Source organism: Bradyrhizobium sp. 87 (genome assembly GCF_023073015.1).
Classification (GTDB): domain Bacteria; phylum Pseudomonadota; class Alphaproteobacteria; order Rhizobiales; family Xanthobacteraceae; genus Bradyrhizobium; species Bradyrhizobium canariense_D.
In genome coordinates, this window is the sequence record NZ_JADPIQ010000061.1 from 1 (window position 1) to 57,671 (window position 57,671).

Here is a 57,671-nt window from a genome sequence, read left to right on the forward strand (position 1 = left end):
GCCGTCCAACCATCGCGCAGGGAAGGCCGAGTGATTGGCTACACCTGTATGCTGCTGTGCGGTTTCCTTGCGCTACATTTTCGCGCAGCGGACCGCGGGTGCCAGCCGGCACCCGGCCTTCCCTGCGCCCTCTTGGCTTTGAGGGTGGAATGACCAGGCAAAGCTCGGGCGAAACGCGCCGCGAGGACGCGAAGGCATGTCTGCAAGTTGAACCTGAATTGGAGGATGGCGATGCTGCCCTTTGCTCCGTCATTGCGAGCGTAGCGAAGCGTTCCAGCGTCCTACCGCGGAGAGATTCTGGATTGCTTCGCTGCGCTCGCAATGACGCTTTGAGAGAGTGCGCGCCTCACTCCGCACCAGAGTCCGCGTCACAATGTTTGCAACAACTTCTCGGCAGCCTTGATATCCGCTGTTTCCGAGCCCTGGGCGAAGCCTTCATACGCCAATTGAAGCCACCGCTTCGCTTCCTCGCGCCGGCCGCGTTCGACAAGGAGACCGGCGAGATCGATCGCGGCCCGCAGCTCCCAGGCCTTGGCACCTTTGCGACGACTCAATGCCAGTGATTGCACGAAATGGGCTTCCGCTTGATCGGCCTCGGGCTGGGCTCTGGCCAAGAGAACCCTGCCCTTCATGCGCAGCAGCTCGGGCATGTACAGATGATCGCCGCTTTGCTCGACGAGGCGGATCGCGTCGTCGAGCAGGCGCGCGCTCCGCTCGATCTGCCCAAGCGTCATCAAGCCCTGAACAAGCGCGATGTTGAACGTCGTGGTGAGCAACTCGTAACCGGCATCGTGGAGCTCACGCAGACACGTCCCGATCGTCTCGACGCCTTCGGCGGCATTGCCGCGCTGGATCGCCAGCTCGCCTTTGACGCCGCGGCCGACCGCAAGATAGGGCCCCATGGAGCGCGATTCGGCATGGGCGATGAAGCGGTCGATGTTCTCTTCCGCGGCATCGAGGTCTCCGCTCCAGAGATCGATCGAGACCGCCCAGATCAACGCAATGCAGAGCGTGATCGGATGGTCCATCTGGGCGGCCTCGACGACCGTCTGCCGGGCCAGTTGCATCGCATCCGCGGGGCGGCCCTGCAACCAAAACTCGCGCGCGAGCGAGATGCCGGCCCGGTTGCGGTGATCGAAGCCATAGACGGTGCTGATCCGTTCCGTGCCCGGCTTATGCCAGGCGGTCTCCAGCATCGTCAACGCGTCGCGATGCTCGCCGGCAAGATGCAAGGAGACACCGAGGAGCGAATGGGCGAGGGCGAGGGAGGCGGCATCGCCGAGTGTCCCGGCGACCGTGAGGCTTTGCTGCGCATAGCCGAGCGCGGCGTCGAACTGTCCCATCCGCTCGTGGAAGATATGCATGCGCCCGAGCAGCTGGAGCTGGTTCGGCGCGTCGCCGCGCGCCTCGGCGATCGCAAGGCTTCGGCTCAACGCGGCACGCGCCGCTTCGCTGCCGCCGCGCGTGAACATCAAGGTCAGTCCGAGCGCGGCCTGGATGTGCATTTCCTCGGCGCCGCCGCGCGAGGAAGGATCGAGCGCAAGCAGCGCCCGTTCAGACCAGCGCCGGCACTCGACCAGCAACGACATCGCGAGAAAAATTGGCGCTGCAGCTGCGGCCAGTGCAATGCCGATGCTGGCATCGCCGTCCGTGCCAAAACACCAGTCCAGCGCCGCGCGCACGTTGTGAAGCGCGGAGAAGTGGATCGCGCGCTCGTCGGCGCTCGGCACCGTGGCCCATGTCGTGCCGGCCTGCTCCAGCCATTGCCGGTAATAGGTCGCGTGGCGGGCGGCGAGCGCCGCGTCATCAGGTTCGATCTCGAGCAGATAGGCGCGCGTCGTGTCGAGCAGACGGTAACGCATCATGGCGCCAATCGGCCGCGCCGCGACCATCGACTTGGCCACCAGGCCGTCGATGGCATCGAACAGGCGGGAGCGGTCGACGCGTTCGTCCGGCACGATCTCGAGTGCGGCGTCGATAGTGAAGTGACCGGCGAAAACCGCGAGCCTGCGCAGCACGAGACGTTCGATATCGGACAAGAGCCCGTAGCTCCATGCCAGCGTCGCCTGCAACGTCTTCTGTCGCGGCGGCGCCGTGCGCTGGCCCTGCCAGAGCAGATTGAGGCGCTCGTCGAGCAGTGCCGCGGTCTGCTCCAGGCCGTAGGCTTCGACCCGGCCGGCGGCGAGTTCGATTGCCAGCGCCATGCCGTCCAGCTTGCGGCAGATCCCGGCGACGATCGCTGCATTGGCATCGTCGAGCGCGATCTGCGCGCCACCGGCCGTGGCACGTTCGAGGAAGAGTTGAAGTGCAGGATAAGTCTGCGCCGCGGCCGCCGTCAGACCGGGATGGTCGGGCGGAACGGCAAGCGGCGCCAGCCGATACACCTGCTCGCCCTCGACCCGCAGGGCTTCGCGGCTCGTCGCCAGAATGTAGATATTCGGTGCGGCGTGGAAGATCTCGGCGGCCAGCGGGGCCGCGGCTGCGATGACGTGTTCGCAATTGTCGAGGATCAGCAGCATCCGCTTGTCCCGGAGATGCGCGAGCAGCGCAGGCAGGGGATCGTCGGTTTGCGCCGGCAAGCCCAGCATCAGCAGGATCGAGGTGATCACGAGATCGGGATCGCTCAGCGCGGCAAGATCGACGAAATGTGCGGCGTCGGAGAATGTCGCGAGCAGATCGTGAGCGATGGCAACGGCAACGGCGGTCTTGCCGACACCGCCCGGGCCGACGATCGTGACGAAGCGCGAGCGGATCAGCCTGTCGGAGACGGCGGCGACCGCATCGTCGCGCCCGACCATTCGTTGCAGCCGGTTCGGCAGTTTGACGGGCGGCAATTCCGTTCGCGCTACGGTGCGCCGATCTGCCGCGATAGCCGCCTGCGAGATCGGCGCCACGAAGCAATAGCCGCGGCCGGAGAGCGTCGTGATGTAGCGGGCACCGTCCCTGCCGTCGCCAAGGGCCTTGCGAAGCGCCGCGACGTGAAAGCGCAGATTGGCGTCCTCGACTGTCATGCCGGGCCACACCAGCGCCATCAGATCATACTTGCTGACGACCTGGTTCGGCCGCGACATCAGCGCGAGCAGCGTGTCGAAGGCCTTTGCACCGAGCGGCAGCGCGACGCCGTCGCGCATGACGAGTCTTTCGTGCGGCGTCACAGTGAATGGCCCAAACGAGAGGGTTCCCGTTGCGGTGCCGGCCGGCTCGGTCATGGCGGAATCCTGATCTTTTGGAACGGACCGGATAGCCAGATGATCGCAATCCGGCAAGGCCGTCCCACGCCGCGATCGGACCGCGGATGCAGGTCCTGTGAGGCGCGCGAACCGAGACCTCACAACTTCTCACAAGTCCCAACGGGTGTGTCGCGGCAGCCGCTGCTAGTGAGTTGCGCGATGGCAAGGAGACATTCATGACCCAAGCGGCAAAATTGCTCTACACGGCCCGGACCCGCACCAGTGGCGGGCGGCAGGACGGGATATCGCGCAGTTCCGACGGCCGTCTGGATGTCAAGCTGTCGCCGCCGGGCGGCAACGGCATCGGTACCAATCCCGAGCAATTGTTCGCGGCCGGCTGGTCGGCCTGCTTCGAAGGCGCGATGGAAATCGCGGCCCGCAAGCGGAAGATCGAGCTCCCCAGGAAATGTGCGATCGATGCGGAGATCGACCTCGTGCTCGACGAGGGCGCCTATTCGCTCAGGGCACGCCTCGATGTCAGCCTGCCCGGCCTCGATCGCGAGATCGCGCGCGGCCTCGTCGATGAGGCGCATCAGACCTGTCCCTATTCCAAGGCCGTCCGCGGCAACATCGACGTCACGGTCGCACTGATCTGACGCACCACCTCCAACTATCAGAAAGGTAGCAGCATCATGAAACAGATCATCGATCAGCACCGCCGCCAGTTTTTCGGCATCGCCGCGGGAACTGTCGCCGCCGGCCTCGGCGTGATCGGCCTCGCCCGCGCCGAATCGCAAGCGACGCGCTCTTCCGCAAGGAATGCGTCGTTCGGCGCGATCAAGCAGATCGATGCCGGCGTCCTCAACGTCGGCTACGCGGAGGCCGGTCCTGCGAACGGCCCCGTCGCGATCCTGCTGCACGGCTGGCCCTACGACATTCACGCCTTCGTCGACGTCGCGCCAATCCTGGCAAAGGCCGGCTATCGCGTCATCATTCCCTATCTCCGTGGTTACGGCTCGACCCACTTCCTCTCCGCCGAGACGCCGCGCAACGGCGAGCCCGCGGCAATGGCAGCCGATATCATCGCGCTGATGGACAAGCTCGACATCAAGAAAGCGGTGGTCGCCGGTTTTGATTGGGGCGCGCGCACCGCCGACATCATCGCCGCGCTCTGGCCGGAGCGCTGCCGCGCGCTGGTCTCGGTCAGCGGCTATCTGATCTCCAGCCAGGCCGCGGGCAACGCGCCGCTGCCGCCGTCGGCCGAGCTGCAATGGTGGTACCAGTTTTATTTCGCGACCGAGCGCGGCCGCGCCGGATACGAGAAGTACACGCATGATTTCGCAAAACTGATCTGGAAGCTCGCTTCGCCGCAGTGGAAGTTCGACGACGCCACTTTCGAGCGCAGCGCGGCGGCGCTGGACAACAAGGATCACGTCGCGATCACCATCCACAATTACCGCTGGCGGCTCGGACTCGCCCAGGGCGAGGCGAAGTACGAGGAGCTCGAAAAGAAGCTTGCCGCAGCTCCCGTCATCAGCGTCCCGGCGATCACGATGGAAGGCGATGCCAACGGCGCGCCACATCCCGATCCAAGCGCCTATGCCAAGAAATTCTCGGGCCGGTACGACTATCGCCTGATCACCGGGGGCATCGGCCACAATCTGCCGCAGGAAGCACCGCAAGCCTTTGCCAAGGCCGTCATCGACGCCGACGGCGGCGCCTGAGGATTTTGGCAGCGCCTCGGTCCGGCAAGGCCGGACCGAGGCCTGACATGCGAACGCAGTTCAATGAAGCGTCAGCGAAAATGAAATCCGAAAAGTCAAAAGTTCCGTCTTCTACGACGATGATCGTGCTTGCCGTGCTCCTCCTCGTCGTTGTCCTGACCTGCGTGCCCTATCTGGTCACGATCGCTTTCGCGCAGGGCCCGGCGGATGCCTCGCCCATCTTCGGCGTCACTGTGCCGGAGGGCTACAAGCAGTGGGAGCTGATCGCGCCGGCCGAGGAGGCGGCTCCCCTGGACGAGCTGCGTGCCGTCGTCGGCAACAGGACCGCGATCGATGCTTATCAAGACAACAAGCTTCCGTTCCCGGACGGCACAATTCTGGTCAAGCGGGCCTGGAAGCGGAAACAGTCGCCCGAATTTGCGTCCGCGACGATTCCCGGTGAAGCCACCACCGTCCAGGTGATGGTCAAGGATTCCAAAAAATATGCCTCGACCGGCGGCTGGGGATTTGGTCGCTTCATCAACGGCAAGCCGGTCGACGAGGCCCAGCATCGCACCTGCTTCGCGTGCCACGAAGCTCGTGTGAAGTGTCGCGACTACGTGTTTACAAGGCTTGCGCCCTGAGTGCGGAGTTTCACTCCGCAGCCACCATCTGCTGCGTGCGCCACTGGCCGAGCAGGGCGCGCAGCGAAGCCGGCTTGACCGGCTTGTTGAGCACCGCAACCTTTTCGTCGCGCGCAGCCATTTGCACGGCGGGGCTGCGGTCGGCGGTGATCAGGATCGCGGGGATGCCGTCACCGAAGCGGCGGCGGATGTCGCGGATCGCGGCGATGCCGTTGCCGCGGTCGAGATGGTAATCGACCAGCAGGCCGGTCACGCGGCGGCCCGCAGTCTCGATTGCGGCGATCGCGGCCTCGGGATCGGCGACCGCGATCACTTCGGCGTCCCAGGCTTTCAGCAGCGTGCGCATGCCGTCGAGGATCGCGGCGTCGTTCTCGATGCAGACGATCAGGGTACCCGAGATCGAGGTGCGTGCGAGCGGCGTCGCACTGGTCACGGCCGCGGTGTGGGTGATCGCCTTCGCCGTCGGCACCGTCACGGAAAACACCGAGCCGCCGCCGACATTGGAATCGATGGCAATGTCGTGCTTGAGCACGCGCGCCAGCCGCTCGACGATCGACAGGCCCAGGCCGAGGCCGCGGGCGATCCGCGCACCCTGCTCGAGGCGGTGAAATTCCTTGAAGATCTCGCCGCGCTTGACCGTCGGGATGCCGACGCCGGTGTCGTAGACGCAGATCTTCAGCGTGGCGCCGCGGCGGCGGCAGCCGACCAGCACGCGCCCGCGTGGAGTATATTTGATCGCGTTGGAGATCAGGTTCTGGAGCAGCCGCCGCAGCAAGAGACGATCCGACTCGACGGGCAGCGAACACGGCACGAACACGAGCGCCAGATTCTTCGCGCGTGCGATCGGCGCGAACTCGATCTCCAGCGAGCGCATCAGATCGGCCATCTTGAAGCTCGAGATCGAGGTCGTCATCGCGCCGGCGTCGAGCCTGGAGATGTCGAGCAGCGCGCCGAGAATTTCCTCGATCGCCTGGAGCGATTCGTCGATGTTCTCGACCAGCCGTGTCTCCTCGCCGCTGTGCTGACGCTCGACCAGGCTCGTGACATAGAGCCGCGCCGCGTTCAGCGGCTGGAGAATGTCGTGGCTTGCGGCGGCGAGAAAGCGGGTCTTGGAGATGCTGGCGTCTTCGGCCGCGCTCTTGGCCAGCGCCAGCTCGGAATTCAGCCGGGTCAGCTCCTCGGTGCGGTCGCGCACCCGCTTTTCCAGCGTCGCATTGGCCCTCTCCAGCGCTTCGGCCGCCTCGAACGTGGGCGTGACGTCGGTGAAGGTAATGACGAAGCCGCCGCCGGGCATGCGGTTGGTCAAGATCTCGATCACCATGTGGCGGTCGGGCAGGCGCTCGAGATAAGGCTCGCCGTCGGTGGTGTAAGCCACCAGCCGGCGCTCCAGCATGGCCTCGCGCTCGATCGGATCGGCCGGCTCGCTCACGCCCATGAATTCCAGGATTTCACGCAATGGCGTGCCGAACTGGATGAAATGCGGAGGAACGTTGAGGAGATCGCCGAACTGCCGGTTGGAGCAGATCAGTTGCAGATCGGCATCGAACACCGCGATGCCCTGGCGCACATGGTTAAGCGCGGTCTGGAGGATCTCGCGGTTGAAATGCAGCGCCGCATGGGAATCGTCGAGCAGTTTTAGCGCAGCCTTGGCGGAGACCGTCCGTTTGCGCAGCAGCAGCGACATTACGAGACGCGAGGAGGCTGCGCCGATCGAGGAGGCGATCAGGTGCTCGGCGTGCTGCAGCAGCTCGAAATCGGCGGGCGCCCCGGACTCCAGCCGCACATTGCGCCGCGCGGATAAGGCCTCGAACGAATGCCGCGCGCGGTCAGGCCCGAGATATTGCGCTACCGTGGTCTGGATGTCCTGCACCGTGACCGTGGTGCGCCAGCGGCGGAAATTCGGGGAAATTGGCGCGAGCGTGTTGGGGACGAACAGATCGGCCTGGACCAGCTCGATCGAAGACGGCCGGCGCGCCAGCGACAGCAGCACGTAGGTGAGGATGTTGAGCGACAGCGACCAGACCACGCCGTGCATCAGCGGCGGCAAATCGGCGCCGAACAACGCCTGCGGCCGCAGCGCCTCGATCCCGAACGGGCCGTGCTGGAGCAGCAGGATGCCCGCCGTCGAGGTATCCATGAAGCTCGGGATGAAGAGCGTGTAGAGCCACACTGCGAAGCCGACCAGCATGCCGCCGATCGCGCCGCGCGCGGTCGCGCGCCGCCACAGCAGTCCACCGAAGAAGCTTGGTGCAAGCTGGGCGATGGCGGCAAAAGACAGCAGGCCGATCGCCGCGAGCTGGGTGTTGCCGAGCGCGCGGTAGTAGAAATAGGCCATCACCATGATGGCGAAGATCGCGAGCCGGCGCGAACGCAACAGGAAGTCGCTGAAATCGGCACCGCCGGTGCGCCCCTCCGGCCGTCGTTGCAGCACCAGGGGCACCACGAGGTCGTTCGAAACCATGATGGAGAGCGCGACGCATTCGACGATCACCATCGCGGTCGCCGCCGACAACCCGCCGACGAAGACGGCGACGCTGAGCAGATCCGCGCCGCCCTCCATCGGCAGCGCCAGCACGTACATGTCAGGATCGGCGGCGCCGAACGGGAAGCTGACGAGGCCGGCGAGCGCGATCGGGATCACGAACAGATTGATGGCGACGAGATAGAGCGGAAACAGCCAGCGCGCGCGACCGACCTCGGCGTCCGAGGAATTCTCCACCACGCTGACGTGGAACTGGCGCGGCAGCAGCATGATCGCGCACAGCGACAGCAGCGTCATGGTCAGGAAGTTGCCGATCGACGGCGAATAGTTGATGACGCGCACCGCCTCCGGTGTCTTCATCGCGCGCTCGATCAGTTCGTGCGGCGAGAACATCCAGAACGTGACGAAGGTGCCCGCAGCGAGGAAGGCGACGAGCTTGATGATGGATTCGGTTGCGACCGCCAGCATCAGGCCGTGCTGGTGCTCGGTGGCGTCCGTCTGCCGCGTGCCGAACAGCACCGCGAAGGCCGCCATCGCCAGCGTCACGATCAGCGCCACGTCGCCGATGATCGGGATGTGGGAGAAGGCCTGGTCTTCGCTCAGGATGGTTTCGAGCGAGGAGGCGACCGCCTTGAGCTGGAGCGCGATGTAGGGCACCGAGCCGATGATGGCGATCAGCGCGACGGTTGCCGCCACTGCCTGGCTCTTGCCGTAGCGCGCGCCGATGAAGTCGGCGATCGAGGTGATGTTGTGGGCCTTCGCGAGCTGGATCACGCGGCGCAGCACGCCGGCTCCGAGTCCGATCATCAGGATCGGGCCGACATAGATCGCGAGGAAGTCGGTGGAGGTGCGGGTGGCGAAGCCGACCGAGCCGAAGAAGGTCCAGGAGGTGCAGTAGATCGCCAGCGACAGCGGATAGATCAGCCCCGAGGCGCGGCCGCGCCCGGCCGGCGAGCGGCGGTCGCCATGGCTCGCCACCAGGAACAGAAAGCCGATATAGCCGAAGGCGGCGGCGATCACGCCCCAATCGTGCAGCATGGCGAGCGTGCTTCTCCCGGGGCGCGCGCTGGCCGCGCCCGATCTCATTTTCCCTGTAAATCTAGCGCGTTGGACGGGTGGAGGCGACAGCGAAATGCCGTGCCACGGCGGGAACCGGAGTTGTCGTTAAGCGGCTGCCTTAAAGCTGCGCTGCTTCTGGCTCCCCGAGAGAGTCCCCGCGTGGTACCCCCTCCCTGACCCTCCCCCACAAGGGGGAGGGAACGGAGAGACCGTCCGCGTTGCAGGAAATTCGAGACCGACCGCTACGCTGTGCGGCTCCGCCGACCTAAGGGAGGCGCAACTCTCTCGCTCCCTTCCCCCTTGGGGGACGGTGGGGAGGGGGTAGCTCCGGGACGGTGAAACTTAGATCGAAAGAGAAGGCGAAGAAGCCTACTCCGCCGCCAGCGACTTCTCGCGGAGCGGCAGACCCAGGCGGTCCCACACCTGCAGCAGGGCTTCGGCGAGTTGATCGATCAGGCCGTCGTCGTGATAGGGCGAGGGCGTGATGCGCAGGCGTTCGGAGCCCTTGGCGACCGTCGGATAGTTGATCGGCTGGATGTAAATGCCGTGCTGTTCGAGCAAGAGGTCGGAAGCCTGCTTGCACTTCTCGGCATCGCCGATGAACAGCGGGACGATGTGGGTGTCGCTCGACATCACCGGCAGGCCGGCGGCGTTGAGGATCGCCTTGACTCGGGCGGCACGGTCCTGGTGACGCTCGCGCTCCCAGCTTGACGTCTTCAGATGCTTGATCGCGGCGGTCGCGGCCGAGCAGATCGCCGGCGGCAGCGCGGTGGTGAAGATGAAGCCCGGCGCATAGGAGCGCACGGCGTCGATGATCTGGCCGTTGGCGGCGATGTAGCCGCCGAGGCAGCCGAACGCCTTGGCCAGCGTGCCTTCGAGAATGTCGATGCGATGCATCACGCCGTCGCGCTCGGCGATGCCGCCGCCGCGCGGGCCGTACATGCCGACGGCGTGGACCTCGTCGACATAGGTCATCGCGCCGTACTTCTCGGCGAGGTCGCAGATCTTAGCGAGCGGGGCGATGTCGCCGTCCATCGAATAAAGACTCTCGCAGGCGATCAGCTTGGGCCGGCTCGGGCCCGCAGCCTTCAACAGTGCTTCGAGATCGGCGAGGTCGTTGTGGCGGAACACGACCCGCTCGCAGCCGGACTGGCGGATGCCCTCGATCATCGAATTGTGGTTGAGCTCGTCGGACAGGATCAGGCAGTTCGGAATGAGCTTTGCGATGGTCGCGATGCCGGTCTGGTTCGAGACGTAGCCGGACGTGAAGAGCAGCGAGGCTTCCTTGCCGTGGAGATCGGCGAGCTCGGCCTCGAGCTGCACCAGCGGATGATGCGTGCCGGCGATGTTGCGGGTGCCGCCGGCGCCGGTGCCGACGCGGGTCGCGGTCTCGACCATCGCGCCCACCACCTTCGGGTGCTGGCCCATGCCGAGATAATCGTTGGAGCACCAGATCACGACGTCGCGCTTGCCCTTGGGCGAGTGCCAGAGCGCATGCGGGAACCGGCCGGCAATGCGCTCGAGATCGGCGAACACGCGGTAGCGCCGCTCGGTGTGGAGACGATCAAGGGCGGAATTGAAAAACTGGGCGTAATCCATCGTCAAACCTGCAGCGGAACCGACCAAAGACCCGCATATCCTTAGAGCTTTTCCAGCTCCAATGTCTATGCGCTATCCCACATTTGGACCTGCGGGGCATTTGGGCAAAATGCCCTATCGTGCGATTTGAAACTTGATCCGGATCAAGTTCGCGCGAGATGCAATGTTGCTCTGCACCATCCGCTGAATTGAAGTCAGCGCTCAGGTCGTCCTGAACTGCAACACGCCGTCCTGCGTCTCGGCCGTCAGCCGGCCCTCGACGATCATGTAATTGACGTGGGCGACCAGTTCGCCGGCAGCGAAACCCATCTGATGTTCGTCCAGAACGTGCTTGTTAAACACCACGGGCACCAGGGCGCGCGAGGTCTGCGGCACCTCGCGGCAGGCTTCCGCGATCAGGCGGCAGCGCTCCTCATGGTGATCGGCGAGCTGCTTGATGCGGGTCTTGAGCCCGTAGAACGGCACGCCGTGGCCAGGCAGCACCAGCACGTCATAGGGGAGAGTCGTGGTGAGGCGGGCGAGCGAGGCCAGATATTCGCCGAGCGAGTTCTGGTCGGGTTCGACCGCCCACACGCTGACGTTCGGCGAGATCTTGCTCAGCACCTGGTCGGCCGAGAGGAACAGCTTGTCGTCGGCGCAGTACAGCATCACCTGGTCGAGCGCGTGACCGCCGCCGGTGATCACCTTGAAGCGGCGCGTGCCGATCACGACGTCATCGCCATGCGAGATGCGGCGGTAGGACGGCGGCAGCACCGAGACGCGCTTGAGATAGTCCTGGCCGCGGCCGAGCAGTTTTTCGGTGAGCGACTCGTCCATGCCATGGCGGCGGAAGAACAGCCGCTGCGCTTCCTGCCGCTCCTCGGTGCCGCGGTTCTGGTGATAGACCGATTGCAGATATTCGACCTGCGACATCACGAGCGGGCAGTTGAACCGCTCGACGATCCACCCGGCCAGACCGACATGATCGGGATGGGAATGGGTCACGATCAGGCGCGTGATGTTGACGCCCTTCAGCGGCCCGTCGAACAGCTTCGTCCAGGCTTCGATCGTCTCCTCATTGCCGAAGCCGGCATCGATCATGGCATAGCCGTCACCATCGGCGAGCAGGTAGATGTTCACATGGTTGAGGCGGAACGGCAGCTTCAGCCGCGCCCACAACACTCCTGGCTTCACCTCGACGACCTGTTCGGGGCCGGGATGCTGTTCCCAGGGATAGCGCAGGGCGTCGGCGGAGGACTGCACGGTGTCGGTCTTTGCGTTCATCCTACCGGCTTAAACCCGCCCGTCACGGCGCGCCAGCCGAAAAAGAACGCTGGCGCGGCCTGCATAGCGGTCATTCCGGGCTACGGAACGGCGCCTTACGCAGCCCGCATGTTGTTGAGGAACGCGTCGATCTCTCCGCGCAGCATGTCGGCTTCGCGGCGGAGCGCGTCGGAGGCGCCGAGCACTTCGTTCGCCGCTGCGCCGGCTTCCGCCGAAGCCGTGGAGACGCCGACGATGTTGCTGGAAACCTCGCTGGTGCCACCGGCCGCATGCTGGATGTTGCGGGCGATCTCGCGTGTCGCCGCGCCCTGTTCCTCGACGGCGGCGGCGATCGTCGTAGTGACGTCGTTGATCTCGCCGATGATCCGGCCGATGCCCTGGATGGCGCCGACCGCCGACGTCGTCACTGACTGCATGCTGGCGATCTGGCTACGGATCTCCTCCGTGGCCTTGGCGGTCTGGCTCGCGAGGCTCTTCACCTCGGAGGCGACCACCGCGAAGCCGCGGCCGGCTTCGCCCGCGCGCGCCGCCTCGATGGTGGCGTTGAGCGCCAGCAGATTGGTCTGCGAGGCGATGGTCTGAATCAGGTCGACCACCACGCTGATGCGGCTCGCGCTGTCGGCGAGGCTCTGCACGGTGGCGTCGGTCGCGCCCGCTTCGTCGACCGCCTTCCTGGCGATCGCGGCCGAGGTGACGACCTGCTTGCTGATTTCCTCGATCGAGGACGAGAGCTGCTCGGTGCCTGACGATACGGTCTGCACGTTGACCGAGGTCTCTTCGGCTGCGGAGGCAACCGCGTTCACCAGCGCATTGGACTGGTCTGCCGTGGTCGACATGCTCTGCGCGGTCGATTGCATCGAATTGGCCGACTGCGCGAGATTGTCGAGTGCGGAGCGCACCGTACTCTCGAACCCGGCGATCTTCGCCTCCATCTGCGCCGCACGCTCGGCCTTGGCGATGCGATCCCTGTCCTGCTCGCTCGCAAGCGCCCGGGCTTCGATCATGCTGTCGCGGAACACCGTCAGCGTTTCCTTCATCGCGCCGATCTCGTCGTTCTGCCGGGAGCGGACGATCTCGGTGTCAAGGTCGCCGGCCGAGAGCAACTGCATGGCGCGTTGAAGCTCGCGAATGCGGCGCAGGATGTTGCGGCCGACATAGAGCCAGACGAACAGCGCCGAGCCGACCAGCGTCAGTGCGCCGAGCGCCAGCATCGCGGTGGTCGCGAGCGAGATCTCCTGCCGCGCCTGGAAGGTCGACGCGTTGGTCTCCTTCTGCACACCCTCGACCAGCTGCTGCACGCTGATGCCGAGGCCGACATTGAGCTTGCGGGTCTCGTCCAGGATGGTCTGGCCGTAGTCGATGGCGTCGAGCTCCTTCTGGCGGATCTTGAACACGCCGGACTTGCCTTCGCCGAAGGCGAACAGCTTTTGCACGGTGTCGCGCACCGCTTGCATCGAGGCCATGTTCGGCAGGTCCTCGAGGTTCGACTTGACACGGTCGCGCGTCGCCTTGAACTCCTTCTCGATCGCCTCCAGCGTATCGCTGTTGTTGGCCGACAGCGCCGCCATCATGTCGGCGGCCATCAGATTGCCGTTGGCGGAGATGGTCGCGACCTGGGAGACGGTGCGGGCGGCTTCGGTGGCATCGTCAGCGGAAACTTCCGCCGCACCGAGGATCGCGTTCAGACGCGTCTGCGCATCCAGCATGGCAGGACCGGCCGCACCGACGAAGGTGAGCTGCGCCTTGCGGAGTGCTTCATATTGCTTGTCATGCAGCGCGCCGGTATCGAGCCGCTCGCGCGCGGCTGACACCAGGCTCTGGGTCGCCTCGTCGATGCTCTTGGCGGTGTCGCGCAACGCGGTTGCGATCTGCTTGTCGGCGCCGAGCTCGATGATCTCGCCAAGCTTGGCCATGGCAAGCTGCTGGATCTCCTGCACCTTCTTGGTGCGTTCGTTCAGCGCCTCGTCGGACGGCGACGCCAGCAGGCCCGGCCCCTGCGCCGCGAGCGTTGCGCTTTGCGATGCGAGTTGAAGGCTTGCGGAAAGGCGGGGGATATCGCGGCCGCTCAGGTCCATCATAGTGCTGCCGAGATGGTTGAAGACGAAGCCGGCGCCGGCCGCGATCACGAGACCCATGCCCGCGATCACTGCGAAGGCCGTGAACAGGCTGCCGCGCACGCCCCATGTCGGCATTTTGAAACGAGGCCGGATACCACCAAGCAAACGGCCAAGGCCCAGACGGATCGCCATCGAAATTCCCCCACGCATGATCTTTATGTTTTCGCGGCGGAGTATCCTCGGGGCAGGTTAAAAAATCGCAAGTTGCTCAATTGGTTGCGTTGCGTTCCGCACAGCGAAAAAAGAAGGGCCGGCAACGATGCCGGCCCTTCATCATGATAAGGCTTTGATAACCGTTCAGTAGCGCGCGACCGCCGAGTTGGCCCAGTTGAAGCGGTAGTTGACGCCCGCCTTGATGGTGTGGTCGTCGGTGGTGAAGTTGCCGGTTCCCGCCAGCGGGCCCGCGGTGAAGTGGGCGTCGCCGAAATTGTAGTACTGGTACTCGGCCTTGGCTGACCAGTTCGGCGCGAACATGTATTCGAGGCCGGCGCCGACGGTGTAGCCGTTGCGGTGGTCGCCGCTGATGATGAAGCCGGTCGGCACGCCGCCGACGGTCACCTTCTCGTTGTTGTCGGAATAGGCGTAGCCGCCCTTCACGTAGAGCAGGCCCGGACCCCAGGTGTAGCCGACGCGGCCGGTGATCGAGCCGAGACCGCGCTGGTCGTTGGTGTAGGCGACGCCGGCTGGGAACACCGCGCCGACGCTGCCGGAGAGCCAGGAATACTGGCCTTCGACGCCGACAACGAAGTTCGGGTTGAACTGCCAGTCCGCACCGGCCTGCAGACCGCCGAGGAAACGGCCGTTGCCGTTATTGCCGGTGGAGAGGCCGCTGAAATTGTTGTCGCTGGAGAACGCGCCGCCGACATGGCCGCCGATATAGAAGCCGGTCCAGTTGTAAATCGGGGCGGCATAGGCGGGCGCGGGCGCCTTATAATAGTTGCGGTTACCGAGATCGGCACCGACCGCCGGTGCGGCAGCGCCCACCACGAGCAGCGCAACGGTCGCAAACAGAATCTTCTTCATAGTCCAAACTCCAACACTTAAGTCCCCGGCAGTCGCGCTTTCCGCGCCGTCGTTGGTTTGCAGATAGCTCGCTTTTGACGAAAATGCTGTCACATCCATGGCACAGCGGCAGCCAACGTAACTTATTGGGCTGTAAATGATTTTTGTGCTTAATGTCGGCTTAAGAAGTGCTGAAGGAAAGCTTAACTCGGCGTTATCAGGGTAACTTGCGCGCGCATCTCATTAACCAAGACGGCGCCGCGCCTCATCGCGCATCTGTTCGCGGAATGCAGCGCGCTTTGCGGGCCGGTCTTCCTCGCGCACGTCATGACGATCGAAGACGTCGAACTTCTCCAGGATCGGATAGCGCTCGCTCGCCATCGCGAGCACGCGCAGCACCTTGGTCGCCGACGGTGTCGGGCCGCTCACTTCCCAGCGCCGGATGGTGTCGGCGCCGCCCTTCTCCGGCAATCCGCAAAGCCGGGCCATGTCGGCCGCGGTGAGCTTGCGCTCGAGGACCTCCGAGAGATCGTTGCGGAGTTGCTTCAGTTCGGGACCGGTCATGTCGCCTCAATACGCGAAGTCGATGAGGTGAATGCACTAGCGCTGATTCGGGTCCATCCGAAGGCGAGGCACGCGAGCGGGCGTGCTAGTCGTGCGACCGCTCCCCGGCGCCTCCGCCCGCGCACGGAGTTATGAACGGCTGCCTATGGAAATCCGCGGCTGAATGAACAGATGGCAAGGGGCCCACAGCGAATGAAGGGATCAGCCATGACAAGCATCAAACCCGCCATTGCCGCCCTAGTCACCGTCGGGTTGCTTGCCGCGCCGATCGCGGCTGAGGCCAAGAAGCACCGGTCAAGCCGAGCTTACAGCACCGGCGTGGTGGCTCCGAGCTATGGGAGCGCCGGATCGTTGGCAGCACAGCCCAGAGCCTACGGGTCGAGCGGACAGTCGGTCGGGACGGTCACGGCGCCGTCGGTCGGTACGTATAACTGGCCGTCGGTCGGCGTGACCAACGCAGTCCCGACCTGGAGCAACACCAACCCGCCGGTCAGGTAGGCGCGCCTGTCTGGCGAGCCAATGCCGGTCACCTGTGACGGTCGCAAGGCCAAAGAAGATGATAAAGTGCGACCAGCAATGATCATGGCGGTGGACCAGACATTGCGGATCGTTCAGGGAGAGCCCGTCCGATCCTAAATTCCCCGCCCGGCCTGTTGGCCGATCACGCAGCGCCACCCGGCGAGGCGCTCGGCCGGATGCTGGTTCATCCATTCGGCGAGTTGCGGCGCGCCCATCAGGCAAGATTGCATCGAGACGTCGGCGAAGTCGGATGTGGTGACGGTCTGCTCATGACAGTTCGCCGGAGAGGCGAGGTTGCAGAGCACGGCGATGATTTTGATCACGCGAGGTTGCCCCCGTCGCTGCGACGTGCGGCGGCTCCGCCTGATCTCTCGCTCATCGGATCAGTCGGCGGGAAGATGCTGTCGTAGATCGCGCGCGCTTCCTGGATGAGGCGAATGCGCTCGCGCTCGGATTTCGAGACAAACTGAATAATCTGGCCCATGTCGGCTCCAATTAGATCTTCAATCCACCATCACATGATGGAAATCATTTCATGCGGATGTGGGGTGCCGGCTTCGGCTTTGCAGCCATGCGGGCGGCCACGAGGGATAAAAAGCCCGTGACTATTCCGTTCCTGAGGTGGAACGGGGTACCTTCAGCGATGCGCCGATGGCACGGCGCATCCGTTCGGCGGGGACCGCTTCGTAGCATCGTGATGAAGAGTTGAGCCCACGGGATGATGGCACTGCGGCACATTTTCTCGCGCGTGGAGTTGTAAGGTCAGTCAGTGCACGGGCGCCTCGACGAACGGCATTGCGATTGAGAGACCGCGCCCGAAAGGATCAGCCATGACAAGAACAAAACGCACCATTGCTGCACTTATTGCTCTCGGATTGGCCGCCGCGCCACTTGCTGTAAACGCACAAACATCGGGGACGGGTACACCAGGCAGCACGAGCGGACGCACCGGAGCGCCGGTGCAGCAAGGGACCATCGGAAGTTCCGGGCAGACCGTCGGGACCGTGACGGCGCCGTCGATCGGAACGTCCAACCAGCCCTCCGTCGGCGTAACAAACTCAGTCCCCACCTGGAACAACACGAATCCTCGAACGAAGTAGAAACCGCGGTCGGCTGACTTACGCCGGCGCGCGCTCTCTCTGCCCCGGGACTGCTGCGAGCAATTCGCGTGTATAGGCATGCTCGGGCGCGGCGAACAGCTGCGCGGTCGGCTTCAGCTCGACGATGACGCCGCGCTGCATCACGGCGATGCGGTCACAGATTTGCGCTGCGACTCGCAGGTCGTGGGTGATTAACAGCATCGAGAGGCCGAGGCGGGCCTTGAGGTCTTCGAGCAGCCTTAGGACCTGCGCCTGCACGGAGACGTCGAGCGCGGAGACGGCCTCGTCCGCGACGATGATCTCGGGCTCGAGCGCGAGCGCGCGCGCAATGCCGATGCGCTGGCGCTGGCCGCCGGAGAATTCATGCGGATAGCGTTCGAGCGCGCCGGCATCGAGCCCGACCATCTTGAGGAGATCGCGGGCGCGGTCGAACGCCACTTTCGGATCGGTGCCGGCCGCGATCGGGCCGTCGGCGATGATATGACCGACCTTGCGGCGCGGATTGAGCGAAGCGAACGGATCCTGGAAGATCATCTGGATGCGAGGGCGCTCGGCGCGTAGCGCCTTGCCCGCGAGCTTTGTGAGATCGGTCTCGCCGATCCGCACGGTGCCGCGGTCGGCCTCGATCAGCCGCATCACAAGGCGGGCCACCGACGATTTGCCAGAACCGGATTCGCCGACCAGGCCGAGCGTCTCGCCTTTGAGGATGTTGAAATTAACCCCGCGCGCGGCATCGACGCGGCGGTCCTCGCGAAACCAGCCGCCCGAGGTGACGTAGGTCTTGTCCAGTCCGATCACCTCGACCGCCTTGGCCTGGTCGTCCAGGGGGCTGCGGGCGGGTGGGTCCATCGAGGGCACGGCGGCGAGCAGCGCCTTGGTGTAGTCGTGTTGCGGCGCGTTGAAGACCGCCGAGGCGGGGCCTTCCTCGACCACCTTGCCATGGCGCAACACCACGACTTGGTCGGCGATGTCGGCGACCACGCCGAAATCATGGGTGATGAACATCACCGCCATGTTGCGATTGCGCTGGAGGTTGCGGATCAGTTTCAGGATCTGCGCTTGCGTGGTGACGTCGAGCGCGGTGGTCGGCTCGTCCGCGACCAGCACCGCCGGTTCGAGCGCGAGCGCCATCGCGATCATGGCGCGCTGGCGCTGGCCGCCGGAGAGCTGGTGCGGATAGGCGCGCACGATGCGCTCGGGGTCGGGGAGGCCGACTTCGCGCGCCAGCGATAGCGCCTTTGCGCGCCGCTCCCTCGGCGTGAGCAGCCCGTGCGCCTCGAACATCTCCGCCATCTGGTCGCCGATCCGCATCAACGGATTGAGCGCGGTCATCGGTTCCTGAAAGATCATCGCAAGCCGGCGGCCGCGCAGATCGCGCCAGCATTCGTCGTCGAGTTTGAGCAGGTCGCGTCCTTCGAACTGGATCTCGCCGGAGGTGACGGTGACCGTGTCCGGCAACAGGCCCATCAGCGCATGCGCGCACATCGACTTGCCGGAGCCGGATTCGCCGACCACGCAAACGATCTTGCCGGGCCGCAAATCGAGCGAGATGCCGTCGACCGCGAAGGGACGCTCGGCGCCCTTGGGCAATGCGATCCGCAGATTCTTGACGGAGACGGCGGGCGGTGCGGTCATGATCAGCGGCCCTCCCGCGACAGCCGCGGATTGAGCGCGTCGTTGAGGCCTTCGCCGATCAAATTGAGCCCGAGCACCGAGATCAGGATCGCGACGCCGGGAAACACGGTGATCCACCAGGCCTGGCGGATCACGGTGCGGCCGGCACCGACCATGTAGCCCCAGGAGATCAGATTGGGATCGCCGAGGCCGAGGAACGCCAGCGAGGATTCCAGCAGGATCGCGGTCGCCACCATCAGCGAAGCCAGCACGATCACCGGCGACAGCGTGTTCGGCAGGATTTCGCGCAGGATGATCCAGGTGTTGCTCTGGCCCGTGACCACCGCGGCCTGGACGTACTCCCGCGTGCGCAACGACAGCACCTCGCCGCGGACGAGGCGCGCGACCGGCGGCCAGCTTACCAGCGCGATCGAGGCGACGATCGAATAGATCGAGGGCTGCAGGATCGCGACCAGGACGATCGCGAGCGCAAAGCTCGGAATGGTTTGGAAGAACTCGGTGAAACGCATCAGGGCGTCGTCGACCCTGCCGCCGAAATAGCCGGCCATGGCGCCGATCGGAACGCCGACGACCAACGCAACCAGGGTGGAGACCATGCCGACGAGCAGCGAGACGCGTGCGCCGAAGATCATGCCGGCGAACACGTCGCGGCCGAGTGCATCGGTGCCGAGCGGCACGGTCGCGAGCGTGAACGGCGGCAGGAACGGCCGCTGCACCATGCGCCAGGGCGAGTTCGGGAACAGCATCGGACCGAACAAGGCGACTGAGATCGCAAGGAGCAGGATGATGAGCCCGATGACGCCGCTCGGGCTCCTCAACATCGATTTCCAGAACTGTTTCATATGGAGAATTCGATGCGCGGGTCGACCAGGCGATAGACCAGGTCGGTGATGAGGTTGAAGATCAGGACAATGGCGGAGCAGATCACGAAGACCCCGAGCAGCAGATTGTAGTCGCGCTGGAGCAGGGCGTCGTACATCAGGCGTCCGATGCCGGGCCAGGCGAACACGGTCTCGGTGATGACGGCGCCGCCGATCAGGGTGCCGGAGTGGACTCCGGCGAGCGTCACGACGGGCAGTAGCGCGTTGCGCAGGACGTGGCGACGCTGGATCACGGCGTCGGACAGGCCTTTGGCGCGCGCGGTCTTGACGAAGTCGAGACGCTTCACTTCGAGCATCGAGGCTCGCGTCATGCGCGTATACGTCGCCATAAAAAACAGGCCGAGCGTCATCGCCGGCATAATCAGGTGCCTTGCGACGTCGACCACATGGGCAGGGCCGGAAAGGTTGGCGCCGACCGTCTCGTAGCCGAAGCTCGGCAGCCAATCCATGGTGACCGAGAACAGCAGGATGCTCATGAGCGCCACCCAGAAGATCGGCATGGCGTAAAAGATCAGCGCAAAGACGGTGATCGCGGTGTCGAGAAAGGTTCCGGCAAAGCGCGCGGCGAAGGTGCCGAAGAGAATGCCGAGCACGAGCGAGATCGCGAAGGCCGTCAGCGTCAGCAGCAATGTCGCCGGCAGCCGCTCGCCGATCAGCTTCGCGACCGGCGCCTGCTGGCGGAAGGAGAAGCCGAGGTCGAGGGTCACGATGCCCTTGACGTAGATGAAGAGCTGCTCGGGCAGCGGCTTGTCCAGGCCGAACTTCTCCCTGAGCTGCTGGACGAAGATCTGGTCGCTGGCGCCGGCCTCGCCCGCCATCACGACGGCGGGATCGCCGGGCGCGAGCCGGATCAGGAAGAAATTGAGGACGACGATCGCAAGCAGGACGATCACGCCCTTCGCGACACGCTGAGCGACAAAGGAGAGCATCTAGAGGATCATATCGGTGGTGTGACCTGGAGCGACAGAGACGGAGCGCCCACCTCTCCCCGCAAGCGGGGAGAGGTGACGGAGGTAGCCCTCACTTGTCGAGCCATGCATCCTTGAAGCCGTCGTTGACTCCGATCCCGGTGGTGATCAGGTTCTTGACCTTGCAGCGCATGATGGTCGGGAATTGCAGCTCGAGCATCCAGGCCACCGGCACGTCCTCGACCAGGATCTTCTGCGCCTTCTCGTAGATCTCCTTGCGCTTGGAGTCCGGCGTTGCCACCGCGCCCTCGGCGAACAGCTTGTCGATCTCAGCGTTGGAGTAACCCTCGACGTTGTTGAACACCTGGCCCTTGGCAATCGCGCTGGAGACGTAATTGCGGCCGACGCCGAGCGCGGGGTCGCCGTACTGGTAGAGGTAGGTGAAGGCGATGTCGTAGTCCCAGTCGCCGATCTTCTGGTTGCCGCCGGCGACGTCGGTGGCGATGGTCTCGATGTTCATGCCGACGTCCTGGAGGTTCTGCTTCACGGCTTCACCCCAGCGCTGCCAGGTCTCGCCATAGGCGAGCGGCAGAAGGCGGATCTTCTCGCCCTTGTAGCCGGCTTCCTTCAGCAGCGCCTTGGCCTTGGCGGGATCGTAAGGGTACTTCGGCACGTCGTCGGTGTAGTATTTGATGGTCGAGGCCGACGGGCCGGTTGCGACCTTGCCGAGCCCGTTCCAGATCACGTCCTTGGCGAACTCGCGGTCGATCGCAAACATGACCGCCTGCCGCACCCGCTTGTCGGCGAGCGGACCCTGCCGGTTGTTGAGCCACAGCCAGGCCAGCGGCGAGAAGAACTCCCAGCCGGCGCCGGTGACGCAGGTGTCCTTCAGCTTGGAGAGCCGGGGCACGTCGAAATTCTCGACCGAGCCGCCGGGCAGCACGTCGACCTTGCCGGTCTCATACGCCACCGAGCGCGCCGCGGCATCGGGAATGATCTGCCAGTAGATCTCGTCGAGATAGGGCTTGCCCTTCTCGTAATAGTTCGGGTTCTTGACCAGGCGGATGAAAGAGCCCTTCTGCCATTCCTTGAACATGAAGGGGCCGGTGCCGACAGGGGCGTTATTGTAGGGATTGGTCTTCCAGTCGGTGCCTTCATAAAGATGCTTGGGTACCATCGGCATTGAGCCGACCTCGAAGATGCCCAGGAACGGGCCGAACGGCTGCTTCAGCGTGAACACCACCGTGTAGTCGTCGGGAGCCTCGACCTTGTCGACCTGCGCCAGATTGTTGCGGGCACGCGCGTGGGTCTGTTTCAGCATCTCGAGCGAGAACAGCACGTCGGCGGCGGTGAAGGGCTTGCCGTCATGCCAGGTCACGCCCTTCCTGAGCTTGAATGTGTAGGTTTTTGCGTCCTCGCTGACACTCCAGCTCTCGGCGAGCTCGGCCTGCGGTTCGAGCTTGGGGCTGTAGCGAAGCAGGCCTTCGAAAATGTTGCCCGACACCATCTGCACCGGGCCGTTCTGGACCATCGCCAGCATCAGGCCGGGCGGCTCGGGCTGAATCACGGCATTGATCGCTCCACCCGCTTTCGGGTCTTGCGCCAGCGCCGGGGCCGCGAGACCGCAAGCCAGGAGGACACCAAGCAACACTCGTTTTGACATGTCGTATCTTTCTCAAGCGAGACCAGCCGCAAACGCTTCGCACGTCATGGCGCGCAAAGCTATGGCCGGCCCATCCCAGTCCCCATCCGGGATCGAGGCTCACACAGTCTCGTTCGGCGCCGCAAGATGAAAGTCTCGACAGTGTTCGCACAAAAAATGTACAGCGCGTCCTGTTATGGCGTTTGGCAGCCAATCCGGCGCCGCAGCGCCGCGCGATCCGTCCATCTGCGCCGCAAGCGCGACGCGGACCCGGCGTGAGGATCGTCTAGCGCAAGCCCGCCCGCCGGAATCCTTCCAGATAGTGCTCGCGGTCGGCCTCATTGGCCCATGGCAATTGCGTCGAAATCCAGTGCAGCGAGATGTTGGGCTGGGTGCGGCGGAGCTCGCCCAGCGCCATCTCCCCAAGCACGCCGTCTCCGGTCATGCCGGCAGAAACCGCGAGCACGCGGTAGGCGCCGGTAAGGTCGCCGCGATGACGGATTGCCTCGCGCGCGAGCGCGATGGCCTCGGCATAGCGCCGCTCGGTGAAGCGGGCATAGCCGGCGATGCCGTGATAGATCGCCAGGGATGGATCGCGCGGCGACAGCCGCATTGCCCTCTGCGCTGCCTCGAATGAATCCTTCGGCCGCCCGGCATAGGACAGCGCCAGTGCGTAATAGCCCTGCGCCAGCGAGAAGTTCGGATTGAGTGCGAGCGCCTGCTCGAACTCGGACAGTGCGTCGGCAAGTCTTCGCGTCGAGAAGTAGACGCTGCCGAGCGCGGCGTGCGCCCAGGCATCCTCATGGTCGCAGCGCACCGCGGCGAGCGCGGCGGCTTCCGCCGCTGGCGCCACCATGGCAAGCTCGGCCCAGCCGAGATGCACGCCGAACATGTGGTTCGCCGCGAGCACCGACAGCGCCTGGCCGTAGTTCGGGTCGATCCCCACCGCGCGTTCTAGCAGCGCCCGTGCGGTCTCGTGATCCCGCCGCGTCACGCGCCAGTAATGCGACAGCGCCCGCATCAGGAGATCCCAGGCATCCAGGCTCGCGGGGGGCTTGCGATGGGCGCGAAAACTTTCCGCCGCATGGATCTGCGGCTCGATCGCCGCAGCGATCGCATTCGTGATCTCGTCCTGCACGGCGAACACGTCGACCAGCTCGCGGTCGTAGCGCTCGGCCCAGAGATGGCTGCCCGTCGTGGCGTCGTTGAGCTGCGCGGTGATGCGCACCCGGTTGTCCGACTTGCGCACGCTGCCTTCGACGACGTAGCGGACGCCCAGTTCCTCGGCAATCTGCCGGATGTGGACCGCGCGTCCCTTGTAGGTAAAGGACGAGTTGCGGGCGATCACCATGAACCAGCGCTGCTTCGACAGCGCGGTGAGGATGTCCTCGCTGATGCCGTCGCCGAAATAGTCCTGTGCGGGATCGCCGCTCATGTTCTCGAAAGCGAGCACCGCGACCGCCGGACGGTCCGTCAGGACGCGCGGCAGGGCAGCGACGGGCTGCGCGGGCGCAGTCGTGGCTGCCACTTCTTCCCGGACTTCGCCGACGAAACGAAAACCCTTGCGCGGAATGGTCTTGATCAGCCGCTGGCTTGCGCCATCGTCGCCGAGCGCCTTGCGGGCGGCGTTGATCCGGCTGTTCAGGGCGGAATCCGAGATGATCCGATCGCTCCAGATCTGGCTGATCAGGTCATCCTTGCTGACCACACGCGTGCGCTGCGCCACCAGATAGAGCAGGAGATCGAACACCTGCGGCTGCAACGGCACAGCGGCTCCGCTGCAAGTGAGTTCCCGCAGGTCGCCGTCGAGCACGTTGTTTTCAAAGCAAAATCGCACGTTTTTGTCGTCTCAAGCAAAAATCAAAGTCGTCTCAGGCGAAAATCAACCGTCCGCGAAAGTCTTGGGACCTCCGGTGCGGCATGGTGCAGCGACCAATGAAGTGCCGGCGTTTTGGCACAACGGAGCTGTTTATGACCCAAATTGATCATCAGGTTCATCCTATCGGCCCGGTTGCGGGCTCACGCATTTTCAAGTTCATCGCCTTTCTGTACGGAATTGCGGCGTATCTCGTGTTTTTCATCACCATTCTCTACGCCATCGGTTTCGTCATGGGGCTGGTGGTGCCGAAGACCATCGATACCGGGACCGACACGCCCGTGGCCGAGGCCATCATCATCAATCTGCTCCTGATGGCCCTGTTTGCGGTCCAGCACAGCGTAATGGCGCGCCGGCAATTCAAGGCCTGGTGGACGCAGTACGTCCCCAAGCCGGTCGAGCGCAGCACCTATGTGCTGTTTGCGAGCCTGTCATTGCTCCTCCTGTTCTGGCAGTGGCGTCCGCTGCCCACGGTCATATGGGACGTCGCGAATCCGGATATCGCTGTGACGATCGTCACGCTGTCGCTGGCGGGCTGGGTCCTGGTGTTCACCTCGACCTTCATCATCAATCACTTCGAGCTGTTCGGCTTGCATCAGGTGACCAATCATCTCGTCGGCAAGGAGGCGTCGCCGCCGCGATTCAAGACGCCGCTGCTCTACAAGTTTGTCCGTCATCCGATCTATCTCGGCTTCATCATCGCGTTCTGGGCGGCGCCGGTCATGACCGCGGGCCATCTGCTGTTCGCCGCCGTGACCACGGCCTACATCTTCGTCGGCATCGCGCTGGAGGAGCACGACCTCGTCGATCTCTTCGGCGACGAGTACCGGCAGTACAAACAACGGGTGTCGATGCTTATTCCCTGGCGCAAGTCGGTATAGCTTGCGCGTCGTTCCGTCGCGTCCGCCGAAAGGAGGATGCGCGGCGGCGCCGAGGCGCGTAACGGATCGTGCCGGACGCAACCTTCAACGTTTCTCGGGGTGAATCCCCCTCACCCCGACGCTATCAGTGCGAGCAAAGCTCGTCGCGACCCCGCATTCGTTTTTGCCGAGTTCTCGGCAAACAGGAGCGGGGGGAGGAATCTAAACCATCATCAACGGAGACGACCTAATGAAACATGTTGGAAACTGCTTCTGTGGCGCAGTCACGATCGAGGTCACAGGTGCACCGGAGGCGATGGGCTATTGCCATTGCAGCTCGTGCCGCTCGTGGTCGGGCGGTCCGGTGAACGCCTTCAGCCTGTGGAAGCCCGAAGCCGTGCGCATCAGCGAAGGTGCAGAGAATGTCGAGACCTTTGCGAAGACGCCGCTCAGCCAGCGCAAATATTGCAAGAAGTGCGGCGGTCATCTCATGACCAACCATCCGCCGCTCGGCCTGATCGACGTCTTCACTGCCACCATCCCCACCCTCGCGTTTGCACCAGGCGTCCACGTCAATTACGCCGAGACGGTGCTGCCAATGCGCGACGGACTGCCCAAGCTCAAGGATTTCCCGGCCGAATTCGGCGGCAGCGGCGAGATGATGCAGGAGTAGCGGCGCCCTTCTCCTCTCCCGCAAGCGGGAGACGAGAAATTAGCTACCTCATCCCCGCGCGCCGCAATCCCTCGAGATAATGCTCGCGATCCTCGTCCCGCAGCATCGGCAGCTCGCGTGTGATCCAGGCCAGCGAGATGCCGGGCTGGGCGCGGCGCAAGCCTTCCAAGGCGGAAGCCGCGCGCGCGGAATCCCCTGACATACCGGCGGCGGCCGTCAGCACGCGATGCGCGCCGACGAAATCGGCGCGCTGCCGCATCGACTCGCGCGCCATCTGTGCGGCGCCTTCGTAATCGCGGCCGATGAACCGGGCATAGGCCGCGACGCCGCAATAGATTGCTGCGAGCGGGTCGCGCGGGCTCAGCCGCAGCGCGCGGCGCGCCGCGACATCGCCGTTCTGCCATCGTCCCGCGTAGCACAGCGTCACGCCATAGAAGGCGTGCGCCATCGCAAAGTTCGGATTGAGGTTCAGCGCCAGTTCGAACTCCGCCAGCGCGTCGTCGAAGCGGCGGCGGAATAGATAAGCATACGCCAGACCATGATGAGCCCAGGCATCTTCGCGATCGGCCTCCACCGCCGCGAGCGCGGCGCGCTCGGCGACCGGCACGGTCGGGGCCATGTCGGACCAGCCCATATGCGCGCCGAAGATGTGGCTGGTTGCGAGCAGGCCGAGTGCCTTGCCATAGGCGGGATCGAGCGCGACGGCCTCTTCGAGCAGTCCTTGCGCGGCGGCATTGTCCTCGCGGGTGATGCGCCAGTAATGCGACAATGCGCGCATCACAAGGTCCCAGGCATCCAGGCTTCCCGGCGGCTTCTGCTGGGCGCGAAAACTCTCGGCGGTATAGAGCTGCGGCTCGATCGCGGCGACGATCGCCTCGGTGATCTCGTCCTGCACCGCGAAGATGTCGGCAAGCTCGCGGTCGTAGCGTTCGGCCCAGAGATGGCTGCCGGTCGAGACGTCGTTGAGCTGCGCGGAGATACGCACGCGATCGCCGCTCCGCCGCACGCTGCCTTCGAGCACGTAGCGCACGCCGAGCTCGCGCGCGACCTCGTTCATGTGCACCGCGCGGCCCTTGTAGACGAAGGAGGAGTTGCGCGCGATGACGAAGAACCAGCGCAGCTTCGACAGCGCGGTGATGATGTCCTCGCTGATTCCGTCCGAGAAATAATCCTGCTCGCGGTCGCCGCTCATGTTGGTGAAGGGCAGCACCGCGATCGCGGGGCGGTCCGGTAGCGGCAGCGGGGCCCGTAGAAGCTTCGCTTCGAAATCGGATTCCGGCGCGGTTGCCCCACGCTTGGTTTCGACGTCGCCGACGAAACGAAAACCCTTGCGTGAGATGGTGCGGATCAGCGCCTGGCTCGCGCCGCTGTCTCCGACCGCCTTGCGTGCCGCATTGATCCGGCTGGTCAGCGTGGATTCGGAGACGCTGCGCCCGTGCCAGATCTTGTCGATCAGCTCGTCCTTGCTGACCACCCGATCGCGGTTCTCCATGAGGTGGACGACGAGATCGAAGACCTGTGGCTCCACGGCAACGGGAACCTGCTCGCGGCTCAGCTCGCGCAAGTCGGTATCGAGCAGGTGATCCCGGAACAGAAACTGCACGTCGAAAACTCAGACCTCAAGGCAACATCGGGCAATAATGAAAGCAAAACGGATTTCGGCTGATGTCTGTGAGTCCGCCGAGGGGCCTGCCCGGTTCACCACGATCGCGTGATGGCAGGCATGCAGTTTACGGGGAGGAATGCAACCTGGATTAGAATAAAGCCGTTTCGGCCGGATTGTCGCGATTTCCTCACGTCGTTGCGAGCAATCCAGCCTGCCGCCGCGGAGCCAGCGTGGATTGCTTCGTCGCAAGGGCTCCTCGCAATGACGGTGTTGAGGCAATGGCGTGCGGCAGCTGCCGACGTTGTCCTGGCCTTCGCGACGGCATCGAATGTGTGACGAATAGTGAATGTCCATTGCCGAACAGTTCCGTGTGCGTAAGCTGCCCTCACACAAAACACCAACCACGAAGAAACGCCCATGCCCGCTTTTCATGCCTCGACCACCGTGCTCGATTCCATGCTGTTCCGCGATGCCTTCGGCACGCCGCAGGTGCGGGAGGTGTTTTCCGATATCGCGACGGTCGCGCGCTATGCCGAGGTCGAGGTGGCACTGGCGAAGGCGGAAGCGAGATGCGGAGTGATTCCGCAGGACGCGGCCGATCAGATCGCCGCGCGGACCGATGTTGCCGCGCTGGATTTCGACCTGTTGCGGCAGGAGACCGATGTCGTCGGCTATCCGATCCTGCCGCTGGTGCATCAGATGGTGAAGCAATGCGGCGATGCCGGCCGCTATGTGCATTGGGGTGCGACCACGCAGGACATCATGGACACCGCCGTGGTGTTGCAACTGCGCGCAGGGCTTGAGATCGTCGAACGGGACATCGCGGGCTTGCGCAAGATCCTCGCCGATCTATCGAGGCGCTACCGCGACACGCCGATGGCGGGCCGCACCCATCTCCAGCAGGCGCTGCCGGTCACCTTCGGCTACAAGACCGCGATCTGGCTCGCGATGTTCGACCGCCACGCCGAGCGGATCAGTGAGTTGAAGCCGCGCGTCCTGGTCGGTCAGTTCGCCGGTGCCGCCGGCACGCTGGCCTCGCTCGGCGACAAGGGGTTCGAGGTGCAGGAAGCGCTCTGCGCCGAACTGAGGCTCGGCGTCCCCGCTTCGACCTGGCACGTCGCACGCGACGGTTTTGCCGAGGCCGTGAATTTCCTGGCGCTGGTCACCGGCTCGCTCGGCAAGATCGCGCTCGACATCATGATCATGGCCTCGACCGAATTCGCCGAGGTCTATGAGCCCTTTGTCAAGGGACGCGGCGCTTCCTCGACCATGCCGCAGAAGCGCAACCCGATCTCCTCGGAACTCATGCTCGCGGCGTCCAAGGCGGTGCGCCAGCATGCCGGCCTCATGCTGGATGCCATGGTGCAGGATTTCGAGCGCGCCACCGGGCCCTGGCACGCCGAATGGATGGCGATCCCCGAGAGCTTCGTGCTGACCGCCGGCGCGTTGCACCAGGCGAAATTCGCGCTCGCCGGCCTCATCGTGGATGAAAGCAAGATGAACGAGAATCTCGCCGTCAGCCGCGGTCTGATCGTGGCCGAAGCCGTCATGATGGGGCTTGCGCCGCAGATCGGACGGCAGGAGGCCCATGACGTGGTCTATGATGCCTGCCGGCTCGCCAATGAGAAAGGTCTTACGCTGGCGGACGCGCTGTCTTCCGACGCCCGCGTCTCTGTCAGAATCGACCGTGCCACGATCGAGGCGCTGACATCACCGAAAAATTACCTCGGCCTTGCTCCCGCCATGGTCGACCGGGTGCTGAAATCGGCAACGCGTTGAAAACCAAAATGCGCGAAACTGCGTATCTTTGGGGTGTCGCAAGGCACTCGCGCACTTGTGTCTCGCGATGCTAGACTTAAATTGAGCAAGAGACGTTCGGCAGAGGACCCGGCATGACTGATCAACGCATCACCTCCACTCCCATCGATCCCGTGAAGCTCGACCGGCTGGCCGAGGTGGCGGTGAAGGTGGGCCTGGGCTTGCGGCCGGGCCAGGATCTGCTCTTGACGGCACCTGCGATCGCGTTGCCGCTGGTGCGGCGGATTGCCGTGCATGCCTACAAGGCCGGCGCCGGCATCGTGACGCCCATTCTCTCCGACGAAGAGATGACGCTGGCGCGCTACCGCCACGGCCACGACGACAGCTTCGATCGCGCCGCCAACTGGCTCTACGAGGGCATGGCCAAGGCGTTCTCCAACAACACCGCCCGTCTCGCCATCGTCGGCGACAATCCGATGCTGCTGTCGGGCGAAGATGCTTCCAAGGTCGCGCGCGCCAGCAAGGCCAATTCCATGGCCTATCAGCCGGCGCTGGAAAAGATCGTCAATTTCGATACCAACTGGAACATCATTGCGTATCCAAGCCCATCCTGGGCAAAGCAAGTCTTTCCGAACGATCCTGAAGAGGTCGCGATCGGCAAGCTCGCGGACGCGATCTTCGCGGCGTCCCGCGTCGATCGCGACGACGCGCCGGCCAATTGGGCGAGCCACAATGCGGTGCTGCGCGAGCGCACCAACTGGCTCAACGGCCAGCGTTTCCGCGCGCTCCAGTACTCGGGACCGGGCACTGACCTCACCATCGGGCTCGCCGACGGCCATGAATGGGAAGGCGGCGCTTCGCTCTCCAAGAACGGCATCAGCTGCAACGCCAATATCCCGACCGAAGAGGTCTTCACCACGCCGCATTGCCGGCGCGTCTACGGCCATGTCGTGAGCTCGAAGCCGCTGTCCTACCAGGGCACGCTGATCGACAAGATCGCGGTGCGTTTCGAGGACGGCAGGATCGTCGATGCGAAGGCTTCGCGCGGCGAGGAGGTACTGAACAAGGTGCTCGATACCGACGAGGGCGCGCGCCGTCTCGGCGAGGTGGCCCTGGTGCCGCATTCCTCGCCGATCTCGCAGAGCGGACTGTTGTTCTACAACACGCTGTTCGACGAGAACGCTGCCTCGCACATCGCGCTTGGCCAGTGCTACTCGAAGTGCTTCGTCAACGGCGCGCAGCTCACGCCGCAGCAGATCGCCGCGCAAGGCGGCAACCAGAGCCTGATCCATATCGACTGGATGATCGGCTCGGCCGAGACCGACATCGACGGCATTCTCGCCGACGGCAGCAAAGTGCCGGTGTTTCGCAAGGGCGAATGGGCGAAGTAACTACGCAGCCGGGTTGCGCAGCATCGGGCTGTTGTCGATGCTGAAGCGGTTGAACAACGTCGTGAACGGGCTGCCGTCGGTGGCCCGCACGACGGCGTCGGAGGCCGCCACCGCATCGTAGAGCGCACCGACCGGATCATTCGCCTCGGGCAGGTCGAGGCCCCTGCGGATTTGCTCGGGGGCCTCGTTGACGTCGTCCTCGTCGTCGAGTGTCGCCTCGAGCGCATCCGCCGCCCGAAGCATCTCATGGAGGTCACCGCCGATCTGCCCGGGGCTTTCGATGCCGTCAACGGTGAACCAGGGCTCCTCTTCGGTTGCGAAGGAGACATCGAGGCTGCCGAGCCAGGCGACGACCTCGCCATGAGCTTTGAGAACCTCCGGGGTGAGGGGCATCGGCATGGCTCCTTCAGATGCTTCGCGCACTTTGTCGCACCCCGGAAAAGAAGGGTTCATGTGCTCGAAATTGCAGGGAAATTGCGACGTTAACCGTTTCGCGTCTGCAACTTGCGGCTGATTGTCGGGCCCTGCGTAAGAAAGAATTAAAAATCGGCTACTAGCGTTCCCGCCATCTTTGAACAATCCGGGCCGAGATCCGGGCAGGTCATATTTTATCCCCCGAGGAAACAGATGTCGCGCACATTGATTGAAATCAGTCATTGCAATGTAGATCTCGAGCTGCGGCCGATCGAGCCGTCCTGGATTATCGAAGGCAATCCGGTGTCGCGCTCGCACATCCTGTCCACCAGCGCCGACGGCACCGCTTCGACCATCATCTGGGCCTGCACCGAAGGGCGCTTCAACTGGTACTACGATATCGACGAGACGATCATGATCATGGAAGGATCGATCGTGCTCGAAAGCGACGGCATGCCGCCGAAGCGCTACGGCCCGGGCGACGTCATCTTCTTCCGCGACGGCGCGCATGCCAAATGGCATGTCGAAGGCCACGTCAAGAAGATCGCCTTCTGCCGCAAGACCAATCCCGTGATGATCGGCTTCCTGATCCGCGTCGTCAACAAGCTCAAGAAGATCTTCGTCGCCACCGGCGAGCGCCGTCCGGCCTCGCTGATGGGCGCAAATTAGAGTTCAAACAGTTCAAGGACGCTTCCCAGCGGTCACGACGGAACAGGGGCCGGGATCAACATCCCGGCCCCTGTTCTCGTCATGGTGCCAATCCCTTTAAGGCAAATCGAGCCGGTAGAAATTGCTCGCGGTCCTGCGAGAACAACGCCGTCTTCTCGGTCTCGCTCAGGGGCGCCGCGATACGCTTGAACGTGTTGAAGATCACCTGGTAGCTGCACTGGCCCTTGTCCGGCGGGAAGTTGCTCTCGAACATCGCGCGCTCGGGTCCAAACGCCTCGATGCAGGTTTCGATGTAAGGCCGCCACGCCGCGGCAAGCTCCTTGGATGATGGCGGACTCGCGCGCAAATGGAAGTCGTAGCCGAGCAGGCACATCGCGAGCCCGCCGAGCTTCACCACCACGTTCTCGCATTTGGCGATCTCCCGGATCGAGGCGCGCCATTGCGGAAACACCTCCTCGCGTCGCCCCGCAAAGCGGCCGATTCCGGCCGGGCCGCCGCAATGGTCGAGCACGATCCTGGTGTCGGGAAATGCGCGGGCGAGCTCGGTCAGCTCGCCGATTTGCGGATGGAACAGCCGAGCGTCGAAGCTCAGGTTGAGCGGCGCGAGGCAGGCAAAGCCCTTGCGGAAGGTCGGGTCCTGCAGCAATCCCTGCGGCCGGCTCGCATACATGCCGGCGACAGCAGGATCCTGGTCCCAGGCCGAGGAATGCCGGATGCCGCGGAAGCGACCGTTGCCCGCCGCGATCTCGGCCTCCAACACGGGTTGTGCGGCATCGCCGAGCAGCAGATTGACGTGGCTGACGATGCCGGCGCAAATCGCGGCCTTGCCGTAACCGCCGCTGGCGCTCATCGCGGCGACGCCATTGGCGAACTCGACTTCGCCCACCGGCCGGAACGCCTCCGGCCCGTGCGCGCGATACATCGAGCGGCAATCGACATAGACGGTGGCGATGACGTTGTGGCCGGAGGCGATATCTGCCGCCATCTCCTCGATCAGATAGCGGTGCCCGCGATTCCAGAGATGGTGATGGGGATCGACGATCGGCCGTGAGGGATCGATGATCTCCTCCTGATGCAGCGCGAGCCAGTCCTCGCGCGGCTCGACGAATAGCCCGCTCGTCTTGGCGGGCAAACCGCTTGCAGCCATCGGCGTGCGCTCCCTTGATGTATGCTTCTTGTTTTGGGAGCCTAGCACCTCGTCCTCGCATGCACCAACGCGCGTTGCGCAATCGCGCCCGTCATCGCGGTACAGCGGCGCCGGCGTCAACCCTTGCGCCGCTTCGCCCTCACATCGACCACCAGCCGCCAATCGGTTGCGGTGGCCGGCTTGACCTCGCCGAGCCAGTGGAAGAAATCCTCGGTGACTTCCGTAAAACTCCAGCGCGTCAGGTCGCCAGCTTCGGTCGTGCCTTCCTGCACGATGTCGGCATCGCGTGGACGGCCGATCTGCTGGCGGAATATGCAGCGGCCGGGATCGAACCATGAAATCCGCCAGGCATCGATGGTCGGATCGTAGACCCGCAGCGTCGTGCCGTACCAATTGCCGGCGATCGGCAAGGCCGGGCTGCCGGCCGGGCGCGGAATGATCCAGACGTCTTGCACGGCGCGGCCCTCCAGCACCCAGCCGAAATGGATTTCGCCGGGCGCGGTGTGTTTCGTTCCATCGGGTCCATGGGCGGTGATCTCGGCGTCCCAATCGCCGACGAAGCGGCCATAAAGCTGGAGTGCCGCCGCGTGCTGGGGGTTCGGTCCGTCCGCGTGCAATAATCTCGCAAAGTCGGTCATGTCGATCTCCCTTTGCGGGAGATCAGCACGACCGGCCGGCAGCCGACTTGGAGAAAATTGCGTCACACCCCGTCGAGGATGATCACCGTCGGCTTCGACGGCAACGCATCTCGGGACATCCGGAAACTTCGTTCCATGCGCCGGTCGATCTCGAACTGCTGGCCGATGCGTTGCATGAAATCGTCGAGCGGGGTGGCGAAGCGGTGCATCGGCAGCACCACCGAGGCGCGCAGCCGCTTGGTGATCTCGGAGACGCCGTCGAGCGACATGGTGTAGGTGCCGTCGATCGGCACCATCACGATGTCGAGCCGCCCGATCTGGGCGAAGTGGCTGTCATCGAGCTTGTGGTGAAGATGGCCGAGATGGCCGATGCAGAGGCCCGCCACCTCGAAGATGAAGATGGAGTTGCCGTCACGGATCATGTCGGCGCCGGCATCGTCGCCGAAATAGCGACGGATGTCGGTCGTGACGTTGCGGATGAAGGTGTCGCCGATGCGCTCCGACACGATGGCCGGCTTGCCGTCCTCGCCCCAGCCATGCAGCACACGAGGAATGCGCTTGTCGGGATATAAAGAGTAGTGCGTGCTGTGGGCCCGGTTCATGGTGACGACATCGGGCAGCCGGCCCACCTGGTAGGCCCCGCTATAGTCGGTGGCGATGCGTAAGCCGCCGGGCGTGTCGATGAAATAGGTGGAATGGCCGGCATAGGTGATCTCGACCTCGGGCGCAGCCGCCGCCTGCCTGAACGCGACCGACATGAGGCGCGGCGCAGCATTCGCCATCGCCAAGCATTCGCTGCGCTGCGACTGCTGGGCGATGGCAGGTGAGAGGAATGCGCCGAACAGCGCCAGAGCGGCCGAAACCAGTCGTCGCATGAATTCATCCCCGATGACTTCAGGGGAAAGTCTAGCTTGCAATGCAGCGCGTGGCCAACAGCGCGCGATCAACAGCGCGTCAGTGTCGCACCGTCACGCCGCCCTATGATTCGCGCCTTTACTACTCCCGCCGCGGGCTGAACTTCCAGGTGAGGGCGACGAGGCTCGCGGTGATCAGGCTGCTGACGAGGCCGACGATGGGCAGCGTGAGCACCAGCGCGGCGCTGGCAGCCCAGCCGATCGAGGAGAACGCCTCGGCAAAGGTCGCAAGCCGCGACGAGGTCTGGCGGCGGCGGAATTGGCTGCGCCGGGCTTGCACCCGGAACCAGAGCTGGATTGCGGTGGCGGAGGCCGCACTGACGATGACCGCACCGGCGCTGACCGCGGCCTGGAACGCCGAGGCGAAAGCGAGCGCCGCGATCAGCGGGCAGAAGATGACGCCGATCGCGATCAGCACCACCTCTATCTTGGCGCGGATGACGCTGGACGGCGGCAATGGCGCGGTCGCAACCAGGTCGGGCGCGTCCTCGCCCGAGAGCGTCAGCCAGGCAAGCCCGCCGGCGAGTTGTCCCGCCGCCATGACGATGACGGGCGTGATCAGCGTCAGCGCCGCGGAGCTGTCGGCAAAGTTGCGCCAGAGCAGCAATGCCGGCGGCACCAGATAGAGCAGCTGCATCAGCGTCTGCGAGATCAGCCAGGGATCGCGCCAGAGCAGCGAAAATTCCTTGCGCCGTAGGGCATGCTGCCGCGATCCGCCGCGGAACGGGCGCTCCTTCGCGCTGCGACGGCCGGACGCGCCATAGGCGGCGGCATCGATCGCCGTGTCCGCAAAGCGGCCCGAGAAGATCGCCATGACGCCTCCGAGCAGCACGAGGCCGAGCGCCAGGAGCAGCAGCAGCGCTTCGGCATCCCCCATCGCCGCCCGCGCCGGCCACCACCAGATGCTGTCGGCATCGGGCGCGTAAGCGGCCAAGCTACCCGAGGTCAGGATGGTGAAGCGCGACAGCGTGCCGTAGGACATGATCGCCGCCACCTGGAGCGCGATCACGAAGCCGGCGCCGATGATGGCGGCGAGGATCTGGGCGACGAACCGTGTCCGCGCCGGACCGATCAGGCGGAACAGCAGGATGGTGACGGCGATCGCGATCGCTGCGGCCGACAGGCCCATCGCGACGACGACGCCGAACGCTGCAAGCCAGCGCGCGCCGCCCCCGAACACCAGCACGTCGATGAAGGGTGTCGAGAACAGCAGCGCCATCACCGTGATGGCGAGCGCGATCGCGGCGATGCGCACCGAGAACAGATTGGCCAGCGTCGCGGGTGAGGACATGATGAGGTCGAGATCGGCGCGTGCGTAGAACACCCGCGTCACCGATTCGATCGCCTGTGACAGCATCAGCGTCCAGGCCAGAAAAATTGTCGCCGAAATCACGATCAGCGAGGATTTGTCGAGCGGCAATTGCAGGTCGGCGAAGCGGCCGATCACCGCCCAGGCCGGGACGTGCAGCAGCGCCGCGAAGAACAGCAGGCCGATCACCGCGGCACGCGTTCGATTGCGCCGCCCGCCGGTCATCATGGCGAGCCATTCGCGCCAGGCGAGCCGGAGCTCGTGGCGGGCGAACCAGGACAGCGCGGTGGCCGAGCTCATGCGGCTTCCTGGAGGGTCACCAGCGCGATGAAGAGATCTTCCAGGCTGGTATCGGCGTGCCCGTTTTGCTGCCGGAGCTCAGTCAGCGTGCCCTCGGCAACCAGGCGGCCGGCTGCGATCACGCCGATGCGGTCGGCCATGCGTTCGGCGACCTCGAGGATATGCGTGGTCATGATGACGGTGCAGCCGGCGCGGACGCGCTCGCTCAGGAGTCCCTTGACATGGCGGGCGGAGACGGCGTCCAGTCCCGTCAGCGGCTCGTCGAGGATGATGAGGCGGGGATCGTGCACCAGGGCGCCGGCGAGGGCGACCTTCTGGCGCATGCCCTTGGAAAAGCCCTCGCAGCGTTCGTGCCGGTGCGGCTCGAGCCCGAGCGAGTTCAGGAGCTCCGCGGCGACCGGTTCCGAGGCCGATGGTGCGATGCCCCACAGACCGGCTACGAACTCGAGATATTCGAGCGGCGTGAGCTTGTCATAGATCATGGGCTCGTCGGAGACCCACGCCATCACCTGCTTGGCGGCGACGGGGTTTTGGAGCGCATCGATGCCGAAGATGGAGACCGAGCCGGCATCGGGCCGCAAAAGGCCTGCAACCATGCGCAAAGTGGTGGTCTTGCCGGCGCCGTTGGGGCCGACCAGCGCATAGAATTCGCCGGCATGGATGGTGAGATCGAGGTTATCGACCGCCAGACGGTCAAAACACTTCGTTAACCCCATGACTTCGAGCGCCGAGTCGTCCCGCTTCATCACGGCCACACCTTGCGGTTTTGCATCGCTCGCGACCATGCCCCGAAGATGTTTCGGCACCGTGAATCGCGCTGCCGCAAATTCCGTCATCCGGATTGGACTAATGGCAAGTCACCGTTTGTTGACAGCGCTTGGCGGTTCAGGCTGAATTGGTGAAGGGACGAATGGCGCGAACGCAGCGAAACGACTGCGTAGCGACTGAACACAAGATGCGGCAAGGCGGTCAGGAAGAACCGCCGGTTGTATCGGGAGGATGCGCGACGATGCTGGATTTCGTTCAGCAGCTGGTCAGCGGTGTTGCGCTCGGCTGCGTCTACGGCCTGATCGCGCTCGGCTTCGTGCTTGTCTACAAAGCCACCGAGGTCGTCAATTTCGCCCAGGGCGATTTGATGATGCTGGGCGGCTTCTTTGCCTTCACCTTCATCGGCATGATGGGGCTGAACTACTGGATCGGCTTTGCCGGTGCGGTGGCGGCGATGGCGCTGTTCGGCATGCTGGCCGAGCGCGTGGTGGTGCGGCCGATCCTCGGCTATCCGCAATTCTCCATCATCATGGCCACCATCGGGCTCGGCTATTTCCTGCGCTCGATCGCAGGCATGATCTGGGGGACCGATGATCTGAAGATCGAGACGCCGTTTAGCCAGGGCGTGCTGCGCATCGGCCCGCTGGTGCTCGCCTACGACAAGCTCTCGGTGATCGCGGCGACCATGATCCTGTGCACGCTGCTCTATCTGTTCTTCAACAAGACCACGCTCGGCACTGCGATGCGCGCCAGTTCCGAGAACATGCTCGCGGCCTATTACATGGGCATTCCGGTCAAGCGCGTGGTGTCGATCGTCTGGGCGATCAGCGCGGCGGTCGCGACCTGCGCCGGCGTGCTGCTGGCGCCGATCACCTTCATCCATTCCAATGTCGGCCTCGTGCTCGGCCTCAAGGCGTTTCCGGCCGCCGTGCTCGGCGGCTTCGGCTCGATCCCCGGCGCCGTGGTCGGCGGCGTCCTGATCGGCGTCATCGAGAGCATGGCGGGCTTCTATCTGGCCGAGGGCTGGAAGGACGTCGCGCCCTACATCGTGCTGCTCGCCGTGCTCTTGCTCAAGCCCGAAGGCCTGTTCGGCCTTCACGTCCGCAAGAAGGTCTGAACGCATGCGCTTCCTGTTCAAGACCGACTACGAGGACGACATCAGGCTGTTTCCGCATTCGGGCTATTACGTCTCATACGGTCTCCTGCTGGCCGTGCTGCTGATCGCGCCCTATGTGCTCTCCAGCTATCTGATGAGCCAGCTCGTCTTCGTCTGCATCTATGCGACCGTCGGCGTGGCGCTGCTGATCCTGACCGGTTTCACCGGGCAGGCCTCGCTCGGGCACGCGGCGTTCCTCGCGATCGGCGCCTACACGGCGGCGTACTTGCAGACGTACAACGTGCCGTTCCCGGTCTACTTCCTCGCCGCAGGCCTTCTGTCCGGTTGCATTGGCGCGTTGGTCGGCTTTCCCGCGCTGCGGCTCCAGGGCATCTACCTCGTCATCGCCACTATCTCCTTCGCCTTGATCGTCGAGGAGATCCTGGCGCGTTGGGAGAGCGTGACCCACGGCAACGAGGGCATGCGGGTGAAGACGCTGTCGCTGCTCGGCGTTGCGGTGCCGCGCGACAGCCCCACTTTCTATTTCCTCTGCCTCGCCGTGCTGGTGCTGACCATCGTCGGTACGCTCAATCTGCTGCGTTCGCCCACCGGGCGCGCCTTCGTCGCGATCCGCGACAGCGAGACCGCTGCGCGCAGCATGGGCGTCAATGTCGCGCTGTACAAGGTGAAGTCCTTTGCGATCTCCGCGGCGATCACCGGCTTCGCCGGCGTGTTGTTTGCGCACAAGCTCTCCTTCATCTCGCCGGAGATGTTCACGCTCCAACTCTCGATCGAGTTCATCATCGTAATCCTGATCGGCGGCACCTTCAGCCTGCACGGCGCGGTGCTGGGGGCAATCTTCATCGTGATGATCGATCCGTTCCTGACCTACCTCAAGGACGACATGCCCGGCATCATCGCCGGCATTGCAGCGACCTTCGGAGCGGGCACGCAAGCCGCAGCCAATGTCCAGTCCAAGGTCGCGGCCTTTGCCTCGCTCAACGGCCTGAAAGGCGCGATCTACGGCATCATCATCGTATTGTTCGTGCTGTTCGAGCCGCTCGGGCTTTACGGCCGCTGGCTCAAGATCAAACTCTTCTTCCAGCTGTTCCCGCTCTACAAGCGCGCCACCTTCAAGCGGCAGAAGATCTACGTGAAGTCGGAGCGCAACCGATGAGCTATTTTCGCGCCGAGAACTTGTCCCTGCATTTCGGTGGGCTGAAGGCCGTCGATGCGGTGTCGTTCGCGGTCGAGAAGGGCGAGATCCTCTCGATCATCGGGCCCAACGGTGCCGGCAAGAGCTCGATTTTCAACCTGATTTCGCGGATCTACCGCCCGACCTCGGGTCGCATCTTCTTCGAAGACCAGGACATCACGGAGCAGCCGCCCCACGACATCGCAAGGCTCGGCATCGCCCGCACGTTCCAGAACATCGAACTGTTCGAGAATGCGACGGTGTTGTCGAACCTGTTGGTCGGCCGCCACCGGCATTCGACCACGCAGCTTTGGCAGGAGCTGTTGTTCCTGCCGGGCGTGCGCGCCGACGAGAAGGTGCATCGCCGCAGGGTCGAACAGGTCATCGAATTCCTCGATCTCGAGCCCTACCGCGACAAGCTGATCTCGGGTCTGCCTTACGGCGTGCGCAAGGTGATCGAGCTGGCCCGCGCGCTGTGCTCGGAGCCGAAGCTGATCCTGCTCGACGAGCCGTCCTCCGGCCTCAACGTGGAGGAGACCGACGACATGTCGTTCTGGATCCGCGACCTGAAGAGCGAGCTCGGCGTCACCGTGCTCATGGTCGAGCACGATATGTCGCTGGTCAACCGCGTCTCCGACCGCGTCATCGCCCTGAACTACGGCCGGGTGCTGGCGATGGGCTCGCCCGCCGAAGTGCAACAGCACCCCGATGTCGTTGCCGCCTATCTGGGAGCCTGACGCGATGGATGCCGTGGTAACACCAGACATCATCCTGAAACTCTCCAACATCGAGAGCTATTACGGGCCGATCATGGCCATCCGCGGCATCTCGCTCGAAGTGCCGCGCGGCCGCATCGTCACGCTGCTGGGCGCCAACGGCGCCGGCAAGACGACGGTGCTGAAGACGATCTCGGGCATTCTCGATCCGCAGAAGGGCGCCATCGAGTTCATGGGCAAGTCGATTCAACGCATGGAGGCGGACAGGATCGTGCGGCTGGGCCTCAGCCACGTGCCGGAGGGACGCGAGGTGTTCCCGTTCCTCTCCGTGCGCGAGAACCTGATGATGGGGGCCTATCCGCGCAAGGATCGTAACGGCGTTGCGGACGATCTGGAGCGCGTCTACGGCTATTTCCCGCGGCTGAAGGAGCGCATCAACCAGCCGGCCGGACAGCTCTCCGGCGGCGAGCAGCAGATGCTCGCGATCGGCCGCGCGCTGATGAACCGGCCGACTCTGTTGCTGCTCGACGAGCCCTCGCTTGGGCTGTCGCCGATCCTGGTGAAGGAAATCTTCGCGATCATCCGGCGCGTCAACGAGGAGCAGGGCATGTCGATCCTGCTGGTCGAGCAGAACGCCAAGGTGGCGCTGGAGACGGCGCATTATGGCTATGTACTGGAGACCGGCCGGATCGTGATGAACGACAGCTGCGACCGCTTGATGCATTCGAAGGACATCCAGGAATTCTACCTTGGCGCCAAGGAAGCGGGCGCACGAGGCGAGCGGCGCTGGAAAAAGAAGAAGACTTGGCGTTAGAGGAAGACTTGGCGTTAAGGGAAGACTTGGCGTTAGAAAAAGCCTTAAATACCAAAGCCCATCCGCCAATATAGACCGCCGGCAAGGCAGGCAGCGGAGGGGAACGCGACAGGGAGGAGACGTGCATGGCCCGACCGGCGGTGCTGACGGTCGCTGACACGATCGCGAAAAGCTTTTTGCGCGCCGCGGAGACGCGGGGCGACAGGCCGGCTATACGCGAGAAGAAATTCGGGATCTGGCAGCCGACCAGCTGGCGCGAATGGCTGGAGATCTCGAAGGAGGTCGCCTACGCGCTGCATGCCATCGGCTTCAGGCCCGGCGACGTTGCTTCCATCATCGCCAACGCCGTGCCGGAATGGGTCCATGTCGACATGGGCATTCTGTGCGCCGGCGGCGTCTCTTCCGGGATCTATCCGACCGATGCCTCATCCCAAGTCGAATATCTCGTCAACGATTCCCGGACGAAGGTGATCTTCGCCGAGGACGAGGAGCAACTCGACAAGATCCTGGCCTGTCGCGCACGCTGCCCGTCTCTGCGAAAGATCATCGTGTTCGACATGGAGGGCCTCAGCGGCTTCTCCGATGAAATGGTGATGTCGCTCGACGAGTTTCGCGCGCTCGGGCGCAACCACATGGCCGGCCGCGAGGCGCTGTGGCAGGAGATGGTCGACAGTCGTAGCGCAAGCGATCTCGCGGTCCTCGTCTATACATCCGGCACCACGGGTCCGCCCAAGGGCGCCATGCACGCCAACCGTAGCGTCACGCACCAGATGCGGCACGCCAACGATTTCATTCCGGCGCGCGAGAACGAGGACCGGCTGATCTTCCTGCCGCTTTGCCACGTCGCCGAACGGATCGGCGGCTATTACATCTCGGTCGCGCTTGGCTCGGTGATGAATTTTGCCGAGAGTCCGGAGACTGTGCCGGACAATCTGCGCGAGGTGCAGCCGACCATCTTCCTCGCGGTGCCGCGGATCTGGGAGAAATTCTATTCCGCGATCACCATCGCGCTGAAGGATGCGACGCGGTTGCAGCAATGGGTCTACCGCCGCGCCATCGACATCGGCTATCGCATGGTCGATTGCAGGATTGAAGGCAAGCCGCCGCCGCTGCCGTTGCGGCTCGCCAACGGCATCGCTTACCGGGTCGTCTTCCGCAACATCCGACGCATGATCGGGCTCGACCGTTGCCGCATCGCCTTCACCGGCGCGGCGCCAATCGCGCCGGAGCTGATCCGCTGGTATCTCGCGCTCGGCATCGACATTCACGAGGTCTACGGCCAGACCGAGAATTGCGGGGTCGCCACCATGATGCCGGCGGAGCGGATCAAGCTCGGCTCGGTAGGCAAGGCGGTTTCCTGGGGCGAAGTCGCGCTGTCACCCGAGGGGGAAATCCTGATCAGGGGCGACTTCCTGTTCATGGGCTACCTGAACCAGCCGGAGAGGACAGCCGAGACCATCGACCATCGCGGTTGGCTGCATACCGGCGACGTCGGCACCATCGACAATGAGGGCTTCGTCCGCATCACCGACCGGATGAAGGACATCATCATCACCTCCGGGGGCAAGAACATCACGCCGTCCGAAATCGAAAATCAACTGAAATTCTCGCCCTACATCTCGGATTCCGTGGTGATCGGCGACAAGCGGCCATACCTCACCTGCCTCGTGATGATCGACCAGGAGAATGTCGAGAAATTCGCGCAGGACCACGACATCCCCTTCACCAATTATGCCAGCCTGTGCCGCGCGGCGGAGATCCAGGACCTGATCTGGCGCGAAATCGAAACGGTCAATGCCAATTTCGCCCGCGTCGAGACCATCAAGAGATTCTATCTGATCGAACGCCAGCTCACCCCGGAGGACGAAGAGCTGACGCCAACCATGAAGCTGAAGCGCGGCTTCGTGAACAAGCGTTATGCCGCCGAGATCGACGCGATGTATCCGGCGCGGGCGGTGGCTTGAACAATCTTGTTTGAATAACAGGGAAGGAGTGAAGGCCCCACCCTTCGCATCATAAGGGCCCCAAGGAGAGGAGACTTCAATGTCGAGATCGTTGAAAACGTTCGGCTTTGCGGCAGGCGCGGTGGTGCTCACCTGTCTGCCTGCCGCGGCGCAGACCAAGGTCACCAATGAGGGCATCTCGGCCTCCGAGATCGTCATCGGCACCCATCAGGATCTGTCGGGGCCGATCAAGGGCTGGGGTGTGCCAGTCTCGAACGGCATGAAGATGGCGGTCGAGGAGATCAACGCCGCCGGCGGCGTCCAGGGGCGGAAGATTCGGCTTGTCGTCGAGGACAGCGGCTACGATCCGAAGAAGGCCGTGCTCGCGTCGCAGAAGTTGATCGAGCGCGACAAGATCTTCGCGATGGTGGGGCCAATGGGCTCGCCGACCGTGCTGGCGGCGCAGGATATCCTGCTCGACGCCGGCGTGCTTCAGCTCTTCCCGCTGACGGCGGCGGAGTTCACGTTCAAGTTCGATCCCGCCAAGCCGCAGGAGCGGCTGAAGTTCAACAATCTGCTGCCCTATGTCGAGAGTACGCGGGCGGCGCTGAAATACATGATGGAGTGGAAGAACTTCAAGAAACCCTGCATCATGCATCAGGACGACGAGTACGGGAAGAACGTGCTCGACGGCTTCAACCAGCAGCTTACTGCCATGAAGGTGCAGCCGGCCTCGATCACGAGCTACAAGCGCGGTGCCTCCGACTTCAGCGCGCAGATCGCCAAGATGAAGTCCGACAGCTGCGACCTCGTTGTGCTCGGCGCTGTGCTCCGTGAGCCCATCGGCGCGATGACGGAAGCCAAGAAGCTCGGCTGGGAGGTCACCTTTCTCGGCGCGACGCCGACCAACGTGATGGAGGTGCCCATGCTCGGCAAGGAGGCGGTCGAAGGCCTCTATGCTGCGTCCGGATTCGAGATTCCCTATGAGGACACCGCAAAGGGCAAGGTGAAGGACTGGCTGGTCAACTACAAGAAGATGTTCAGCACCGATGCCAACACGCAGGCCATCATTGGCTACAATGCGGTGATGACGTTCGCGTTTTACGCCAACAAGGCGGGCAAGGATCTGACCGGCCAGAAGATGCTGGACGCGCTGGAATCGGGCGACAAGTTCCTCGACATCTTCAACTCGCCGCCGACCAAATTCTCCAAGACCGACCACCTCGCCAACACCATCACCCAGGTGCAGCAGGTCAAGGGCGGCCGCTGGGTTCTGGTGAAGGACAATCTGATGTTTTGATTTCTTCGCCTCTTCCCGCATGCGGGGAGAGGCGGGAATTTGCGCAGCAAATTTCCCGGTGAGGGGGCTCTCCGCGAGTCTAACTGTCACCGGATTCGCTGAAGCAGCCGCTCACCCCAACCCTCTCCCTGCGAAGAGCGGGGAGAGGGAGAGCACACAGCCCTACGATCCCCCACCTGCGGTGCCTGAATTCACCGGGGCCAGTTCGTCTTCCCGGCAGCGCCAGCCATCGGCGGCTTTGACAAATGCAAACGTGCGCTGGATCCGCAGGCGGCGTGTGACGTTGAAGGCGTCCGTGGAGCGCTCCTTGTTGCCGACGCCGGGCTGCGGACGACCCGTTCTGGCATCCCAGCAGGTGCCCGTACAGGTCGTGGCGATCTTGCTGCAGGTGGCGAAGGGCGCCAGCACGGCCATCTCGATCTCGCCCGTGACCTGCGCTTCCTGCTCGCCCACCTGGCTGTCGAGTGCGTAGACGCGGTTGATGCGGAGGAAGTTGCCGCAGGAATTGGCCGCGTGGATTCGCGCGGCGCAGAAATCGACGGCATCGGTGTCGGGCGAGTGGGCTGCGACCTGCCGGCCGAACACCTTCTTCGGATCGCCTTTCGCCGTGCCAATCTCGTCAGCCTTGTGCTTCAGATAGCCGGCGAGACAGTCCTCCGCGGACTCGAGCTCCCCGAGCGGCACGTTCTCCTTGCCAACCAGATTGCATTTGCGATCGCGCTCCCGCGTCCACCGGCCGTATTCGGCGAAGGCAAAGCGCGCCGCGGTCGGATCGAGCTTGCCGATCAGGCCGAGAACCTGGCTGTTCAACTCAGTCTCGGCCAGCGCCAGCGACGGGTCCGCACAGATCAGCGCGCCCGCGGCGGTGTTGGCGGCGAGACAGTCGAAATCCGGATCGCGTACGATCGCTGCGCGCTCATCGGTCACCTTGAGAAGACATGCCTTCACCCGGTCGAAATCTTCGGCGCGGATCGCGGTCTGGCCGACGATGCCGCAACCGAGATTGCGCTGGCGGATCCAGATCGCGTTCTCCTCGATCCCGGGCAGGCGATCGGGCAGGCGGGCAAGCCGCGCCTCGATTCCCGTGCTCAGCTTCTCGGCGGCGGCGGCAAGCTCGGCATCACCGCAGAACAATTGATTGCCGGGATCGCGGATCTGCTGGCAGTTGTTCCTGGCGAACAGCGGCAGCCTGTCGGCGACGGAGCGGTCGGACGGGCTGGATTGCGCGAAGCCTGGAGCCGCCGGCAAGGCCAGCAGCGCAAGCATAGTCAGCACGATGAACCGCATTCCAGTCGCCCCCGCATAGCCGCGGGCATGCTAGCGTCCCGAATCGCGCGGCGAAATGACTTTGTGGGGTAAGCGTACTTTATACCGGGCTACAACAAGATCAACGCGCCTCGGCGGCGATCATCGAGAACCGCACGGGCTCGTCGACATATTTCAACACGGCCGACTGGTAGAGCACGAACAGCGGCTGGTAGCTCCGTGCAGCGTCGTCCTCGACCATTGCCATGCGACGGTTGTCGAGCATCAGCCAGTGGCCGTCGAGCCGTGCAGCGGCAATCGCATGCTCTTCGCCGGCCCTGAGGTCGCGCACCACGACGATGCGGAGATCTTCCGCGGCAATGCCCGCGAGCTTAAGAGCGGCGAGCTTGGCAATGGCATAGTCCTCGCAATCCCCGGCGCCACGCGCGAAGGTCGCGAGCGGCGAGCTCCAGACGTCCTCAGAACCGTCATCGGCGGCGCGGATGCCGAGGTTGATGGCGCGATTGGTTTCGCCCAGCCGGGCGCGGCCGTCACGGCTGCGGGCCTGGTCGACGATCGCGAGCAGTTTCAGCGCAGCGGGCGAAGCGCAATTGTCCCGATCGCCGTCGCACAGGGCGAGCTGCACCATGTCATCGTCGAGCCTGGACCTCAGGGCGAGCCATTTCTGTTGCAGGCTGCCGGCGGAGATGGCGAAGGCGAACACGCCGAACGGCTCGGCGGATTTGCGCACGAGGACGCCGGCTCCCGGCGATAGTAGCGTGCCAGCGCGAAGCTCGGCGGCCGATCCGAGTAGGATCAATCCGCACAGCACAAGGATAGCGCGCCAAGCGCGCGAACGAGCAGCGGTCTCCATCTGACATCCCCTTCCGGCTTCGCCAGGTCCCCCTCGACCTGCACGTGCCGGGCTTTGTTGCTTTCGCGGAGATAGTGCGAGGCGGGCGGTTTTGTTCTGCTTAACGCGCCCGGCCTGGGGTCCCAAAACCGGGCAACAGGCTGAAACGGGCCTGCTCATATTGCGTAAAATTTTACGATTCGCCGGCTAGGAGGGCGGCAGTTGCCGCGAAGAGGGACCAATTGCAGGCAGAAGTTGTTGTGGAACTGATTCTGCGCCTTATGGCTAACGGCTGGCTATTTCGTGAGTTCTGTTAGCTGGATCACAGATTTGGCCCCGTATTTGCCGCAGGGTGGTGCGGGGCACCACGAACAAAAGATGACAGAAGTATCTATTGCCAGATTTCTGCAATAGAATACATGAGGTTACTGAAAATGAGCGAAAATAAGCGCTACTTTACTTATGAGTATTTGAAAGATTACTTTGGCTTCCCTGCAGGTGCCCAGCCGTCCGAGAGCATCGACCGCTTGGTGATGCGAAATCACACAAGCAATAGGTGGTTTCGCTAAGGACTTGGTAATGATATGCAAGTTTAGGCGAGCGATACTTACTTAGATTTTAACTCCTTTTTTGGTGCCCGGATTGAATTACGCTGGCAAATTTGACGCCGCGATTTCCTTGGACGGCTTGGGTTCCCGATCGCCCGCCGATGGCCATGTCGATTCCTTTACTGCGAAGGCACACGGCCACGTGCCCGATGGCGCATTCGTGGTTCCCGACCCGAACCTGATCTTCAACGGCGATTTCAAGCGCGCCGGTCTCGATCTCGTGCTGTCTCATGATGGGCACGATTTCGTCGTTCACGATTATTTCAGGGGCGACAAGCGCGCGGCGATCGCCTCGCCCGACGGCGCGCACCTCACCGGCGACGTCGTCAACGCACTCACCGGCCATGTGCAATACGCGCAGGCCGCCTCAGGCATTGCCGCCGCGCAGGTCATCGGCCACGTCACCAAGCTCTCCGGCAGCGCGACCGCGGTCCGTAACGGCGTCTCCGTCATCCTGAACAATGGCGACAACGTCGAGAAGGGCGACGTGGTCTCGACCGGCGGCGACTCGACGCTCGGCATTACGTTCATCGACGGCACGGTGTTCGGCCTGTCCTCCAATGCGCGGATGGTGCTGAACGATATGGTCTACGACCCCAACGGGTCGAACAATTCCTCTCTGCTCAGTCTGGTCGCAGGCACCATCACTTTCGTTGCCGGTGAGACCGCTAAGCACGGCGACATGAAGGTCGACACGCCGGTCGCCACCATGGGCATCCGCGGTACGGCGGTGCTGAGCCAGATCAACTTCGTCGTTCCCGCTGGCGGCGGCGATCCGCAGCCGCAGGCAAGCTTCCAGGTGCTGGTCGAGCCGAACGGCACGACGGGCTCCTACATCCTGTTCGACAAGGTCACGCTGCTGCCGATCGCGACGGTCAACCAGGCCGGCCAGATGATCCAGATCAGCGGCGGCAACGTCTCGATCTCCAATGCGCTGATGTCGCCGGACATCCAGAAGCTGATCACGGACGTGTTCACGCTGAAGTTCACGGACAACAACAGCAACACCAAGCTGACCCAGAACTTCACCGACTCGATCACGCAGACCGGCAACATTGTCTTCATCAAGACGGATACCGGTGCCACCGCGACCGCGACCTTCACGCATCTCCCTGAGCCGGGATCGCAGGGGACCGGCCATAATCCGTCGACCAGCACCCGCATTCCCGGCCCGCCCGTTCGTCAAAGCCTCGATCTCAACGGCAATGTGAAGACGGCGTTCGAGATGATCGAGCGCGCGGGCACGACCGGCGACACAACTCATTACGATACCATCTCCGGTCGCATCACCTTCGTCGATCAAAACCTGGCCGATCTGCCAACGGTGAGCATAGACCTCGGCGATGCGCCGAACTTTGTCTACAAGAACGCCGGCCAGCAGGATGTCACCGGCGCGCTCTCTGCGCTCCAGAAGCAGGACATCGCGGCAACGCAGATCCAGCTCAGCGTGGCCGCAGCCGCCGGTAACAACAACAACGGCTCGGCGGTCTGGACCTACACGATTCCCGACCACGTCTTCGACTTCCTCGCGGCGGGCGAAACGTTGACGCTGACCTACAAGGTCCGCGTCAACAATAATTTCTCGGTCAATCCCGAAACGTCGACCATCGACATCACCATCACGATCACCGGCACCAACGACAAGCCGGTGATCACCACCAGCGTTCCGACCATCATCTTCGAAGGCGGCACCAGCGTGCCGGGTGGCCCGCTCACCAGCGATGTTCCCACGTCGGGCACGCTGAGCTTCGACGACGTCGATCTCACCGACAAGCATACGGTGTCGGTGGCGTTGAGCAGCGCGACCCTGCCTGACGGCACCGTTCCGCCGGGGCCGCTTGCGGCGTTCCAGAGCGCGATGTCGGTCGCGATCGCGGCGGGCGCCGATAGCACCGGAGACGGCACCGGCACCATCAACTGGTCGCTGGCTGACCTGCCGGTCTATCTCGCCGACTTCATCCCCAAGGGTGAGGTGCTGACGCTGGTCTACACCGTGACGCTCAAGGACGCGCAAGGCGCCACCTCGCAGCAGACCATCACCGTCACGATCACCGGCACCGACGCTCCCGCCGTGGTGTGGATCGCGACCGACAAGCCCGGCGCTCCCTCGGGCGGCTTCTGGAAGGATGCGGCCAACTGGGCAACCGGCACGGTCCCGACCATCAATGACGACGTCATCGTCATCACCGACCAGCTGCATGGGCTGACGCCGTCCTATCCGGTGACGATCGACACGGCAGCCTTTGCCAAGTCGATCACGATGAACGACTACGACACCGCGGTCGGCCACAAGGCGCCGGAAGTCATCAACAAGAGTGCGTTGACGATTGCGGGCGAGATCAGCCTCAAGGCCGATTCGAAGCTCACCAATTTCACGGCAAGCACGGTCTCGGTTGGTGGCAAGGCTGAGTTCCTGGACAGCAGCGTCCTCACCAATGCCGGCTACCTGACGCTCAAGGGCGGCGGCGATTTCGCCAACGGCACCACAATCACCAATTCCGGCACGATCGAGCTGTTCGGCGGCACGCTGAAGACGCTCGCCGGAATTAACAATGCCGGCGGCACGCTGAAGGCCGATGCCGGCACGACGCTGATCGTCGACACCGCCACCATCAGCGGCGGCACGGTCACCATCGCCGGCACGCTGGAACTCGACGGCAGCAGCGTCCTCAAGAACGGCACGCTGAACAATTCAGGGGCGGTCAACGTCAAGGGCACGGCGGATTTCGCCCACGAGACCGTCGCAAACACGTCCGGCGGCACGATCAAGGTGCTGGCGAATGGCTGGCTGACGATCGACCAGGGCTCCGGCGTCGCCAACACCGGCAACGTCACGGTGGACGCCACCGGCAAGCTGACGGTCAACGGCGCCACGATCAGCGGCACCGGCACGGTCACCGGCAACGGTGAGATTGATCTCACCGGCGCTGCGGTGCTGAGCGGCAGCATCCTGAACAACAACGCGGTCTTTAAGGTCAGCGGCACCGGCAACGTGCTGGACCACGAGACGGTCACGAATGCGAGCACCGGCACGATCGAAGTGCTGGCGAACGGCGCGCTGACGATCGACCAGGGCTCGACGGTCGCGAATGCCGGTAACGTCACGGTCGATGCCAACGGCAAGCTGACAGTCAATGGCGCCACGCTCAACGGTGCCGGGACTGTCACCGGCAACGGCGAGATCGACCTGACCGGCGCTGCCGTGCTGAGCGGCGGCATCCTGAACAACAACGCGGCCTTCAAGGTCAGCGGCAGCGGCAACGCGCTGGACCACGAAACGATCACGAATGCGACGACCGGCACGATCGAAGTGCTAGCGAACGGCGCGCTGACGATCGACCAGGGCTCGACGGTTGCGAATGCCGGCAACGTCACGGTCGATGCCAACGGCAAGCTGACGGTGAACGGCGCCACGATCAATGGTGCCGGTACGGTCACCAGCAATGGCGAGATCGATCTGACCGGCGGCGCGGTTCTGAGCGGCGGCATCCTGAACAACAATGCGGCCTTCAAGGTCAGCGGCACCGGCAACGCGCTCGACCATGAGACGATCACGAATGCGAGCACCGGCACGATCGAGGTGCTGGCGAACGGCACGCTGACGATCGACCAGGGCTCGACTGTCGCGAATGCCGGCAACGTCACGATCGATTCCGCTGGCAAGCTGACAGTTAACGGCGCCACGATCAGCGGTACCGGGACTGTCACGGGCAATGGCGAGATCGATTTGACCGGCGCTGCGGTGCTGAGCGGCGGCATCCTGAACAACAACGCGGCCTTCAAGGTCAGCGGCACGGGTAATGCGCTAGACCATGGAACAATCACGAACGCGGGCACCGGCACGATCGAAGTGCTGGCGAACGGTGCGCTGACGATCGACCAGGGCTCGACGGTCGCGAATGCCGGTAACGTCACGGTCGATGCCAACGGCAAGCTGACGGTCAACGGGGCGACGATCAACGGCACCGGCACGGTCACCGGCAATGGCGAGATCGATTTGACCGGCGCTGCGGTGCTGAGCGGTGGCATCCTGAACAACAACGCGGCCTTCAAGGTCAGCGGCACCGGCAACGCGCTGGACCACGAGACGGTCACGAACGCGAGCACCGGTACGATCGAAGTGCTGGCGAACGGTGCGCTGACGATCGACCAGGGCTCGACGGTTGCGAATGCCGGTAACGTCACGGTCGATGCCAACGGCAAGCTGACGGTCAACGGGGCGACGATCAACGGCACCGGCACGGTCACCGGCAATGGCGAGATCGATTTGACCGGCGCTGCGGTGCTGAGCGGCGGCATCCTGAACAACAACGCGGCGTTGAAGGTCAGCGGCACCGGCAACGCGCTGGACCACGAGACGATCACGAATGCGAGCACCGGCACGATCGAGGTGCTGACGAATGGCGCGCTGACGATCGACCAGGGCTCGACGGTCGCGAATGCCGGTAACGTCACGGTCGATGCCAACGGCAAGCTGACAGTTAACGGCGCGACGATCAGCGGTGGTACGATCAACGGTCTCGGCACGATCGATGTCACCGGCGCCAGCAAGATCGATCAATCGGCGACGCTGAGCACCACTGCCGTGACGGTCGAGAGCGGCGTCATCCTGACGCTGGATGACGTGATAGTTGCGGGCACCGCAATCGCCAATCATGGCACGGTCAAGGTCGATGCAGGCAGCAAGCTGACATTGAACGGTGCGAGCCTGACAGGCGGCGCGCTCACCGTTTCGGGCACGCTGAATTCGACCGGCACAACTGCGATTACCGACGCCAACATCTCGAACAACTATCTGATCGAGGCAACCCTGGGCGCGTTGACGCTGCTGGCGACGACCTCCGCAAGCTCGATCGCGAATGGCGGCATCCTCAGGGCCAATGGCGCCGAGCTCGACATCAACGGCGAAGCCATCGCAAACACCGGCACGCTGGCGGCGATCAATCATGGGACACTGAAGCTGATCGGGATGACGGTGACCGACACCGGCAGCGGTAGTGTCTCGGTCGAGTCCGGCTCGGCACTCGATCTTCAGGGCGCGACCATCGACGGCGGCACGGTGACGATTGCCGGTACGCTGGAATCGACCGGCACCAGCGCCATCGACAATGCCGACATTACCAACACCGGCACGATCACGGTCACCAGCGGTACGCTGACGATTGATCCCGCCACGCTTCACGCCATCACCAATCACAATCTCATTCAGGCGAAGGGCGGCGTGCTCGACGTCTCCGGTGAGGATATCTCCAACACTGCGGCTCTTGAGGCAGTCAACCACGGCACGCTGAAGCTGGCAAATCTCACCGTTAGCAACAGCAGTGCTGGGTCGATCACGGTCGACGGCACCTCGAAGCTCTATCTGACCGACGTTTCGATCAACGGCGGCAGCCTGAGCAATGCCGGCAATCTCTACAGCGCCGGCGTCGATACGGTCACGGGCAGCGTCACCAACACTGGCATCATCGAGGTCCAGAGCGGCATTCTCGACCTTGCGGGCGGCATCGCCGGTTCAGGCAAGGTAATCGTCGATGTTGGCGCGACGCTGGAGTTTTCGGGCGCGACCGGTTCGATCCACATCGTCAATTCCGGCTCCATCGTGGGCGCCGGTGGCAATGCGGCGATCCACATCCAGCAGGATACGACCGGTTCGGTGATCAACAATTCCGGCACCATCGGGCCGCCCGCCGCTTCGAGCGTGACCTCCGCGACCGACGCGATCATCGAGATCGGTGGCAGCCTCACGATCAACAACACCGGCCACATCAACGGCAATATCTCGGTCGCCAGCGCGACCTTCAATAACGAGTCCGGCGGCACCTGGACGGTCGCCGGCACGAGCGCCTTCGGCAATGCGTCGTCGATCGTCAATGACGGTGTCATCGATCTCCTCAACGGCGCCTCGATCTCCCTGGGTGGGCCTGGACTCGTCAATCACAGCCACATCGACAGCTGGGGCACGGCGTCGATCTCGGGCACCATCAGCAATACCGGCAGCATCGAGGTCCATGATGGCGAGCTGTCGCTGTTCGGCTTGCTGACCGGCACGGGCTCGGTCACCGTCGATGCCGGTGCGCTGCTGAAGCTCGAAGGCACGGTCGCGCAGACGATCAACCTCGCGGGCGACGGCGCCGCGGTTGAGATCGATACGGATACGTTCGGCGGATCGATCGCGGAGCTGTCGGCGAACGACACGATCGACCTGTCGACGATCAAATACGGGCTCGGCACCAGCGCGGTCTATGTTGCAAACTCCAATCCCGCGACCGGCGGCGTGCTGACGGTGACCGATGCGGACGGCAATCACATCAGCCTGAACCTGGCCGGCGCCGACTACAGCAATGCCCATTTCGCCGGGAGCGACGACGGCACTGGCCACACGCTGATCACGATGACCGATGACCACGCCCCGGCCTTCACCGCCGGCGGCGTGCTGGCGGGGGGCGTCTCCGAGCAGGCGGACGCCACCGGTGACTTCGCCACCTCCGATACCTCAACGCCTGCGACCGGCGCGATTGACTTCACCGACATCGACCTGACCGACCTGCCGTCGGCACAGATCACCGGCCAGGACGTGACCTCGCTTGGCGCCGATCACAGCACTAACCTCACCTCGTCGTTCTCGCTTGACGAGATCGCGGCGCTCAAGAGCGGGCTGACGCTTCTGCCGCAGGCCGGGCTGAACAATGGCATCGTCACCTGGAGCTATTCGATCGCCGACGGCGCGCTGGACTTCCTCGCCAAGGACCAGACCGCGAAGGTGGTTTCTACCATCACGAGCACGGACGATTACGGCGAGACCGCCACAACCGACGTCACGGTCACGATCACAGGCAAGAACGACGCGCCGACCTTGGCCGCGGTCACCACGGATCCGCTCGTCGATACCTCCATCGCCGACAGCTTCTCGGACGTCACGGGAATGCTGGTCGGAACCGACGCCGACCATGGAGAGACGGCGGGGCTGACCTATGCCGTTCTGAACGCGGATAGTCATGGGACGACGGCTGGCCTGTACGGCTCGCTGACGGTCAACGCGAACGGCACCTACACCTACGTTCCCGATGCGGCTTCGATCAACGCGCTTTCGGAAGGCCCTTGTTCGGACGTCTTCACGATTCAGACCACGGACGCGCAAGGTGCTGTCGGCACGGCATCATTCACGGTTGCCGTAACAGGCGCCAACGACGCTCCGGTGTTGACCGATGGTAGCATCGGGCAGCTCACCGATACGTGCGCAGCGGATAATTTCTCTGACCTCACCGGACAGGTGGTCGGGACCGATGCCGACTCCGGCGATACGCTGACCTACACCTTGCTGAACGCAGATCACCAGGCAGTCGGAGAGGTCACGGGTCACTATGGCGCGCTGGCGCTCAACACGAACGGCACCTACACCTACGTTCCCGATGCGGCTTCGATTAACGCGCTGCCGGGCTGCTTGCACTATTCCGACAGTTTCACGGTCCAGGTCACGGATGCACATGGCGCCGCCTCCACGGCGATATACACGGTGGACCTGACGGGCGCCAACGACGTGCCAACGCTGTCCGCTCTCAACCTCGGCAAGCTTACGGACACGGCGGCGACCGACACCTTCTCCAATCTCACCGGAAATCTCGCGGGCACCGACGCCGATGCCGACGAGACGGTGACGCTGACCTATTCTGTCCAGAATGCGGATAGTTGCGGGACGGCTCCAGGACACTACGGCGCGCTGACGGTCCACTCTGACGGCAGCTACACCTACGTTCCCGACGCGGCTGCGATCAACGCGTTGCAAGAAGGGCCCTTCGCGGATACGTTTACGGTCCAGACGACGGACGCGCATGGCGCGACCGGCACTGCGACACTCACGGTGGACGTGGACGGCGCGAACGATGCGCCGGTAATGGACGTCAACCAGATCAGCCTCACGCATGACGACGCTCAAGTCACTGTGCACGGTATCTCGGCCACCGACTCCGATGCGGCTGCCAATGAAACCTTCACGCTCGTTGCCTCCGGCTCGGGTAGCAATTTGAGTCCGGCGTCGACGTCCGATACCTTGGCGCATATCAATTCCGCGCTGCAGACCGTGACCTACACTGATGCAAGTGAAGGTGCGGCCATACAGACGGTCACGCTCACCGTGGCCGACAGTCACAACGCAAGCAAGACGGTTAGCCTGCTCTTTGGCACGGCCGGGCAAGATGACTTCATCGGGACAGGCCATCAGGACCAGTTCGTGTTCGCCGCCAGTTCCAACAACGATACGATCACCAATTTCACGCCCGGTCAGGACCATATCGACTTGTCGGCAGTCGTGACCGCCAGCGATTTTGGGGCATGGATGGCGCAGCACGTGGCGGCTTCGCCGACCAATTCCGCTGACACCCTGGTCACGATCAACGCTTCGGACACCATCCTTCTGAAGGGTGTCGCCCACCTCCAGGCGAGCGACTTCATCGTCCATGCCTGATTGCTGCATGATGGGCCGCGATCGTCGGCAGGCCCGATCCACGCTGCCGTTCACCGCCAAAGCGTGATATCCAGCCACCATGAAACGTCTCAAGATCCTGCGGCGGTGGTTTGCGCGCAAGTTCGGGTTTGCGCGGCTGATGTGCCTTGCGCTGCTGGTCGTATTTGCCGGCGCTCGGCTCTGGGATCCGCCTCCGATCCAGGAACTGCGGCTGCGCACGTTCGACATGTTTCAATTGATCGATCCGCGCCACAAGACGGCGCGGCCGGTCACCATCGTCGACATCGACGACAAGAGCCTCGCCAAGCTCGGCCAGTGGCCGTGGCCGCGGACGCGGATCGCCGACATGATCCAGAACCTCACCGATCACGGCGCGGTGGCGATCGGCTTCGACGTCGTGTTCTCGGAGGCCGACCGGCTCAACCCGGATCTGGTCGCGAGCCAGATGCGCTACCTGGACGACGCCACCCGCGCCAAGCTGCGCGAGCTGCCGAGCAACGACCAGATCCTCTCCGAAGCGATCAAGCGCTCGCGCGTGATCCTGGGCGAGACTGGGCAGCGGGCGATTTCGTCCGAGGTCGACAAGTCGCTGCCCTTCACCGGCGTCGCGACGGTCGGCGAGGAGGGCGCTGAGCGCTTCCTATTCGAATTTCCCGGGCTGTTGCGCAACGTGCCCGAGATCGAGAAGGTCGCGGCCGGCCGCGGCCTGTTCTCGATCAAGACCGAGCGCGACGGCCTGATCCGGCGCGTGCCGATGATCATGCGCGCCCAGGGCATGGTCATGCCTTCGCTGAGCCTCGAGATTTTGCGCGTCGTCACGGGCACGCCGACCTTGCTGGTTCGGACCGACAAGACCGGCGTGCGGGCCGTGCGTCTCAAGGGCGTGGAGATCCCAACCGACAGGAACGGTCAGCTCTGGGTGCATTACGCGCGCCAGGATCCCTCGATCTACGTCTCGGCCGCCGACGTGCTCGACAATACGGTGCCGCCTAACAAGATCGCCGGCAAGCTGGTGCTGATCGGCACCTCGGCGGTTGGGCTCAACGACATCAAGACCACGCCGGTGTCCTCGACCATGCCCGGCGTCGAGATCCACGCCCAGGTGCTGGAGAGCGTGCTGAGCGGCGCGGTGATCTCCCAGCCGAACTATGCGCTCGGCGTCGAGCTGCTCGCCGCGCTCGTCATCGGCTTGCTCGTCATCATCTTCACGCCGAACCTCGGACCAGTTCGCCTCGTGCTTGCCGGCGCGACCTTCGCCGCTATCCTGATCGGAGTGTCCTGGTTCTTCTATGCGCAGCACCGCTATCTCATCGACTTCACTTATCCGCTGCTCTCGACCACCGCGATCTATCTGACGCTAATCTTCGCCAGCTTCGTGCGCGAGCAGCGCCAGCGCGTGCAGATCCGCGGCATGTTCGCGCAATACATGTCGCCGGTGCTGGTCGAGCAACTCGCGCAGTCACCGGAAAAACTCGTCCTCGGCGGCGAGGAGCGCGAAATGACGATCATGTTCTCCGACGTGCGCGGCTTCACCACCATATCGGAAACCTACAAGCACGATCCGCAGGGCCTGATCGCGCTGATGAACCGCTTCCTGACTCCGCTGACCGACGTGATCATCGATCAGAAGGGCTATATCGACAAATATATGGGCGACGCCATCATGGCGTTCTGGAATGCGCCGCTCGACGATGCCGAGCACGAGGTCAACGCCTGTGAGGCCGCGATCCAGATGTTGGAGAAGATCGACGCGGTGAACAAGGACCGCGAGCAGGAGGCCATTGATGGCGGTCACGTCTACATCCCGCTCAATGTCGGTATCGGTCTCAACACCGGCATCGGCGTCGTCGGCAACATGGGATCCGACCTGAAGAAGAACTATTCGGTGCTCGGCGACAGCGTCAACCTGGCCTCGCGCCTGGAAGGCCAGTCGAAGGAATACGGCTTTCCCATTATCGTTGGCTCGCGCACCGCGCTCGCGGCCAAGGACAAGTTCGCGATCCTCGAACTCGACTTCATCATGGTCAAGGGCAAGACCGAGCCGGAGGTGATCTATGCCATCGCCGGCCGCGAGGATGTGATGCTTTCAGGCGCCTTCCAGCGCCTGCGCAACGTCACCATCGAAATGCTCGCCTGCTATCGCAGCCGCGACTGGCAGGGCGCGCTGGACGCGATCGACCGCGGCCGCAGGAGCGAGGATGCCGACACGCTGGAAAAGCTGTTCAAGCTCTATGAAGTGCGCATCAAGGAATTCCAGGTCAATCCACCGCCGGAAGGTTGGACCGGGGCCTATGCGCTGCTGACGAAATAAGGGAGGCGCTTGCTAGCGGCTAAACCCTCGGTGTCGTCCCGGCGCAGGCCGGGACCCATACTCCGCAGCAGAAGCTGTACGCCAGATCGGAGTTGGCTGTCGTTGCCGAATTCAACTCGGTGGTTATGGGTCCCGGCTACGCCGGGACGACAGCGGTGTTCGACGCCGCAGGCCGTCGCCTTAATAAGAGGTGTCGTCCTGGCTTTCGCCAGGACGACAGTGGTGTTTGCGGAAGCGGGGTGCCGACCTTGAGCCTCACTCCGCCCCGATCGTCGTGAGATCCTGGAACCAGTGCTGCGCCTGCACGAACTGCTTGACCTTGGGCGACAGCGCATGCGGGTTGGTGTCGTGCACCACCCATACCAGCGTGGCGTCGTCGACGATCAGCGCGTGCGCCTGCGCCAGCAACTCGTCCTGCTTGGCGCTGTCGAAGGTCTGCTTGGCCTCGTCGATCAGCGCGTCGGCCTTCGGGTTTTTGTAGCCGCCCCAGTTGACGCCGACCGGCGCGATCTGGCTCG

The 57,671-nt window shown here is 63.8% G+C and carries 41 protein-coding genes and 1 pseudogene (1 of these 42 running past the window's edge); 18 read left to right on the plus strand and 24 right to left on the minus strand.

Annotation, left to right across the window (positions count from 1 at the left end; all coding sequences use genetic code 11):
* Positions 1-368: 368 nt before the first annotated feature.
* Positions 369-3,209, minus strand: coding sequence for a winged helix-turn-helix domain-containing protein (locus IVB50_RS15040; RefSeq protein ID WP_018458155.1), 2,841 nt, complete (start codon positions 3,207-3,209; stop codon positions 369-371).
* A 197-nt stretch (positions 3,210-3,406) separates the two neighbouring features.
* On the opposite strand from IVB50_RS15040, the gene IVB50_RS15045 reads away from it, so the two are divergent.
* From IVB50_RS15045 to IVB50_RS15055, 3 genes are all read left to right on the plus strand, one after another.
* Entirely contained in the window at positions 3,407-3,826 is a 420-nt protein-coding gene (locus IVB50_RS15045; protein WP_018458156.1) for an organic hydroperoxide resistance protein, read from the plus strand.
* 36 nt (positions 3,827-3,862) lie between these two features.
* Positions 3,863-4,894 carry an alpha/beta hydrolase gene (locus tag IVB50_RS15050; RefSeq protein WP_018458157.1) on the plus strand — a complete coding sequence of 344 codons (1,032 nt, stop codon included), beginning with the start codon at positions 3,863-3,865 and terminating at the stop codon, positions 4,892-4,894.
* Between the two features lie 119 nt (positions 4,895-5,013).
* Positions 5,014-5,517: a cytochrome P460 family protein gene (locus tag IVB50_RS15055; protein ID WP_018458158.1), complete on the plus strand. Its 504-nt coding sequence runs from the start codon at positions 5,014-5,016 to the stop codon at positions 5,515-5,517.
* Between the two features lie 10 nt (positions 5,518-5,527).
* Here the strand turns inward: IVB50_RS15055 and IVB50_RS15060 are convergent, their stop codons facing one another.
* The 6 genes from IVB50_RS15060 to IVB50_RS15085 all read right to left on the minus strand — a co-directional run bounded on the left by IVB50_RS15060 (position 5,528) and on the right by IVB50_RS15085 (position 15,603).
* Positions 5,528-9,037 (minus strand): hybrid sensor histidine kinase/response regulator, encoded by a 3,510-nt coding sequence (locus IVB50_RS15060; protein ID WP_026233515.1) that lies wholly within the window; start codon positions 9,035-9,037, stop codon positions 5,528-5,530.
* 390 nt (positions 9,038-9,427) lie between these two features.
* On the minus strand, positions 9,428-10,657 hold the full coding sequence (gene hemA, locus IVB50_RS15065) for a 5-aminolevulinate synthase (RefSeq protein ID WP_018458160.1): 1,230 nt from the start codon (positions 10,655-10,657) through the stop codon (positions 9,428-9,430).
* Positions 10,658-10,858: 201 nt separating this feature from the next.
* Positions 10,859-11,920 (minus strand): MBL fold metallo-hydrolase, encoded by a 1,062-nt coding sequence (locus tag IVB50_RS15070; RefSeq protein WP_018458161.1) that lies wholly within the window; start codon positions 11,918-11,920, stop codon positions 10,859-10,861.
* Between the two features lie 95 nt (positions 11,921-12,015).
* Complete coding sequence (locus IVB50_RS15075) at positions 12,016-14,169, minus strand: methyl-accepting chemotaxis protein (protein WP_018458162.1); 2,154 nt, start codon at positions 14,167-14,169, stop codon at positions 12,016-12,018.
* Positions 14,170-14,334: 165 nt separating this feature from the next.
* Positions 14,335-15,060 carry an outer membrane beta-barrel protein gene (locus IVB50_RS15080; RefSeq protein ID WP_018458163.1) on the minus strand — a complete coding sequence of 242 codons (726 nt, stop codon included), beginning with the start codon at positions 15,058-15,060 and terminating at the stop codon, positions 14,335-14,337.
* A gap of 222 nt (positions 15,061-15,282) precedes the next feature.
* Positions 15,283-15,603, minus strand: a complete 321-nt coding sequence (locus IVB50_RS15085; RefSeq protein WP_027570057.1) for a hypothetical protein — start codon at positions 15,601-15,603, stop codon at positions 15,283-15,285.
* Positions 15,604-15,810: 207 nt separating this feature from the next.
* Here IVB50_RS15085 and IVB50_RS15090 point away from each other — a divergent pair, with 207 nt between their 5' ends.
* Positions 15,811-16,101: a hypothetical protein gene (locus IVB50_RS15090; protein ID WP_018458165.1), complete on the plus strand. Its 291-nt coding sequence runs from the start codon at positions 15,811-15,813 to the stop codon at positions 16,099-16,101.
* Between the two features lie 134 nt (positions 16,102-16,235).
* Here the strand turns inward: IVB50_RS15090 and IVB50_RS15095 are convergent, their stop codons facing one another.
* Both IVB50_RS15095 and IVB50_RS15100 read right to left on the minus strand, forming a co-directional pair.
* Positions 16,236-16,445 carry a hypothetical protein gene (locus IVB50_RS15095; RefSeq protein WP_007605116.1) on the minus strand — a complete coding sequence of 70 codons (210 nt, stop codon included), beginning with the start codon at positions 16,443-16,445 and terminating at the stop codon, positions 16,236-16,238.
* Entirely contained in the window at positions 16,442-16,606 is a 165-nt protein-coding gene (locus IVB50_RS15100) for a hypothetical protein (RefSeq protein WP_018458166.1), read from the minus strand. Before IVB50_RS15100 ends, IVB50_RS15095 begins: the two co-directional genes overlap by 4 nt.
* A 346-nt stretch (positions 16,607-16,952) precedes the next feature.
* Here IVB50_RS15100 and IVB50_RS15105 point away from each other — a divergent pair, with 346 nt between their 5' ends.
* The gene (locus IVB50_RS15105) at positions 16,953-17,222 is read left to right on the plus strand and encodes a hypothetical protein (protein ID WP_083926507.1); all 270 of its coding nucleotides are present in this window, start codon (positions 16,953-16,955) and stop codon (positions 17,220-17,222) included.
* Positions 17,223-17,240: 18 nt separating this feature from the next.
* On the opposite strand, the gene IVB50_RS15110 is transcribed toward IVB50_RS15105, so the two are convergent.
* The 5 genes from IVB50_RS15110 to IVB50_RS15130 all read right to left on the minus strand — a co-directional run bounded on the left by IVB50_RS15110 (position 17,241) and on the right by IVB50_RS15130 (position 24,125).
* The gene (locus tag IVB50_RS15110; RefSeq protein ID WP_247296259.1) at positions 17,241-18,857 is read right to left on the minus strand and encodes an ABC transporter ATP-binding protein; all 1,617 of its coding nucleotides are present in this window, start codon (positions 18,855-18,857) and stop codon (positions 17,241-17,243) included.
* Positions 18,858-18,859: 2 nt separating this feature from the next.
* Positions 18,860-19,699, minus strand: coding sequence for an ABC transporter permease (locus tag IVB50_RS15115; protein ID WP_018458168.1), 840 nt, complete (start codon positions 19,697-19,699; stop codon positions 18,860-18,862).
* Complete coding sequence (locus IVB50_RS15120; RefSeq protein ID WP_018458169.1) at positions 19,696-20,667, minus strand: ABC transporter permease; 972 nt, start codon at positions 20,665-20,667, stop codon at positions 19,696-19,698. Before IVB50_RS15120 ends, IVB50_RS15115 begins: the two co-directional genes overlap by 4 nt.
* A gap of 91 nt (positions 20,668-20,758) precedes the next feature.
* Positions 20,759-22,309 (minus strand): ABC transporter substrate-binding protein, encoded by a 1,551-nt coding sequence (locus IVB50_RS15125; RefSeq protein WP_026233516.1) that lies wholly within the window; start codon positions 22,307-22,309, stop codon positions 20,759-20,761.
* 265 nt (positions 22,310-22,574) lie between these two features.
* Positions 22,575-24,125: a winged helix-turn-helix domain-containing tetratricopeptide repeat protein gene (locus tag IVB50_RS15130; protein WP_026233517.1), complete on the minus strand. Its 1,551-nt coding sequence runs from the start codon at positions 24,123-24,125 to the stop codon at positions 22,575-22,577.
* A gap of 134 nt (positions 24,126-24,259) precedes the next feature.
* Here IVB50_RS15130 and mddA point away from each other — a divergent pair, with 134 nt between their 5' ends.
* Complete coding sequence (gene mddA / locus IVB50_RS15135) at positions 24,260-25,045, plus strand: methanethiol S-methyltransferase (protein WP_018458172.1); 786 nt, start codon at positions 24,260-24,262, stop codon at positions 25,043-25,045.
* Positions 25,046-25,274: 229 nt separating this feature from the next.
* Complete coding sequence (locus IVB50_RS15140; protein ID WP_026233518.1) at positions 25,275-25,697, plus strand: GFA family protein; 423 nt, start codon at positions 25,275-25,277, stop codon at positions 25,695-25,697.
* A gap of 43 nt (positions 25,698-25,740) precedes the next feature.
* Here IVB50_RS15140 and IVB50_RS15145 read toward each other — a convergent pair whose 3' ends face one another.
* Positions 25,741-27,300, minus strand: coding sequence for a winged helix-turn-helix domain-containing protein (locus IVB50_RS15145; RefSeq protein ID WP_018458174.1), 1,560 nt, complete (start codon positions 27,298-27,300; stop codon positions 25,741-25,743).
* 420 nt (positions 27,301-27,720) lie between these two features.
* Here IVB50_RS15145 and IVB50_RS15150 point away from each other — a divergent pair, with 420 nt between their 5' ends.
* Both IVB50_RS15150 and IVB50_RS15155 read left to right on the plus strand, forming a co-directional pair.
* Entirely contained in the window at positions 27,721-29,082 is a 1,362-nt protein-coding gene (locus IVB50_RS15150; RefSeq protein ID WP_018458176.1) for an adenylosuccinate lyase family protein, read from the plus strand.
* A gap of 113 nt (positions 29,083-29,195) precedes the next feature.
* Positions 29,196-30,452 carry an aminopeptidase gene (locus tag IVB50_RS15155; protein ID WP_018458177.1) on the plus strand — a complete coding sequence of 419 codons (1,257 nt, stop codon included), beginning with the start codon at positions 29,196-29,198 and terminating at the stop codon, positions 30,450-30,452.
* Here the strand turns inward: IVB50_RS15155 and IVB50_RS15160 are convergent, their stop codons facing one another.
* Positions 30,453-30,845: a hypothetical protein gene (locus IVB50_RS15160; protein ID WP_026233519.1), complete on the minus strand. Its 393-nt coding sequence runs from the start codon at positions 30,843-30,845 to the stop codon at positions 30,453-30,455.
* Between the two features lie 234 nt (positions 30,846-31,079).
* Here IVB50_RS15160 and IVB50_RS15165 point away from each other — a divergent pair, with 234 nt between their 5' ends.
* Positions 31,080-31,535 (plus strand): cupin domain-containing protein, encoded by a 456-nt coding sequence (locus tag IVB50_RS15165; protein WP_018458179.1) that lies wholly within the window; start codon positions 31,080-31,082, stop codon positions 31,533-31,535.
* 96 nt (positions 31,536-31,631) lie between these two features.
* On the opposite strand, the pseudogene IVB50_RS15170 reads toward IVB50_RS15165, so the two are convergent.
* The 5 genes and pseudogenes from IVB50_RS15170 to IVB50_RS15190 form a co-directional block, all read right to left on the minus strand.
* A pseudogene (locus IVB50_RS15170) lies at positions 31,632-32,682 on the minus strand (amidohydrolase family protein).
* A 116-nt stretch (positions 32,683-32,798) separates the two neighbouring features.
* Entirely contained in the window at positions 32,799-33,320 is a 522-nt protein-coding gene (locus IVB50_RS15175) for a hypothetical protein (protein ID WP_018458181.1), read from the minus strand.
* Positions 33,321-33,382: 62 nt separating this feature from the next.
* Positions 33,383-34,195, minus strand: a complete 813-nt coding sequence (locus IVB50_RS15180) for an MBL fold metallo-hydrolase (RefSeq protein WP_018458182.1) — start codon at positions 34,193-34,195, stop codon at positions 33,383-33,385.
* 121 nt (positions 34,196-34,316) lie between these two features.
* Entirely contained in the window at positions 34,317-35,843 is a 1,527-nt protein-coding gene (locus IVB50_RS15185; protein WP_018458183.1) for a hypothetical protein, read from the minus strand.
* On the minus strand, positions 35,840-36,589 hold the full coding sequence (locus IVB50_RS15190; protein WP_026233520.1) for an ABC transporter ATP-binding protein: 750 nt from the start codon (positions 36,587-36,589) through the stop codon (positions 35,840-35,842). The genes IVB50_RS15185 and IVB50_RS15190 overlap by 4 nt, the downstream gene beginning before the upstream one ends.
* Positions 36,590-36,852: 263 nt before the next feature.
* Here IVB50_RS15190 and IVB50_RS15195 point away from each other — a divergent pair, with 263 nt between their 5' ends.
* The 6 genes from IVB50_RS15195 (at position 36,853) to IVB50_RS15220 (ending at position 43,675) form a co-directional block, all read left to right on the plus strand.
* Positions 36,853-37,728, plus strand: a complete 876-nt coding sequence (locus IVB50_RS15195; RefSeq protein ID WP_018458185.1) for a branched-chain amino acid ABC transporter permease — start codon at positions 36,853-36,855, stop codon at positions 37,726-37,728.
* A gap of 4 nt (positions 37,729-37,732) precedes the next feature.
* Positions 37,733-38,884 carry a branched-chain amino acid ABC transporter permease gene (locus IVB50_RS15200; protein WP_018458186.1) on the plus strand — a complete coding sequence of 384 codons (1,152 nt, stop codon included), beginning with the start codon at positions 37,733-37,735 and terminating at the stop codon, positions 38,882-38,884.
* A complete protein-coding gene (locus tag IVB50_RS15205; RefSeq protein WP_018458187.1) occupies positions 38,881-39,639 on the plus strand; it encodes an ABC transporter ATP-binding protein in 759 nt (252 codons plus the stop codon). Before IVB50_RS15200 ends, IVB50_RS15205 begins: the two co-directional genes overlap by 4 nt.
* A 4-nt stretch (positions 39,640-39,643) precedes the next feature.
* Positions 39,644-40,432, plus strand: a complete 789-nt coding sequence (locus IVB50_RS15210; protein ID WP_018458188.1) for an ABC transporter ATP-binding protein — start codon at positions 39,644-39,646, stop codon at positions 40,430-40,432.
* A 125-nt stretch (positions 40,433-40,557) separates the two neighbouring features.
* Positions 40,558-42,396 carry an AMP-dependent synthetase/ligase gene (locus IVB50_RS15215; protein WP_018458189.1) on the plus strand — a complete coding sequence of 613 codons (1,839 nt, stop codon included), beginning with the start codon at positions 40,558-40,560 and terminating at the stop codon, positions 42,394-42,396.
* Between the two features lie 79 nt (positions 42,397-42,475).
* Positions 42,476-43,675 carry an ABC transporter substrate-binding protein gene (locus IVB50_RS15220; protein ID WP_026233521.1) on the plus strand — a complete coding sequence of 400 codons (1,200 nt, stop codon included), beginning with the start codon at positions 42,476-42,478 and terminating at the stop codon, positions 43,673-43,675.
* A gap of 162 nt (positions 43,676-43,837) precedes the next feature.
* Here the strand turns inward: IVB50_RS15220 and IVB50_RS15225 are convergent, their stop codons facing one another.
* Complete coding sequence (locus IVB50_RS15225) at positions 43,838-44,962, minus strand: lysozyme inhibitor LprI family protein (protein ID WP_018458191.1); 1,125 nt, start codon at positions 44,960-44,962, stop codon at positions 43,838-43,840.
* Positions 44,963-45,062: 100 nt separating this feature from the next.
* A complete protein-coding gene (locus tag IVB50_RS15230; protein ID WP_018458192.1) occupies positions 45,063-45,794 on the minus strand; it encodes a transglutaminase-like cysteine peptidase in 732 nt (243 codons plus the stop codon).
* 729 nt (positions 45,795-46,523) lie between these two features.
* Between IVB50_RS15230 and IVB50_RS15235 the strand changes: the two genes are divergently transcribed.
* On the plus strand, positions 46,524-54,842 hold the full coding sequence (locus IVB50_RS15235) for a VCBS domain-containing protein (RefSeq protein ID WP_247296264.1): 8,319 nt from the start codon (positions 46,524-46,526) through the stop codon (positions 54,840-54,842).
* 79 nt (positions 54,843-54,921) lie between these two features.
* On the plus strand, positions 54,922-57,153 hold the full coding sequence (locus IVB50_RS15240; protein ID WP_247296266.1) for an adenylate/guanylate cyclase domain-containing protein: 2,232 nt from the start codon (positions 54,922-54,924) through the stop codon (positions 57,151-57,153).
* A gap of 255 nt (positions 57,154-57,408) precedes the next feature.
* On the opposite strand, the gene IVB50_RS15245 is transcribed toward IVB50_RS15240, so the two are convergent.
* On the minus strand, positions 57,409-57,671 hold the 3' portion of the coding sequence (locus IVB50_RS15245; RefSeq protein WP_018457598.1) for an ABC transporter substrate-binding protein. Its footprint extends 1,333 nt past the window's final position; only the last 263 of its 1,596 coding nucleotides appear in the window; its start codon lies beyond the right edge, outside the window; it ends in the stop codon at positions 57,409-57,411.

Excerpts from the sequence above, each read along its gene's own strand:
- IVB50_RS15155 (WP_018458177.1), top strand. The coding sequence starts at position 29,196 with ATGACTGATCAACGCATCACCTCCACTCCCATCGATCCCGTGAAGCTC.
- IVB50_RS15125 (WP_026233516.1), bottom strand. The coding sequence starts at position 22,309 with ATGTCAAAACGAGTGTTGCTTGGTGTCCTCCTGGCTTGCGGTCTCGCG.
- IVB50_RS15075 (WP_018458162.1), bottom strand. The coding sequence starts at position 14,169 with ATGGCGATCCGTCTGGGCCTTGGCCGTTTGCTTGGTGGTATCCGGCCT.
- IVB50_RS15045 (WP_018458156.1), top strand. The coding sequence starts at position 3,407 with ATGACCCAAGCGGCAAAATTGCTCTACACGGCCCGGACCCGCACCAGT.
- IVB50_RS15085 (WP_027570057.1), bottom strand. The coding sequence starts at position 15,603 with ATGACCGGTCCCGAACTGAAGCAACTCCGCAACGATCTCTCGGAGGTC.
- IVB50_RS15100 (WP_018458166.1), bottom strand. The coding sequence starts at position 16,606 with ATGGGCCAGATTATTCAGTTTGTCTCGAAATCCGAGCGCGAGCGCATT.
- IVB50_RS15090 (WP_018458165.1), top strand. The coding sequence starts at position 15,811 with ATGACAAGCATCAAACCCGCCATTGCCGCCCTAGTCACCGTCGGGTTG.
- IVB50_RS15120 (WP_018458169.1), bottom strand. The coding sequence starts at position 20,667 with ATGCTCTCCTTTGTCGCTCAGCGTGTCGCGAAGGGCGTGATCGTCCTG.
- IVB50_RS15070 (WP_018458161.1), bottom strand. The coding sequence starts at position 11,920 with ATGAACGCAAAGACCGACACCGTGCAGTCCTCCGCCGACGCCCTGCGC.
- IVB50_RS15215 (WP_018458189.1), top strand. The coding sequence starts at position 40,558 with ATGGCCCGACCGGCGGTGCTGACGGTCGCTGACACGATCGCGAAAAGC.
- IVB50_RS15110 (WP_247296259.1), bottom strand. The coding sequence starts at position 18,857 with ATGACCGCACCGCCCGCCGTCTCCGTCAAGAATCTGCGGATCGCATTG.
- IVB50_RS15175 (WP_018458181.1), bottom strand. The coding sequence starts at position 33,320 with ATGACCGACTTTGCGAGATTATTGCACGCGGACGGACCGAACCCCCAG.
- IVB50_RS15040 (WP_018458155.1), bottom strand. The coding sequence starts at position 3,209 with ATGACCGAGCCGGCCGGCACCGCAACGGGAACCCTCTCGTTTGGGCCA.
- IVB50_RS15115 (WP_018458168.1), bottom strand. The coding sequence starts at position 19,699 with ATGAAACAGTTCTGGAAATCGATGTTGAGGAGCCCGAGCGGCGTCATC.
- IVB50_RS15230 (WP_018458192.1), bottom strand. The coding sequence starts at position 45,794 with ATGGAGACCGCTGCTCGTTCGCGCGCTTGGCGCGCTATCCTTGTGCTG.
- IVB50_RS15210 (WP_018458188.1), top strand. The coding sequence starts at position 39,644 with ATGGATGCCGTGGTAACACCAGACATCATCCTGAAACTCTCCAACATC.
- IVB50_RS15185 (WP_018458183.1), bottom strand. The coding sequence starts at position 35,843 with ATGAGCTCGGCCACCGCGCTGTCCTGGTTCGCCCGCCACGAGCTCCGG.
- IVB50_RS15105 (WP_083926507.1), top strand. The coding sequence starts at position 16,953 with ATGACAAGAACAAAACGCACCATTGCTGCACTTATTGCTCTCGGATTG.
- IVB50_RS15240 (WP_247296266.1), top strand. The coding sequence starts at position 54,922 with ATGAAACGTCTCAAGATCCTGCGGCGGTGGTTTGCGCGCAAGTTCGGG.
- IVB50_RS15050 (WP_018458157.1), top strand. The coding sequence starts at position 3,863 with ATGAAACAGATCATCGATCAGCACCGCCGCCAGTTTTTCGGCATCGCC.
- IVB50_RS15225 (WP_018458191.1), bottom strand. The coding sequence starts at position 44,962 with ATGCGGTTCATCGTGCTGACTATGCTTGCGCTGCTGGCCTTGCCGGCG.
- IVB50_RS15140 (WP_026233518.1), top strand. The coding sequence starts at position 25,275 with ATGAAACATGTTGGAAACTGCTTCTGTGGCGCAGTCACGATCGAGGTC.
- IVB50_RS15160 (WP_026233519.1), bottom strand. The coding sequence starts at position 30,845 with ATGCCCCTCACCCCGGAGGTTCTCAAAGCTCATGGCGAGGTCGTCGCC.
- IVB50_RS15180 (WP_018458182.1), bottom strand. The coding sequence starts at position 34,195 with ATGCGACGACTGGTTTCGGCCGCTCTGGCGCTGTTCGGCGCATTCCTC.
- IVB50_RS15200 (WP_018458186.1), top strand. The coding sequence starts at position 37,733 with ATGCGCTTCCTGTTCAAGACCGACTACGAGGACGACATCAGGCTGTTT.
- IVB50_RS15080 (WP_018458163.1), bottom strand. The coding sequence starts at position 15,060 with ATGAAGAAGATTCTGTTTGCGACCGTTGCGCTGCTCGTGGTGGGCGCT.
- IVB50_RS15190 (WP_026233520.1), bottom strand. The coding sequence starts at position 36,589 with ATGAAGCGGGACGACTCGGCGCTCGAAGTCATGGGGTTAACGAAGTGT.
- mddA (WP_018458172.1), top strand. The coding sequence starts at position 24,260 with ATGACCCAAATTGATCATCAGGTTCATCCTATCGGCCCGGTTGCGGGC.
- IVB50_RS15055 (WP_018458158.1), top strand. The coding sequence starts at position 5,014 with ATGATCGTGCTTGCCGTGCTCCTCCTCGTCGTTGTCCTGACCTGCGTG.
- IVB50_RS15195 (WP_018458185.1), top strand. The coding sequence starts at position 36,853 with ATGCTGGATTTCGTTCAGCAGCTGGTCAGCGGTGTTGCGCTCGGCTGC.
- IVB50_RS15060 (WP_026233515.1), bottom strand. The coding sequence starts at position 9,037 with ATGCTGCACGATTGGGGCGTGATCGCCGCCGCCTTCGGCTATATCGGC.
- IVB50_RS15220 (WP_026233521.1), top strand. The coding sequence starts at position 42,476 with ATGTCGAGATCGTTGAAAACGTTCGGCTTTGCGGCAGGCGCGGTGGTG.
- hemA (WP_018458160.1), bottom strand. The coding sequence starts at position 10,657 with ATGGATTACGCCCAGTTTTTCAATTCCGCCCTTGATCGTCTCCACACC.
- IVB50_RS15165 (WP_018458179.1), top strand. The coding sequence starts at position 31,080 with ATGTCGCGCACATTGATTGAAATCAGTCATTGCAATGTAGATCTCGAG.
- IVB50_RS15150 (WP_018458176.1), top strand. The coding sequence starts at position 27,721 with ATGCCCGCTTTTCATGCCTCGACCACCGTGCTCGATTCCATGCTGTTC.
- IVB50_RS15205 (WP_018458187.1), top strand. The coding sequence starts at position 38,881 with ATGAGCTATTTTCGCGCCGAGAACTTGTCCCTGCATTTCGGTGGGCTG.